General features: G+C 64.3%; 44 protein-coding genes, 1 tRNA gene and 4 pseudogenes. 11 read left to right on the top strand and 38 right to left on the bottom strand.

The annotated features are described in order from the left end of the window. The 4 genes and pseudogenes from ALC15_RS37490 to ALC15_RS37475 form a co-directional block, all read right to left on the bottom strand. A pseudogene (locus ALC15_RS37490) lies at positions 1 to 127 on the bottom strand (protocatechuate 3,4-dioxygenase subunit beta); the annotation flags it as partial. Positions 128 to 164: 37 nt separating this feature from the next. Further along, positions 165 to 704: a 4-hydroxylaminobenzoate lyase gene (locus tag ALC15_RS37485; protein WP_050631620.1), complete on the bottom strand. Its 540-nt coding sequence runs from the start codon at positions 702 to 704 to the stop codon at positions 165 to 167. Positions 705 to 718: 14 nt separating this feature from the next. Then, entirely contained in the window at positions 719 to 1,447 is a 729-nt protein-coding gene (locus ALC15_RS37480) for a nitroreductase (RefSeq protein WP_050631619.1), read from the bottom strand. Next, a complete protein-coding gene (locus tag ALC15_RS37475; protein ID WP_050631628.1) occupies positions 1,423 to 2,655 on the bottom strand; it encodes an ABC transporter substrate-binding protein in 1,233 nt (410 codons plus the stop codon). The genes ALC15_RS37480 and ALC15_RS37475 overlap by 25 nt, the downstream gene beginning before the upstream one ends. Before the next feature lie 228 nt (positions 2,656 to 2,883). Here ALC15_RS37475 and ALC15_RS37470 point away from each other — a divergent pair, with 228 nt between their 5' ends. Next, positions 2,884 to 3,861, top strand: coding sequence for a LysR family transcriptional regulator (locus tag ALC15_RS37470; protein ID WP_050631618.1), 978 nt, complete (start codon positions 2,884 to 2,886; stop codon positions 3,859 to 3,861). A gap of 27 nt (positions 3,862 to 3,888) precedes the next feature. Here the strand turns inward: ALC15_RS37470 and ALC15_RS37465 are convergent, their stop codons facing one another. Continuing rightward, a complete protein-coding gene (locus ALC15_RS37465) occupies positions 3,889 to 5,073 on the bottom strand; it encodes an ABC transporter substrate-binding protein (protein WP_050631617.1) in 1,185 nt (394 codons plus the stop codon). 214 nt (positions 5,074 to 5,287) lie between these two features. On the opposite strand from ALC15_RS37465, the gene ALC15_RS37460 reads away from it, so the two are divergent. Then, positions 5,288 to 5,878: a MarR family winged helix-turn-helix transcriptional regulator gene (locus ALC15_RS37460; protein ID WP_157860975.1), complete on the top strand. Its 591-nt coding sequence runs from the start codon at positions 5,288 to 5,290 to the stop codon at positions 5,876 to 5,878. Positions 5,879 to 5,895: 17 nt separating this feature from the next. Here the strand turns inward: ALC15_RS37460 and ALC15_RS37455 are convergent, their stop codons facing one another. The 3 genes from ALC15_RS37455 to ALC15_RS37445 form a co-directional block, all read right to left on the bottom strand. Beyond that, positions 5,896 to 7,134, bottom strand: coding sequence for an NAD(P)/FAD-dependent oxidoreductase (locus tag ALC15_RS37455; RefSeq protein WP_050631615.1), 1,239 nt, complete (start codon positions 7,132 to 7,134; stop codon positions 5,896 to 5,898). Next, complete coding sequence (locus ALC15_RS37450) at positions 7,131 to 7,487, bottom strand: non-heme iron oxygenase ferredoxin subunit (protein WP_050631614.1); 357 nt, start codon at positions 7,485 to 7,487, stop codon at positions 7,131 to 7,133. Before ALC15_RS37450 ends, ALC15_RS37455 begins: the two co-directional genes overlap by 4 nt. A gap of 71 nt (positions 7,488 to 7,558) precedes the next feature. Next, complete coding sequence (locus tag ALC15_RS37445; RefSeq protein ID WP_050631613.1) at positions 7,559 to 8,782, bottom strand: Rieske 2Fe-2S domain-containing protein; 1,224 nt, start codon at positions 8,780 to 8,782, stop codon at positions 7,559 to 7,561. Positions 8,783 to 8,884: 102 nt separating this feature from the next. Between ALC15_RS37445 and ALC15_RS37440 the strand changes: the two genes are divergently transcribed. The 3 genes from ALC15_RS37440 to ALC15_RS37430 all read left to right on the top strand — a co-directional run bounded on the left by ALC15_RS37440 (position 8,885) and on the right by ALC15_RS37430 (position 10,865). Then, positions 8,885 to 9,760 (top strand): SDR family NAD(P)-dependent oxidoreductase, encoded by an 876-nt coding sequence (locus ALC15_RS37440; RefSeq protein ID WP_050631612.1) that lies wholly within the window; start codon positions 8,885 to 8,887, stop codon positions 9,758 to 9,760. Positions 9,761 to 9,774: 14 nt separating this feature from the next. Continuing rightward, positions 9,775 to 10,089, top strand: coding sequence for a cupin domain-containing protein (locus ALC15_RS43770; RefSeq protein WP_128089698.1), 315 nt, complete (start codon positions 9,775 to 9,777; stop codon positions 10,087 to 10,089). Between the two features lie 149 nt (positions 10,090 to 10,238). Continuing rightward, entirely contained in the window at positions 10,239 to 10,865 is a 627-nt protein-coding gene (locus ALC15_RS37430) for a hypothetical protein (protein WP_128089697.1), read from the top strand. A 35-nt stretch (positions 10,866 to 10,900) separates the two neighbouring features. Here the strand turns inward: ALC15_RS37430 and ALC15_RS37425 are convergent. The 13 genes and pseudogenes from ALC15_RS37425 to ALC15_RS37365 all read right to left on the bottom strand — a co-directional run bounded on the left by ALC15_RS37425 (position 10,901) and on the right by ALC15_RS37365 (position 22,543). After that, positions 10,901 to 10,976: transfer RNA gene (locus ALC15_RS37425), tRNA-Lys, on the bottom strand. Positions 10,977 to 11,140: 164 nt separating this feature from the next. Further along, positions 11,141 to 11,731, bottom strand: coding sequence for a Spy/CpxP family protein refolding chaperone (locus ALC15_RS37420; RefSeq protein WP_050631627.1), 591 nt, complete (start codon positions 11,729 to 11,731; stop codon positions 11,141 to 11,143). A 147-nt stretch (positions 11,732 to 11,878) separates the two neighbouring features. Further along, positions 11,879 to 13,161, bottom strand: a pseudogene (locus ALC15_RS37415) (TRAP transporter large permease). Beyond that, complete coding sequence (locus ALC15_RS37410; protein WP_050631609.1) at positions 13,161 to 13,733, bottom strand: TRAP transporter small permease; 573 nt, start codon at positions 13,731 to 13,733, stop codon at positions 13,161 to 13,163. Before ALC15_RS37410 ends, ALC15_RS37415 begins: the two are co-directional and overlap by 1 nt. Before the next feature lie 157 nt (positions 13,734 to 13,890). Next, the gene (locus ALC15_RS37405; protein ID WP_050631626.1) at positions 13,891 to 14,895 is read right to left on the bottom strand and encodes a TRAP transporter substrate-binding protein; all 1,005 of its coding nucleotides are present in this window, start codon (positions 14,893 to 14,895) and stop codon (positions 13,891 to 13,893) included. Positions 14,896 to 15,351: 456 nt separating this feature from the next. Continuing rightward, positions 15,352 to 15,966: a hypothetical protein gene (locus tag ALC15_RS37400; RefSeq protein WP_128089696.1), complete on the bottom strand. Its 615-nt coding sequence runs from the start codon at positions 15,964 to 15,966 to the stop codon at positions 15,352 to 15,354. Positions 15,967 to 16,015: 49 nt separating this feature from the next. Beyond that, positions 16,016 to 16,543, bottom strand: a complete 528-nt coding sequence (locus tag ALC15_RS37395) for a Spy/CpxP family protein refolding chaperone (RefSeq protein ID WP_050631607.1) — start codon at positions 16,541 to 16,543, stop codon at positions 16,016 to 16,018. 407 nt (positions 16,544 to 16,950) lie between these two features. Continuing rightward, a complete protein-coding gene (locus tag ALC15_RS37390) occupies positions 16,951 to 17,523 on the bottom strand; it encodes a potassium channel family protein (protein ID WP_050631606.1) in 573 nt (190 codons plus the stop codon). Continuing rightward, positions 17,520 to 18,623: a calcium/proton exchanger gene (cax, locus tag ALC15_RS37385; protein ID WP_050631605.1), complete on the bottom strand. Its 1,104-nt coding sequence runs from the start codon at positions 18,621 to 18,623 to the stop codon at positions 17,520 to 17,522. Before cax ends, ALC15_RS37390 begins: the two co-directional genes overlap by 4 nt. Positions 18,624 to 18,679: 56 nt before the next feature. Continuing rightward, on the bottom strand, positions 18,680 to 19,912 hold the full coding sequence (locus ALC15_RS37380; RefSeq protein ID WP_050631604.1) for an HlyD family secretion protein: 1,233 nt from the start codon (positions 19,910 to 19,912) through the stop codon (positions 18,680 to 18,682). Then, entirely contained in the window at positions 19,905 to 20,321 is a 417-nt protein-coding gene (locus ALC15_RS37375) for a hypothetical protein (RefSeq protein WP_094194363.1), read from the bottom strand. The genes ALC15_RS37380 and ALC15_RS37375 overlap by 8 nt, the downstream gene beginning before the upstream one ends. Positions 20,322 to 20,628: 307 nt before the next feature. Beyond that, positions 20,629 to 21,840: an ABC transporter substrate-binding protein gene (locus tag ALC15_RS37370; protein WP_050631625.1), complete on the bottom strand. Its 1,212-nt coding sequence runs from the start codon at positions 21,838 to 21,840 to the stop codon at positions 20,629 to 20,631. A gap of 115 nt (positions 21,841 to 21,955) precedes the next feature. After that, positions 21,956 to 22,543, bottom strand: a complete 588-nt coding sequence (locus tag ALC15_RS37365; RefSeq protein WP_050631602.1) for an exopolysaccharide biosynthesis protein — start codon at positions 22,541 to 22,543, stop codon at positions 21,956 to 21,958. 88 nt (positions 22,544 to 22,631) lie between these two features. Between ALC15_RS37365 and ALC15_RS42585 the strand changes: the two genes are divergently transcribed. After that, positions 22,632 to 23,153, top strand: coding sequence for a hypothetical protein (locus ALC15_RS42585; protein WP_050631601.1), 522 nt, complete (start codon positions 22,632 to 22,634; stop codon positions 23,151 to 23,153). 51 nt (positions 23,154 to 23,204) lie between these two features. Here ALC15_RS42585 and ALC15_RS37355 read toward each other — a convergent pair whose 3' ends face one another. From ALC15_RS37355 to ALC15_RS37335, 5 genes are all read right to left on the bottom strand, one after another. Continuing rightward, on the bottom strand, positions 23,205 to 23,909 hold the full coding sequence (locus ALC15_RS37355; RefSeq protein ID WP_094194362.1) for a substrate-binding domain-containing protein: 705 nt from the start codon (positions 23,907 to 23,909) through the stop codon (positions 23,205 to 23,207). 17 nt (positions 23,910 to 23,926) lie between these two features. Then, complete coding sequence (locus ALC15_RS37350) at positions 23,927 to 24,721, bottom strand: dienelactone hydrolase family protein (RefSeq protein WP_244486433.1); 795 nt, start codon at positions 24,719 to 24,721, stop codon at positions 23,927 to 23,929. 63 nt (positions 24,722 to 24,784) lie between these two features. Next, positions 24,785 to 27,544 (bottom strand): formate dehydrogenase subunit alpha, encoded by a 2,760-nt coding sequence (fdhF, locus tag ALC15_RS37345; protein ID WP_050631624.1) that lies wholly within the window; start codon positions 27,542 to 27,544, stop codon positions 24,785 to 24,787. A 183-nt stretch (positions 27,545 to 27,727) separates the two neighbouring features. Then, positions 27,728 to 29,440, bottom strand: a complete 1,713-nt coding sequence (locus tag ALC15_RS37340) for an NADH-ubiquinone oxidoreductase-F iron-sulfur binding region domain-containing protein (protein ID WP_050631598.1) — start codon at positions 29,438 to 29,440, stop codon at positions 27,728 to 27,730. Positions 29,441 to 29,646: 206 nt separating this feature from the next. Then, positions 29,647 to 30,900, bottom strand: coding sequence for a molybdopterin molybdotransferase MoeA (locus ALC15_RS37335; RefSeq protein ID WP_050631597.1), 1,254 nt, complete (start codon positions 30,898 to 30,900; stop codon positions 29,647 to 29,649). Positions 30,901 to 31,084: 184 nt separating this feature from the next. Here ALC15_RS37335 and ALC15_RS37330 point away from each other — a divergent pair, with 184 nt between their 5' ends. Next, positions 31,085 to 31,969 (top strand): formate dehydrogenase accessory sulfurtransferase FdhD, encoded by an 885-nt coding sequence (locus tag ALC15_RS37330; RefSeq protein ID WP_050631596.1) that lies wholly within the window; start codon positions 31,085 to 31,087, stop codon positions 31,967 to 31,969. Further along, positions 31,962 to 32,579, top strand: a complete 618-nt coding sequence (gene mobA, locus ALC15_RS37325; RefSeq protein ID WP_050631595.1) for a molybdenum cofactor guanylyltransferase MobA — start codon at positions 31,962 to 31,964, stop codon at positions 32,577 to 32,579. Before ALC15_RS37330 ends, mobA begins: the two co-directional genes overlap by 8 nt. Positions 32,580 to 32,594: 15 nt before the next feature. Here mobA and ALC15_RS37320 read toward each other — a convergent pair whose 3' ends face one another. The 5 genes from ALC15_RS37320 to ALC15_RS37300 all read right to left on the bottom strand — a co-directional run bounded on the left by ALC15_RS37320 (position 32,595) and on the right by ALC15_RS37300 (position 36,516). Next, positions 32,595 to 33,233: an HD domain-containing protein gene (locus ALC15_RS37320; protein ID WP_050631623.1), complete on the bottom strand. Its 639-nt coding sequence runs from the start codon at positions 33,231 to 33,233 to the stop codon at positions 32,595 to 32,597. 203 nt (positions 33,234 to 33,436) lie between these two features. After that, positions 33,437 to 33,913: a GNAT family N-acetyltransferase gene (locus ALC15_RS37315; RefSeq protein ID WP_050631594.1), complete on the bottom strand. Its 477-nt coding sequence runs from the start codon at positions 33,911 to 33,913 to the stop codon at positions 33,437 to 33,439. Positions 33,914 to 34,017: 104 nt separating this feature from the next. After that, on the bottom strand, positions 34,018 to 35,007 hold the full coding sequence (locus tag ALC15_RS37310) for a LysR family transcriptional regulator (protein ID WP_050631622.1): 990 nt from the start codon (positions 35,005 to 35,007) through the stop codon (positions 34,018 to 34,020). Between the two features lie 257 nt (positions 35,008 to 35,264). Beyond that, the gene (locus ALC15_RS37305; protein WP_128089695.1) at positions 35,265 to 35,738 is read right to left on the bottom strand and encodes a hypothetical protein; all 474 of its coding nucleotides are present in this window, start codon (positions 35,736 to 35,738) and stop codon (positions 35,265 to 35,267) included. Positions 35,739 to 35,823: 85 nt separating this feature from the next. Continuing rightward, positions 35,824 to 36,516 (bottom strand): cation efflux transmembrane domain-containing protein, encoded by a 693-nt coding sequence (locus ALC15_RS37300; protein WP_050631592.1) that lies wholly within the window; start codon positions 36,514 to 36,516, stop codon positions 35,824 to 35,826. A 67-nt stretch (positions 36,517 to 36,583) separates the two neighbouring features. Between ALC15_RS37300 and ALC15_RS37295 the strand changes: the two genes are divergently transcribed. Beyond that, positions 36,584 to 37,021: a MerR family transcriptional regulator gene (locus ALC15_RS37295; protein ID WP_050631591.1), complete on the top strand. Its 438-nt coding sequence runs from the start codon at positions 36,584 to 36,586 to the stop codon at positions 37,019 to 37,021. 166 nt (positions 37,022 to 37,187) lie between these two features. Here the strand turns inward: ALC15_RS37295 and ALC15_RS37290 are convergent. Both ALC15_RS37290 and ALC15_RS37285 read right to left on the bottom strand, forming a co-directional pair. Then, positions 37,188 to 38,749 (bottom strand): annotated as a pseudogene (locus tag ALC15_RS37290) (2-isopropylmalate synthase). 409 nt (positions 38,750 to 39,158) lie between these two features. Next, complete coding sequence (locus ALC15_RS37285; protein ID WP_050631590.1) at positions 39,159 to 39,728, bottom strand: bifunctional transcriptional activator/DNA repair enzyme AdaA; 570 nt, start codon at positions 39,726 to 39,728, stop codon at positions 39,159 to 39,161. Between the two features lie 125 nt (positions 39,729 to 39,853). Here ALC15_RS37285 and ALC15_RS37280 point away from each other — a divergent pair, with 125 nt between their 5' ends. Further along, a complete protein-coding gene (locus ALC15_RS37280) occupies positions 39,854 to 40,279 on the top strand; it encodes a nuclear transport factor 2 family protein (protein ID WP_050631589.1) in 426 nt (141 codons plus the stop codon). Between the two features lie 460 nt (positions 40,280 to 40,739). Beyond that, the gene (locus ALC15_RS37275; RefSeq protein ID WP_157860973.1) at positions 40,740 to 42,947 is read left to right on the top strand and encodes a spermine/spermidine synthase domain-containing protein; all 2,208 of its coding nucleotides are present in this window, start codon (positions 40,740 to 40,742) and stop codon (positions 42,945 to 42,947) included. 332 nt (positions 42,948 to 43,279) lie between these two features. Here ALC15_RS37275 and ALC15_RS37270 read toward each other — a convergent pair whose 3' ends face one another. The 5 genes and pseudogenes from ALC15_RS37270 to ALC15_RS37250 form a co-directional block, all read right to left on the bottom strand. Continuing rightward, on the bottom strand, positions 43,280 to 44,236 hold the full coding sequence (locus tag ALC15_RS37270; protein WP_050631587.1) for a polyphosphate kinase 2 family protein: 957 nt from the start codon (positions 44,234 to 44,236) through the stop codon (positions 43,280 to 43,282). Beyond that, the gene (locus ALC15_RS37265) at positions 44,202 to 45,212 is read right to left on the bottom strand and encodes a branched-chain amino acid ABC transporter permease (protein WP_050631586.1); all 1,011 of its coding nucleotides are present in this window, start codon (positions 45,210 to 45,212) and stop codon (positions 44,202 to 44,204) included. Before ALC15_RS37265 ends, ALC15_RS37270 begins: the two co-directional genes overlap by 35 nt. Before the next feature lie 94 nt (positions 45,213 to 45,306). After that, positions 45,307 to 46,089: pseudogene (locus ALC15_RS42580) on the bottom strand (branched-chain amino acid ABC transporter permease); the annotation flags it as partial. 192 nt (positions 46,090 to 46,281) lie between these two features. Continuing rightward, positions 46,282 to 46,986, bottom strand: coding sequence for an ABC transporter ATP-binding protein (locus ALC15_RS37255; RefSeq protein ID WP_050631621.1), 705 nt, complete (start codon positions 46,984 to 46,986; stop codon positions 46,282 to 46,284). 4 nt (positions 46,987 to 46,990) lie between these two features. After that, positions 46,991 to 47,764, bottom strand: a complete 774-nt coding sequence (locus tag ALC15_RS37250) for an ABC transporter ATP-binding protein (protein WP_050631584.1) — start codon at positions 47,762 to 47,764, stop codon at positions 46,991 to 46,993. Between the last annotated feature and the right edge of the window lie 115 nt (positions 47,765 to 47,879).

Here is a 47,879-nt window from a genome sequence, read left to right as displayed (position 1 = left end):
GCTCCGAGAGCGTATGCCGCATCGGGATCAACGGCTTTTGCGGCGCGCGCTTCACGGTGGAGCGATAGTCCGGCGACAGCCGCGCGGGATGGATGCGGTTCGAAGCGACCGGATAGATCAACGTCATGTGCTTGCTCCAGGCAGATTGGCGCATGTGCCCGGCGTCAGACCGGCGCCTTGAAATCATACGAAATGCGGCCGGCCGGCAGATAGAACAGCGCAATGACCGCGCCGCCTCTGACTTCCGGATAATGCCGGCTGCCGGGATCCGGCGCGGTCCAGCCGGGTCCTTGCCAGCCCTGCAGCCCCTTCAACTCGGCGCCCTTGTCGAGGGGAACGACGAGATTGAGTTCGCCATAGGGGTGACCGTGATACTGCCCGCGCAACACGTCATGATCGTCGTCGTCCTTGAAACGGCGTGGATCGGCGCTGTTCATGTAGACCGCGGTGATGCTGAACTGGAACGTCTCAGGGACCGGCTCGAGGATGCGGCTACGCCGATAGTTCGGGCCCTCGACCTCCTGGTTCGCGGCCCAGCCCTCCTCGACTCCCGTTTTGATGAGGCGAGCGAGATCCTGATAGAGCGCGCTCGTCTCTCCATACGTCTCGTTGAGCCAGCGCTCCATCGCCGCGCTCGGCGTCATGTCCTTGACTTCGCGCAGAAACGGAATGCTACGTTCGATCAGCTGTTCACGGCTTCCCATGGCTTTCTCCTGTTCTAATCTTCGAATCCCTTGAAGGAGACGAATGCCTCCAGATCTGCGCGCGGCATCAGCCGCGCCCTCCCGCGCTCCCTCGGGTGACCCACCGAGATTCCGCAGGCGACCATCTGCTCGGCCGGGATCGACAACGCCGGACGCAAGATCCGGTGATACTTCGCGAAAGTTTCCTGCGGACAGGATTGCAGCCCGCGTCCGACCGCCGCCAGCATCACGTTCTGGATGAACATGCCGAGATCGAGCCAGCTTCCCATCGCGAGGCGGCGATCGATGGTGATGATCAGCCCAACGGGTGCGCCGAAGAAGCCGAAGTTCTTCGCGGTCTGCCTGCTCCGCGCCGCGGCGTCGCTTTGCGCGATACCGAGCGAGCCATAGAACAAGCGCCCGAACTCCTGGCGGCGGCCGAGATATGGCTCGGGAAACTCGCTGGCGTAGTATTGATATTCGGAGACGTGCTCGCTCGGCTCCGTCTCAAACGCGTGCAGCAGCGCAGCCGACACTTCGGCCTTGGCGGTGCCCGCGAGCACATAGACGTGCCAAGGCTGGATGTTGGCGCCGCTCGGCGCGAACCGCGCCACGCGCAGGATCTGCTCGATGGTCGCGCGCGCGACCGGGCTGCCCGAGAACTCGCGGCACGAGAGCCGGCTCGCGATCACCTCGTCGATCGGATTGTGCGCAACGCCGCGCGTAGCGTCCGGTTCGATCACGACTTCTTCACAAGCGGACATCCGCCGTCCTCCATCGGTCTGAAGGCTTCTTCGCCGGGGATCGTGGCCAGGAGCTGGTAGTAGTCGAACTGGTACTTCGACTCCTCGGGAGACTTGACGCGGAACAGATACATGTCGCGAATCAGCCGGCCATCCTGACGGATCTTGCCGTCGCGGGTCATGAAATCGTTGACCGGCAGTTCCCGCATCTTGGCGGCCACGGTCGGCCCATCGAGCGTGCCTGCAGCTTCGACTGCCTTGAGATAGTGCATGACGGCGCCATAGGTCCCGGCATGGATCATGGTCGGCACCTTCTTGGTCTTCTCGATGAAGCGCTTCGACCATGCCCGCGTCTCGTCGTTAAAGTCCCAATAGAACGCCGAGCTGAGCATCAGGCCTTGCGCGCTTTGCAGCCCGAGGCTGTGAATGTCGGCGATGAAGACGATCAGGCCGGCAAGCTTCTGGGTGCGCGTCACTCCGAATTCGCCCGCCTGCTTGACGGCGTTGATGAAATCACCGCCGGCATCGGCCAGCGCGATCACGTCCGCCTTGGAGGCTTGCGCCTGCAACAGGAACGACGAGAAATCGGGCGTGTTGATCGGATGCTTCACCGCGCCGAGCACCTTGCCGCCGGTGGCATCGATCACCTTGCGGCTGTCAGCCTCGAGCTGCGCGCCGAGCGAGTAGTCAGCCGAAAGGAAGAACCAGGACTTGGCGCCGAGCCGCGAGATCGCCTTGGTCGCGCCCTGCGACAGCGCGTAAGTGTCGTAGGTCCAATGGATGCCGGTCGGCGAGCACTCGTCGCCCGTCAGGCGGGACGTCGCCGCGCCGGTAGCGAGGAAGAGCTTCTTCTTGTCGCGGGTGATGCCCTGCACCGCCAGCGCGACGGCGGAATTCGGGACGTCCAGGATCGCCTCGACGTTGTCGTTCTCCAGCCACCGCCGGGCGATCGCTGCGCCGATGTCGGCCTTGTTCTGATGATCCCCCGCGATGATCTCGATCGGGCGCCCGAGCACCCTGCCCTTGAAATCGTCCACCGCCATCTGCGCCGCAACGACCGATCCCTGACCGCCGTTATCGGCGTAGAGCGACGACATGTCGGTCAGCACACCGAGCCTGACCGGCCCGTTCTGGGCAATCGCAGGTGCTGCGAGCATCGCGAGCGCCAGCACCAATCCGAGCGACCTGCACGCACCACCCTGGTTCGATTTCACCGAGGCATTGATCATGTTGTTTCCTCCCAACCCGGCGGCCGCACTCTTGGCCAGAACACGGGATTGCGGAAGTGAAAGTCTTGCAGGGTGATCCTGAACCGGCTTCAGAACGCCGACGGCGGCAAAGCGGCAACCTGCCCCGGAAAATCCGGCCGGTTGCATCAGCCGGGCGCCTGGCCTTAACTGCGTGCGATCGCAAATTTCCGCACAGGCGCGCGATCCGCTACCGACGGGACTCTCATCGTGTCCGTTTCGTTCAAGACATTGGACCTGAACCTGCTCAAGGTGTTCGACGCCGTGATGGAGGAGCGCAGCGTGCTGCGCGCCAGCCAGAAAGTCGCACTGAGCCAGTCTGCGGTGAGCCACTCGCTGGCACGGCTGCGCGAGATGCTGGATGACGAGCTGTTTGTCCGCACCGCGACCGGCATGCAGCCGACGGCGCGCGCGTTGACGATGGCGCCGCAGGTTCGCCAGGCGCTGCGGTCGCTCGAGACGGCCGTCGAGCTGCCGACCTTCGTACCGGCGAAATCCACCAAGCTGTTTACGCTGGCCGCCAACGACTTCACCACGATGGTGTTGGCGCCGCCGCTGTTGAAAATTCTCGGCCGCGAGGCTCCGGCGATCGATCTCACGATCAAGCCGGTGACGCGGATCGATCTGGCAGAGCAGATCGACCTCGGCCGCATCGACGTTGCGATCGGCGTGTTCTCGTCGCCGCCGAGCCGCTTCCACACCGCCCTGCTATTTGAATATGACGACGTGCTGATCGTCGGCAAGAAGCGCAAGCTCGGCCGGCTCGACAACGCGAAGCTCGCCAACCTGCCGCTGGTTGTCGTCTCGTTTGGCGGCGAGCAGGAGGGCGCGATCGGCGGCTTCATCTCCGAGCGCGGGCTTGCCCGCCGTTCGGAGATGTACGACCGCCCCGCGCTGGAACGGGCGCTGTCCGACAGCGACCGGCCGCCGCGGATCGCGGTCTCGCTGCCGCACTTCCTCGCACTGCCTGCGTTGCTGATCGATTCCGAACTCGCCGCGATCGTTCCGCGGCCACTGGCGCGGGCGCTCGAGGCGGCGCACGCGATCACGGCCCATGAACTGCCCTACACCACGACGCCCGTGGAAGTCCGGCTGCTGTGGCACGAACGCGTCGAGGGCGAGCCGTCGCACGAATGGCTTCACGAGGTGCTCCGGCGCGCCACCGAGGAACTGAGGCGCGGCCGCTAGCAGCCGCACGCGATCCTCGGCCCACCCTCATTGCGCGGCCATGGCGCCGGACATCGGAACCCAGCGTTCGCCATCAAAACGCTGCGGCCGCAGCGATGTGATCAGGCGATAATCGTCCGGGCTGCTGTTGACCGTGATGCCCGGGATCAGGCCGGGGAGCGCGAGGTTCTTCAGCGCGGTGGCCTGCTTCATGATGTTCTGCCGGGACAGATCGTCGCCGCAGGCCTCAATGACCTTGGTCATCAGCACGGCGACATTCCAGCCGGTGAAGTTGAGCTGATCCTCGATATCGCCCTCGGGATAGTACTTCTTCATGAAAGCCAGCCACTCCAGATAGGCGGGATCGTTGGCCCATTCGGGATCGCCGACCGACTTGGTCGGTGTCGCCGAGATCGCACCCTTGGCGTTTTCGAGCCCGGCCGGCTTGAGGATGGTCGGCACGAAGTTGCTGCCGATCGGCAGGAACTGCTGTGCATGCCAACCGAGCTCGCCCGCCTTGCGGATCGCCTGCGAGGTGAACTTGCCGGTCGACGCATTGAGAAAGATGTTGGCGTTGGTGCTGGCCAGCGAGACCACCTGCGAATCGACCGTCGGCGATGTGACCTCGTAGGGCGACGCCGCGACAATCTCGGCCTTGGGATCGAGCCGGGCCAGCTCGGCCTTGAAGCTGCGGAGATATTCCCGGCCGTAGTCGTCGTTCTGGTACAGCACGGCGACGCGCGAAGCGGGCGTGTGCTCGGCCACCAGCCGCGCGTAGATCGCGGCCTCGGTGCTGAACAGCGTCATGCCCGAAATGGTGTAGGGGCTGGTCTTCGGGTCGGCGAAGCGCGCGCTCGCCGCGAACACGAACAGCTGCGGGATCTTCTTGCCGTTGAGATATTTCTGCACCGCGGCGTTCTGCGCGGTGCCCATGCTGCCGAAGATCGCGACCGCCTCGTCATTCTCGATCAGCCGGCGCGTCTGCTCCACGGCCTTCGGCGGGCTATAGCCGTCGTCGAGCGAGATCAGCTTGATCTTGTGACCGTTGATGCCGCCACGATCGTTGATCATCTGGAAATAGCGGGTCTGCACCTTGCCGACCGCACTCAGCGCCGATGCCGGCCCGCTATAGGGCATGGTTTGCCCGAGAATCAGTTCAGTCTCGGCCGCCCGGGCCGAGACGCAAGCAGCGACCAAGGCCGCAAACGTGACGATCGCGCGAAGTCCGCGCATGTACTCCTCCCCTGTTTTCTTACCTGGAATATTCTTCTCAGGAAGATAATTGTCAACCGCGACGAAAGTCCGCAAATGGCCGCTTCGCGGAGTGACGTCCCCGGCGCGCAGCTATGCCGGGAACTTGCAAGGCGACACGATGATGTGGCGGTGTTAGATTGCTGCGATGCATGGTGCCGGCGCCTTGGCGCGGGACGAAGGGGACTGGAAGGGAATGAAGAAGAGCAGCGTGTCACGCCGCACCGAACCTGCGATCAAGCAGCCGACGACACCCGACAGCACCCTCTACGACGACATCGAGGCGGCGTGGCTGGAACAGCGTCCCGACCTCGACCTCGCCGCCGCCTGCACATTGCTGCGGCTGGAGCGCGTCAACCAGCTGCACGAAATGCGCCTGCAGGCGATCGCGAAGGCCGTCGGGCTGCAGACCGGCGAGCTTTACGTCTTGCTGGCGCTCAGGCGCTCGGGAAAGCCGTACGAGTTGCGCCCAACCGACCTGTTCCGCGCGCTTCTCGTCACGTCGGGTGCCATGACCAAGCGCGTGGCGCGGCTCCAGGAAGGCGGCTTCGTGCTGCGCGTCTCCGCCAGCGATGATGGCCGCTCGGAGCTGGTCCGCCTGACCGCCAAGGGTCTTGCGGCTGCCGACCGCGGTATTGCCGAGGTCGCGAGAGTGGTCGAGGGCGTGACCGAGGCCAGCGGGCTGACCAAGGCGGAGCTCGCGATGCTCGACCGCTGCCTGCGCAAGCTCCTTGCCGTCCGATCCGTGAAGGCGACGAAGAAGTCCAGCCGGCTTGCAGCGGATTAGCAGCGGCGCCGGTGGCACTACGCGACGGCCTTGCTGCCCGTCTTCAGGAGCGATCTGAGATCGCTCGAGCTGTCTGCCACCTGCTCGGGCGCCGGCGTTATCCCGGCCGCGATCAGCCGCCGCGCCACCATCTGATCGGCGGGATTGTTGATGCTGTCGACCGCGACCAGCTTGCCCTGCCGATAGTTGAACATGGAGAACCGGCCGGATTCGATCTCGCCGCGGATCTCGGTCCGGTCGCAGCGCGAAGCGAGCCCGACGATCTGGAGCTTGAGATCGTGCTGATCCGACCAGAACCGCGGCACGCTGTCGTACGGCTCATAGCGGTCGGCGATCGCGAGACCGACAACCCGTCCCTGGTCCTGCGCGTGCTGGACCGACTCCAGCCTGATCCAGCCCTCCGCGAACCGGCTGTAGTGATTGGCGCAGTCGCCGGCGGCGTAGATGCCCGGGCATGCCGTCCGGCCGTGCGCATCCACCACGATGCCGTTGGCGCATTCGAGGCCCGCGGCAGCGGCGAGCTCGTCATTGGCGATGCCGCCAATCCCGACGACGACAAGGTCCGCGGGAAGATGGATGCTTCCGGCCAGCTCGACCGCAGCAACCCGCCCACTCGTTCCGATCAATGCCGAGACCGCTGTGCCGAACTTCACCGCAACGCCCGCCGAGGTATGAACGTCGAGCAGGAAACGCGACACTGCCGGAGACACGGCCCGTTCGAGCAATCGCGACGCCGCCTCGATCACCGTCACCCGTTTGCCGAGCCTGGATGCCGAGGACGCGACCTCGAGCCCGATGAAGCCGCCGCCAATGATCACGATCTCGCGGGCCTCGCCGAGCCGCGCCCTGAGATCGGCGGCTTCGGCGATCGACCTGATATAGCAGACCCCGTCGAGCTCGGCGCCGGAGACCGCGATCCTCCGTGCGCGCGAGCCGGTAGCGATGACGAGATTGTCGAAGCCGAGCGCCGCGCCTCCGTTCAACACTACCTGGCCGGCGTTGCGATCGATCTCGACAACGCGGTGGCCCAGACGCAGATCGATTCGGTTGTCGGCGAAGACGGCCTCGTCGTGCATCAGGAGGCCCTGCGCGCCGATCTCGCCGAGCAGAAAATCCTTTGACAGCGGCGGCCGCTGATAGGGCAGTGCGTTCTCATCGGCGATCACGGTCACCGGCTCGGTATAGCCCGCATCACGCGCGGTGAGCGCTGCCTGGATGCCGGCATAGGAGGCGCCAATGACGACGAGGCCACTCACAGTTTGACGCCCGCACTGCTTTCGCCGGCGGCTTCCAGGGCAGCGCCGCCGTCGAGCTGCACATAGACCTCGCCATCGCGGATCTCGACCTTGAATGCCGCGATATCCTTATAGGCGCTCGACCGGCATTTGCCGTCGCGCACGTCGAACATCGCGCCGTGCAGCGGACATTCGATCACGTGACCTTCGAGGAAGCCCGTCGAGAGCAACGCGAACGCGTGCGAGCAGACGTCGTCGGTTGCGAAGATATCGTCGCCGAACTTGTAGAGCGCGACGCGCCGCTCGCCCACCCTGAAGCCTAGCGGCTCCCCTTCCGATAGTTTCGCGGCAGCGCAGAGATGGTGCCAGTTCATGTGAAATCGTCTCCGGACCAAGGCTGAGACATGGGCGCGGACGTTACGTCCGCGCCCGGCTTGCGATCCGATCAGCGGGGAATCTGCCGCCAATCCTCGGCGGCGGAGGCGAGGCGGCCGCCGACTGCGCGGATGTCCTTGTAGGACATGGTCTCGCTCTGGCCACTCTTCGGCGGCTTGCCGGCCATGAAGCCGCGCACCTCGTCGAGCAGCTGGCGGCGCACCCTGACGATCGCCTGGTCCGCCGAACAGAGATACTCCTGCGAGCGGTCGACGATCGGACCCATGCTGACCATGACCACAAAATCCTCGATGACGATCTCGTGGAATCCGGTGCTGTTGCCGGCATCCATGATCTGGCGGTTCTGCCCCCAATTGTTGGATTGATCGCCCGGCAGGCCGCCGGCCATCGGCCACTGGTTGGCGCGCTGCACCTTGCGCCAGGAATCCACCGGCTTCTCGGGATTGTAGAAGATGTACCACTGGATCAGGTTCTCGTCGTCGATCGGCACCGCGATGATCGCGGTGCGATCCTGCTGCGGCCCGGAATAGATCGGCGCGATCAAGCCGTAATAGGGCATCACGAACTCGGTGACGCGGGCGAGGCACGATCCGTCCGGTCCGGTGCGCAACGCCGCGGCGCGGAAGCCGTAGGCCTTCTTCTCGAACTCGTAGCCCACTTCAGTGTTGACGCGCGTCGCGCCAAAATCGGTCGACGAGGTCGCGGTCCAGCTTTGGTGCAGCAGCGCGACATGCGAGGAATCGATGGTCGCCTCGACGCCCTGCAGCCAGTTTGCATTGAGCTCGATGCCGGCCGTGTAGACCTGGTCCGGCGGCAAATCCATCCATTCGAAGTCGGGCGCAGGCGGCGCCGTGCCCGCGCCGAGCCAGACCCAGATCAGGCCGGCGCCTTCGCGCACCGGATAGGATTTCGCCCTGACCGTCTTGGCGAATTCCCTGGGATTGTTCGGCTCGTTGGGAACGTCCAGCACCTCGCCATCGGCCTTGATCTTCCAGCCGTGGAACAGGCAGGTCAGCGAGCAATCGTCGACCCGTGCCAGCGCCAGCGAGGCGCCGCGATGGGGACAGGCCTCGTCGAGGAAACCGACGGTGCCGTCGTTGCCCCTGAACGCGACGAAGTTGCGCCCGAACAGCTTGACGCGAACCGGCGCCTCGCCCTTGCGCACGCGCACCGAGAGCACAGCCGGCAGCCAGTAATGCTGGCGCAGCATCCGTCCCATCGGCGCGTCACCCGTGACGCGGCACAGCAATTCGTTCTCTTCCCTGGTGACCATCGCGAAACCTCCCTGTTGACGCCTTCAACGCTCCCGACCTAATATCTTCCTAGGAAGATTATTGTCAAGATACCTTCCAGAGAAGCCATATCGGGAGATCGCATGACCAAGGGACGCCTCGAGGATCGCATTGCACTGGTGACGGGAGGAAGCCGCGGGGTCGGCAAGGGTGTGGCGATCGGCCTTGCCGAATCCGGCGCGACCGTGATCGTCACGGCACGGACGCGCAATAGCGGCGGATCGGAATGGCCAGGTTCGCTCGACGAGACCATTGCCGCGATCGACGAGGCCGGCGGCCGCGGCATCGGCGTGCTGTGCGATCATTCCGACGATGGTTCGGTGAAGGAGGTCTTCGACCTGATCCGGCGCGACCACGGACGGCTCGACGTGCTCGTCAACAACGTGTTCGCGGCGCCGAACGTGATGCCGGTGAATGTGCCGTTCTGGCAGGTGCCGGCCTCGCTATGGGACACCATGCACCGCGTCGGCCTGCGTTCGCATTTTATCGCCAGCCAGTTCGCTGTGCCGCTGATGCTACCGCAAGGGCGTGGCCTGATCGTCAACACGTCATCAGGCGGCGGCATCCGCTACACCTTCAACGTGCCGTTCGGCGTGCAGAAATCTGGCGTCGATCGCATGGCGCGCGACATGGCGCACGAGCTGCAGCCATTCGGCATTGCCGCGGTCTCGATCTGGCCCGGCTACATCAAGAGCGAGAAGCTTGCGGCGCAGCCCGACCGCGTGCCGCCGGCTCTCGCCAGGCTAATTACGGAACGCGGCGAAACGCCGGTGTTCGCCGGACGCGCCGTGGCTGCGCTCGCTGGCGATCCCAACATGATGGCTAAGAGCGGCCAAATCCTGCTCGCCTCGGAGTTGGCGGCCGAATACGGCTTTACCGATGTCGACGGAAAGGTCCCGCCGGCGCCAAGCCGCGATCCGGCGCCGCTTTCGGTGTTCAAGCCGAACATCATGCCCTGAGGAAGAAGCAACCCATGCGCGTCGCGATCGAAGCATTGGCCCCATTTGCGGGACGAGACCGGCAGCGGCTATCGCTCGCAATCTTCACCGGCTTCGCCTGCGCGGTCTCGATCGCGAAAACTTTGCCGCTGGCGATGAGCGTGACATCAGCATTTCCAGCGCCGCTGTGCGCCGAGATCTCGTCGTTCACGTCAGCGCTGAACAAGGTCGAGGTGATTTCGTCGTATGCCCTGCCTGACGTCCCAGGCAAGCGGGTCACGGTGGTGCCGCGTCAGCCATGGGCCGGGCGGAGTTCAAGAGCACGGATGATTGGGAAAATTATCGGTTGAACCCGATAGATTCTCCCAGTGCTGCTCAGCATGCTTATTTTGCTGTACGGTGGGCTCGATCGATTTGATTTCATCAACAATGCCCAACAGCGCGTTCGATCCGGGCAAGCCTGTCCGGGAGACACCGACCGCCACCTGGGACGATCTCGTTGCGTTCAGAAAAGCCGCGAAGAAGCTCGGATACCTTCACGGTTGCAACGGCAGCGTTGGTGACCTGGGAATGGTTGCAGCGCGAGGAGCATGTCTTCTGCGCCTTCGAGATCACGCACTACCGGCCAAAGGAACGGCCCAACAGTGTCAAGATCGTCCATCCCAAGAACGGGCAAGAAGCCTGGTGGCCGCTTTTCGATGACCGGGGAGAAGCCCTCTTCCCGGAGCTGATGGCCGAGCTCGTCGCCATCAAGCAACACGTGGTTTCGGGGCTGGTTTTCCAGCGGAATCACGCGCACCGCAAATCGCTTACCCCGATACCATGGATCGCTAAACGCAAGGATTTGCGGTACCTGCGCAGCGTCATGAAGGACATCGTCGCGGCAGCCGGCATCCGAGCTGAGCTTTCGTTTACCTCGTTCTGCCATGGCGGATTTGCGGAGGGCGCCGACAGCGATCTGACGGACGCGGAACTGCGTGCAGCAGGCCGCCACCGGTCGGCGCGGCAATTGCCGACCTACGCGAAATGGACGCGCAAACAGCCGATATCGGGGACCAGGCAGCGGCGCGAGGAGCGAAAAAAGCAGCCGGTTTGTCGAAATAGACATGGCTGCTTGTCGGAATGACCGCTACGAGGGCTTACCTAAGCTATTGAAAAGCTTGGTGGGCGCACCAGGGCTCGAACCTGGGACCCGCTGATTAAGAGTCAGCTGCTCTACCAACTGAGCTATGCGCCCGGAACTTGTCCGGAAATGACCCTCGCAAGAGAGGCCGTCGTTTAGCAAAGCGATTCCGCGATGTCCAGCAAGCTGGCGCAAGTTTTCCCGACTTTTACAAAGCCGAAAGGCGCCGGATTCCGGCGGCCTTTCATGGGCTTGGCGTAAGCGTCGGCGGCAGGCCGTCAAAGCCGGCCGGAGCGCTCCTGATCCGGACCGTCGTCGCGGTCGAAATGGTCGTGGTCCATGCCGCGGCCTCCGTGTTCCCAGCGGTCCATGCCGCGCTCGGGGCGGTGGCGACGCCAGCCCTCCGCACCGAACCCACGCCCTTCCATATGGGTGAGCATGGAAAGCCGCCGCTTCTGGCCGTCGTCAAGCGTCTTGTAGAGCGGGTCGGCGGCATCGGCGATCTTCTTCAGCGAGGTCGCGGTCGCAGCCATGTTGTCGGCACGCTCGCGCAGGCGGGTGACCGGGTCATCCGGCTTCTGGGCCTTGTCCGCGTCGGTCTTATCCGCAGCCATCCGCGCATTGGCGCGATCCATCCGCATCTTGGCGAAGTCGCGCACCGCGGCCTCCACCGGCGGCCACAGTTTCTCCTGATCCGCGGTGAGCTTCAGTCCGGCGTGGACCGCGGCGATCCGCGCGTCGAGGAAGGCGGCCCGATCCTCGGGGCTCATCCGCATATGGCCGTGAAACCACGGGCGATGCTGGGCATAGACCACGGTCGAACCGGCAATCGTGAGCGCCGCGACGCCGGCGAGCAGAACTTTCTTCATCGAAACCTCCTTTGAAGGTTGCTTGAAGATGATGCCGCTCGCCCTCGCCTTCAACTTACGGATTGGACAGAGAAGCATCCCTTACCAAGATGTAATTCGCTTCATTGCCCGCCAGAAATATCCGAAGCGCAAGTGTTGCGCATTGATTCAGATCATTCCCAATAGCCGCGGCAGCCACAGCGAGATCTCCGGCACGTAGGTGATCAGGCCGAGGAACACCAGCATCGCGCACAGCCAAGGCAGCACCGAGATCGTGATCTCGCTGATGCCCATCTTGGCGATGCTGCTCGCGATGTAGAGGTTGAGGCCAACAGGCGGATGGCACAGCCCGACCTCGGTGTTGACGATCATCAGGATGCCGAGATGCACCGGGTGCACGCCGAGCTTGGTCGCCAGCGGAAACAGGATCGGCGCCATGATCAGGAGAATCGACGACGGATCCATCACGTTGCCGGCGAGCAGCAGGATGACGTTGACGACCAGCAGGAACATCCACACCGAGAAGTTCTTGTCGATGATCCAGGCCGCCATCTCCTGCGGGATCTGCTCATGCGTCATCAGGAACGAGAACAGCACCGCATTGGTGATGATGTAGAGCAGCATCGAGCTCATGCTCGCCGCCTGCAGCAGCACCTTCGGCACCTCGGAGAGCTTGAGCTCCTTGTAGACGAACACGGTGATGAAGAAGGCATAGGTCGCGGCGACCGCGGCGGCTTCGGTCGGCGTGAAGATGCCGCCATAGATGCCGCCGAGCACGATCGCGATCAGCGACAGGCCCCAGATGCTTTCGCGGAATGCGGTGAACTGCTGGCCGATCGTCGCGCGCGGCATCTTCGGATAGCCGTTGCGCTGCGCGACGAAGAACGTCACCGCGGCCAGCATCAGCGCGAGCAGTATGCCCGGCACGATGCCGGCCATGAACAGCGCGCCGATCGAGGTGTTGGTGGACACGCCATAGAGCACCAGGATGATCGAGGGCGGCACCAGGATGCCGAGCGCGCCCGAGGTCGAGATCACGCCGACGCGAAGCGCTTCGGATAGCCGTGATCGACCATTGCCGGCATCATGATCGAGCCGATCGCAACCACCGTGGCGACGCTCGAGCCCGAGATCGCCGCAAACATCGCGCAGGCCGCGACGCCGGCAAGCCCGAGGCCGCCGGGCAGATGCCCGACCAATGAGGTCGTGAATGCGATCATGCGCCGCGCGACGCCGCCGCGGGTCAGGAAGGTGCCGGCGAGGATGAAGAACGGGATCGCCATGATGCCGAAATTGTCGAGGCCGGAAAACAGCTTCAGGCCGACGCTCTCGATCGGTACCTCGGTCATGGTGAACAGGAAGGTGAGCACGGTCAGGCCGAGCGAAATCGAGATCGGCATGCCCGTCAGCATCAGGGCAAACAGCAGTCCGAAAATAAGGGCGGCGCTCATCACGCTTCTCCGAGCGCGACGGGCGCGGTCTTGCTGGTCTCGACGCCGTCGACATGAGAGGCGTCATGATGCGGCAGCTCGTCGGTCCACCAGTAATTCCAGCACACCTGCAGGAAGCGGAAGCACATCAGATAGGAGCCGAGCGGGATGCAGGCGTAAACGATCCAGCTCGGGATCTCCATGTCGGGCGAGACCTGGTCGGTGTGCATCAGCTCGTACACGAACTTGGCGCCCATGGTGCCGACGATCGCGGTGAACAGCGCGCCGCCGAGCAGACCGAAGGTGATGGTGCGCTTGCGCCAGGCGTCATTGAGGCGGTTGATCAGCACGTCGACGCCGACATGGATGCCGGTGCGCACGCCATAGGCAGCGCCGAACTTCGCCATCCAGATGAACATGTAGATGCAGAGTTCCTGCGACCATGCGAGATTGATGCCGAACAAATACGGATAGAGCACGGGCACGTCGACCAGGAAGCGATGCACGACCGTGACGAAGGTCAGGAGCGTCGCGGCCCCCATCAGGCTCGCGATGATGATTTCCTCGAGCCGGTCCAGAATCTTCAGCAGCATTGATCTCCCCCGTCATGGCCTGATGCGGCAACCGGCCACGGCACCCAGGCCGCGGCCTGATGCGGCCGCGGCAGTCGTTGTGATTTGCGGTTCAGATCCGCGTTTTGTTGAGCATGATCCGTCCGGAAAACCGGAGTCTGGTTTTCCGGATCACGCCTCAGTTCATCGGGCTGCGGCCTGTCTCCTTGAGGAATTCGTCGATCAGCGGCTGGCCGACGCGCGAAGCCACGTCCTTGTAGACCGGCATCATCGCCTTGCGCATCGCTTCGTCCTGCTCGGGCGAGAGCGAGATGATCTCGGTCTTGCCGGCCTTCTTGATCGCTTCGAGCGCGTCGTCGTTCTCCTTGGCGGACTGGTTGTTGCCGAACTCGGTGGCTTCCTTCATCGCCTTGGAAAGCTGCTCGCGGATGTCGGCCGGCAGACCGTCCCAGAACTTCTTGTTCACGACCACGACGTAGCCGATGTAGCCGTGATTGGTGACGGTGGCGTACTTCTGCACCTCATGCATTTTCTGGGTGTAGATGTTCGACCAGGTATTCTCCTGGCCGTCGACGACGCCAGTCTGCAGCGCCTGGTAGACGTCGGAGAACGCCATCACCTGCGGGATCGCGCCGAGCGCACGGAACTGGGCCTCCAGCACCTTCGACGACTGGATGCGGAACTTGAGCCCCTTGTAGTCGGCCGGCGCGACCAGCTTCTTGTTCGCGCTCATCTGCTTGAAACCGTTGTCCCAATAGGCGAGCCCGGTCATGCCCTTGGAATCCAGCTTCTTGAGCAGCTGGGCGCCGAGCGGACCGTCGGTCACCTTGCGGAGCGCTTTCAGGTCGGGAAGGATGTAGGGCAGATCGAAGACTTCGAATTCCTTGATGCCGATCGGACCGAACTTCGAGTTCGACGGCGCCAGCATCTGCACCGCGCCGAGCTGCAGTGCCTCGAGCTCTTCCTTGTCCTTGTAAAGCGTCGAGTTCGGGTAGACCTCGACCTTCACCTTGCCGCCGGTGTACTTCTCGGCGAGTTCCTTGAACTTGTCGGCCGCCTTGCCCTTCGGCGTGTCCGAGGCCACCACGTGGCTGAACTTGAGGACGATCGGCGACTGCGCCGACGCCGGTCCGACAAAGGTCAAGGCCGCGATCGACGCCGCAGCCAAAATGAATTTACGCATGTTTCCTCCCGCGTAATTGCGGAGCACGAATTTCGGCCCCGAGACATCCGGTCGCACCATTACAGAGAAGCAACGACGATTGCCATTGCCCCTTTAGCAGGGGCTGATTGCGCCGTTGCTGCACTGCAAAATCCAGTGCGGCGGTATTCCCTGCGGCTCTTGCGACCGCTCGATGACTTCGCCACACGCTGTGCCCGGCCGCCGTCGCGCGGTCAATGCGGGGTTTGGCAATGGCGGGTTCGCCGGCCGCGAATGCTGGGTGCCCATCTGCACTGTCGTCCCTGCCGGTAGACGACACATCTTTTGACGCCTAAAGACCGCATCAACAGGAAGCTGGCCGCGTCCGCAAGCGGCCGGTGCCAGTGTGAATCGCACGGTTAATTTCTGAAACGACATCGGCGCAGGCGTCACGCCTGCGCCGATGCAACCTGGATCGCATAATCGCGGTCAACGCGATTATCTGCTCCTTCCTTCCGTAACTGTGGAGCCGTTGATCATGGACTGGTTACTGATTGAGGTGCAGACCCGCGGAACGGGCTGAGGCGATCCCGAAAAGCTGATCTTCTGGACGAACGGCTTGTCCATTGCTGCTGCGATCCTCTTTCCGTCGTCGGAGACTCGGAACAGCCGGCTGTCCCCTTCGATGGAAAATTGTTTGCCAGCATTTGGACCAGCGTTGAGCTCGCCCTTAAAGGTACCGGGCTTGACGGTCATGCGATAGGCATTATCCCCCTCCTGCTCGTAAGTGAACGAGTAAGACATAGCGCCCGCGCTTACCGCCGCTCCAAAGGAATTGGGTGTTGGTGGAACAATGGTTACGAAGGTCTGCTTCGCTTCGCCGGTGCCGTCACCATGGTAGATGATCCGACCTTCAGTGGTGAGTTGACTGAGGTTTGTCTCGCCAATCGGTATCGTGAGGTTTCCATTGCTGTCTTGCTTGAATCCAGCCGGTGCCACCAGGCAAGTCTGGGCTCCTACAAGATAGTAAGTCCCCTTGAGATTGTCGGCAGCCGCCACACTTGCCGCACCGGATGCCACAACAATCGCTGACACAAATAGACTGGTTCGCATTGGTTTCTCCTAGAATCAGGTTTCGCGAACTGAATGCGGCAGTCGAATTCTAGTCTTCGTCGTCATCGGCCCGCATCATCGCCCTGCGTCGCTCGATGACATCGCTCATGTCGTGGAGTACAAAAATGGCAAGAGCCGCCACGCGCTGCCTCTGCTCGGGATTGAGCGTCTTGTAGAGCGGCTGCCACGCCTCGGCTAGCTTGTCCAAATCGGCGGATCGTTGAGCCAATGCTTCAGAGCGTCGTTGCAGAAAGGCGATTGGGTCACGATTACGCAAAGCTTCGATGCGGCTTTCGTCAACTCGCCTGCCCACTGTTTCTTGCACCTTGGCTACGCGCGCTTTCCGATCCTCCGCTCTGGCACGTATCGCGCTCTCCACTGGCGGCCATAGTTTTTCTTGTTCGGCGGTCAGCTGCAACGCAGCCTTCGTGAGATCGATCCGCATGTCCGTGAGATTATTGCGGTCCGCTATGTTCAAGCGTTCCGAAGAGGCGGGAGCGGCTTGCGGACCCTGCGCGTTAGCAATCGACGATGCGATGAGGAAGAGTGCGGTTGTTCCAGTCACTATTCTCAACATTGGAAATCTCCTAAATAATGAGTGCCCCTCGAAAAAATTCGCATGTATCGCGCTGCTCGCGTTGACGACCATCAAGGAAATATTATTCCGACAGAGTCTCTGCCTGTTCACTGCCGACGCATTCGCTGCCATAGCATGCGGATTTTTTCTCCGATGGCTGCATGTCCAAGCGCACCACACCATCACGGGCAGTGCCGATCCGTGGCGAGGAGATGGACGGCCGCCTCGTTCGCGACTCCGCGCGCGAATCCGACGCCGGCGTAACGGTGCACCAGCACGGTTTCGCCGCTTTCCTCGAGTGCGCGGATGTCAGCGACGCTTCCAGCTGCGACAACCGGCAACACGGGACAAGTGAATCGCCACCCGACATCAGTCGCAGACGCGCGGGGCCGACCGCCGCTGTCGCGTCACCCTCCCCGCCTGCGCCCGGCAAGTCCTGCAAAGATGGAAAAGAACAGCACGTTATAAAGAACGCCAAATATGATCTGCACGCACACGGCGGCCTTTGCCCAACCTGATTTGGGGAAGATGTCGCCGTATCCTGTGCTCGTCATGGTCACGATGCTGAAATAGAGCGCGTTGCCGAGGTTGAGCTGAGCCGAGAAGGCGTCGGCGTCGCGGCGAACGATCAATGCGTAGATCACCGCAAAGCAGAACGCCGCAAGGCCATAGGCCGCCGTCACGTGAAGCAGAATTCTCCAAACCGGCGTTTGCTCAAGGTAGCGAACGCTGTCGGGACCGTAGATACCCTGAAGGGTTTTGGCGATGCGCCAGGCTAGATAGAGCCAGATCGCGAATACGCCCGCCTGAGCAGCGCCTCCGACGGCCGCTGTGAACGAGTTGTCAGGCAGAAAGTGCGGCACGGCAGCTTCGACCAGCAGGCCGACGACGCTGCAGGCAAACACCAGCGGTACGGCAAGCCGGACCCATCCGCCTGGCAAGCCTCGACGGCGCATGGCGTTGTCCGGCTGCCCGCTCATGAGCGCGCGACCCCGGGCGGCAGCACATACAGCGTCATGGCGAAGATCGCATAGATCAACAGCAGCATGACGCCGACGAACCAGGCGGAGCGGCCGCCGCTCGTGATGAAGCCGCAGGTCATGGTCGTCAGCATCACCATGACCACGGCACCGGGCCAGAATTGCAGGTCCATCGGCGCAGGGCCGATGACATAGCTCAGGATCACGAGCACCGGCGCCACGAACAGGGCGATCTGGGACGCGCTGCCGAGCGCGATGCCGACGCTCATGTCGAGGCGATTCTTGCGGGCCGCCGAAAATGCCACGGCCATTTCCGCGGCCGCTCCGACCAGCGAAACGACGATGAAGCCGATAAAGGCCGGTCCCATTCCGAGTGCCTGCCCTGCGCTCTGCACCGATCCGACGAATATTTCGCTGACCAGCGCGACGAGCACGGTGACGACGACGAGCGTGCCGACCGCAAGCCCGATCGGCCAGTTCGCCTCATGATCCGCCTCGCCGTGATCCTCGGTCGCGAACAGGCCCTTGTGCGTCCGCAGCGAGAACAGCAAATCGAGGCCGTAGGCAGCGATCAGAAGAAGCGCGAGGCCAAGGCTCAATCTTCTGGTCAAGGCACCGCCCTGCGCCAGCTCGAGCCCGGCAATCGCCGCCGGTGCAAGCAGCGCGATCGAGGCGAGCAGCAGCAGGGCCGCCTGCAGTCGCGCACCGGCGCGATTGAATTCCTGGAGCGGATAGCGCAATCCGCCGAGCAGAAAACACCCGCCCAGCATGAACAGCGAATTGGTGACGATAGCGCCGACGATCGACGCTTTGACCAGCAGATGCTCCCCTGCCTGAAGTGCGGCCACGGCGATGATCAGTTCGGTCAGATTTCCCAACGTCGCATTGAGCAGTCCGCCGATCGCATCGCCCGTCCTGGCAGCGACGCTTTCGGTCGCATGGCTGAGCAGCGCGGCCAGTGGCACGATCGCCAGCACCGCCAGCACGAACAGGGCGGTATGAGAGGAGGGCGCAACGAGTTCGACCGCCAGCACCGCTGGAACGAAGATCAGCATCCAGAGCAGCGGGCTGCGTCGAATTTCATCCAGCAAGGGCGTCATGACCCGTCCTCCGCATGAGACAAGCTTCCGGGCAGCCAGCCGCCGCCACGGCAATCTCAATGCCCGCTCAGCACCAGCGTCTTGACCGGCAGCAGCAAGGCCTGGATACGCAGCAGCAGCGCGTGCACGAGCCCGGTCGCGTCGACGACATGCAGGGCAAAGCCCTTGAGCGCGCCGGTCTTCGGATCGGCGATCACATCGTGGTTGCTGGTGTAGGCGTTGACAATGCAGCTGGAGCCCGGCGTGACGCCTTCAAGCCCGCCCGCATAGAGCGGCTCCAGGAAAGTGAGGATCGAGCCCGGCTGGCGAAGGGCTTGCGGATCGAGCAGTTGCTCGCCGGAACGGAATTGACCGGCGGCGATATAGTCCTGCACGCCGGTGACGACGAGCGGGATGATCACCCAGGGTTTCGAAATGCAGGTCGCCTCCGCGATCATGCCGGGCCTCATGACCTGGGCCTCGATCTGGCCAAAGCCGGCCTGCAACACGCTGCGGCCTGCCTCATCGGGAATCAATACGCCGGCCGGTCGCATCATCTGGTTGACGACGTCGCCGGTCCGCAACAGGAACTGCTCGACCCGTCCGTCGACGCCGGCGCGGATATAGGTCTTGTCGAGATCGACCTGCGCTTCCGCCATCGATGCCTCCGCGCTCTCCTTCTCGGCGGGCAGCAGCGTGGAGACGCGCAAGCCCGCAGTCTCGCGCGCCGCGTTCGCGGCATCGATGCCGGCCTGTCTTTGATCGACCACGACCTGCAGCTTCTCGATGTCGCGCTGCGGCACGATGCCCGGATTGCGGCGCTGCAGTTCGCTCTTTGTATCCAGCTCGTCCTTGGCCTGCTGCCAGGACGCCTTGGCCTCGCCGACCTGGGCGTCCGCCTTGACCACATCGGCCCGCGCGCTGGTCAGCGACGCTTCCACCTCTGCGATTTTCCGCTTCGCCGTCTCCAGCGCGGCCCGCTGCTTCGAATTGTCGAGCCTGAACAGCACATCGCCCTTCTTCACGGCAGCGCTGTAGCCGACATTCACTTCGGCGACGCGGCCGGCCACTTCGGGGAGAATCGGCACGGTGCGGAAGTAGATCGCCGCCGAGGTGGTGGACGGATGATAGTAGAAGATCATGGTGATCAGCGCGATCGTCAGCATCAGGCAGCCGGTGATGCCCCATCTGAGCTCGTGCCAGACCGAAAAGAACGTGATCTCCTTGCCGAAGCGCTTGCCCTGCCGGTAGCGGCGATAGAGATAGTCCGGGAGGATGGTGACGAGGGAGCACAGCAGGAGCTCAAGCATGGCCCTGTCCCTCCTCTGCGGCGGCGACGGCGTCCGGCTCCGGCGGCGGCACGGACCTCGGCGGCGTGGCGTCGGCGATCCGCTCCACCGATCCCGCGATGGTGCGCAGCGGCGTGCTGAAGTCCGGCAGGTCGATCATCGCGAGCAGCAGGCCCGCGATCCAGAAGATGTGCATGTGGGTGAACAGCGAGATCAGGCCGAGCACGGCGACGATCTCGAACTGCAGCTTCTGCGACTTGTGCGCCATCCGCTCCGGCAGGCTGTGCAACTTCCAGTACAGCGTGCCGACATACAAGACGACCACAACCAGGAAGATGCCCATCACCACCATAAGGGTGTCGTCGCCATTGGGACCGGGGACGAAGAACGGCAGATGGTGAGGTGCCGCCGGATGCATTTGGCCGTTCACGACCGTCCTCCCTTGCTCGAAGAGCGAGGGCCATGCGTGGGCCCGTGGAGCTATGGTTCCCTAATGCTGGCGCTTTATCAAGGACCGTAGTTCCACGGTAGGTGAGTTGCAAGCTTGGGTTGAGGTTACCGCCCGGCCTCGGCCGCGGCGGCCGACCTCTGTGCCAACAGGGGACCAGTATCAGCTGTGGGCCACGCGCGGTCGTGGCAGCCACCATCGCAACTGACACAACAAGGCGCTCCAAATGGGCGCAGCGAATCTGCTGCGCCCATGGATGCCGACCGGCATGGCTACGTCTCGCCAGTCCTCAGCGCGCCGCCGTGCTGATGTTCTCGCCGAAGAACTTCCAGGTCTTGCCGTCGAACTTCGCGAGCTTGAACGTGTCGAAGGTGGAGTAGTTGGTCGGCGACACCGAGACCGTGATGCCAGGAAGCAGCAGCGGCAGCGAGACCTTGTTGATGTTGGTGGCCTGCTTCAGCAAGTTCTCGCGCGTCAGCTCGTCGCCGCAATTCTTCAGGATGATGGCCGTGAACTGCGCGGAGAGATAACCGATCTGGTTGCTGCCATCGATCGGATTGCCCTCGGGATACCACTGCTTCATGAAGGCGAGATAGTCCTGCACGCCCTTGTCGGTATCCCAGGCCGGATCACCCACCACCTTGGTGGCGAGCGCCGTCATCAGCCCGGTGGATGGTTCGAGGCCGGCGGGCTCGAGCACACCGCCGATCGAACTTGAGACCGAGACGATGAAGTGCGTCGGCTTCCAGCCGAGATCGGCAACCTTGCGGATCGCCTGCGCGCCGAATTTCGGCGTCGTGATCGTCATCAGCACGTCGGCGCCCGCGGCCTTCAGATTGACGATCTGGGAATCGATCGTGGGATCGGTCACCTCGTAGCTGAACTCCTTGACGATGAGACCGGCCTTATCGCCGAGTGCCTCCTTGAAGCCCCTGAGATAGTCCTTGCCGAAGTCGTCATTCTGATAGATCACGCCGATCTTCGCGCTCGGCAGCTCCTTGAGGATGTACTTGCCGTAGATCTTCGCTTCCTGCGCATAGGGCGGATAGAACGGCGTGGTCCACGGAAACTCCTTCGGATCGTTCCACTTCGAGGCGCCGGTCGAGATCAGAAGATGCGGGATCTTCTTGCTGTTCAGATATTTTTGAATCGATGAATTGGTCGGCGTGCCCAGCGAGCCGATGTCGGCGAGGATCTCGTCCTGCTCGACGAGCTTGCGCGTCTGCTCCACCGTCTTGGGCGGGCTATAGCCGTCGTCCATGCTCAGCAGCGTGATCTTGCGGCCGTTGATGCCGCCCTGGCTGTTGATCATCTTCCAGTATGCAGCTTCGGCCCGGCCCTGCGTGCCATAGGCCGAAGCCGGACCACTATAGGGCATGGTCTGCCCGATCTTGATTTCGGTATCGCTGGCGCCGGGATCGTATTTCTTGTCGGCAGCAGGAACCGCCGACGTGGAAGCAAGGCTGAACGCGGCGATCGCCGCGAGCGTGATGCAACGCATCTTGTTCTCCCCATTCGCGTCGCTGTTTGCCGCGACGTCCGGCGAGATAATGATCATGCCCGCACGAGATGTCGACCCCTCATGCCGGGACAGCTGCCCGCATCGGCGTCGAAGGTCACAACCCCAACCAGCTCATCACCGCTCCGAACGATGCCCAGAGCGTCCATCCGAGCCCGAGCAGGCAAATCAGCGCCGCCGCCATCGCGATAGTGAGCAGCAGGCCGTCCTCCTGCAGATAGGCGATCGCGATCAGCACGACCACCATTCCCGGAATGACGTTGACCAGCGGCAGCGGCCAGCCTGCCGAGAAGGCCAGCAGAAACACCACCAGACCGACGAGGCGGTCGATCACGTCGCGACGCGCGTCCCAGCGCGGCCGGCTGATGCGTTCGATCGCCTGCAGCATCGGGCGCACAAAGACGGTGAACCGCTTGAAGCGCTTGAAATCGAACTGCCGCTTCGAGACGAAACTCGGAAACGCCGGCGCGCTGCGGCCAAGCATCATCTCGACCGCCGGAAACAGCAGCGCCAGCGTCGCGATCGTCGCGACGCCGGGAATGATCACCAGCAGCCCCAAAAGCAACAGGAGCAGGCCGAACGACCGCTTGTCCAGGTTGCTGAGGAGCCATTCGAGATCGACGGGGCCGTCCGGTGCTTGAGCGACGAGTTCCTCAAGAAGCTGGGACGTGTGCGTGGGGGCCAATGGGGCTCCGGACGAGGGGGACATGCCTGCAAAGTGGTCAGACTCGGCGTTGATTGCAACTGCTGCCGAAGCGGACTAGGAAGCATAGGTGACCAACGATTCCGATCAGGCATGGCACCGCCATGCGCCGACAAGCCCGATTCCTGCCGCTCGCCGCCGCTGGCCGTGGTTCCTGCTGGTCGTCGTCATCGCCTGTGTAGGCGCCGGGGGCGTCTACGCCTGGCCCCAGATCGCACCGCTGGTTCCGTCGCTCGGCAACGCCGCAGCCAGCGACAAGGCGGCCGCAGGCGACAAGGAGACGTTGCCGGATCTGCTCGCGACCCAGCAGAAGCTCGAGGATGACATCGGCGCGCTCAGCAAATCGATGGCCGACCAGCAAGACCAGTTGAAGACCATCGTCGACCAGTTGGCGGCCCTGACCTCGAAGGTCGACGCGCTGCAGCGCCCCGCTCCGGCTCCCGTGCCGGCGCCGGCCGTCGTCGAGCCGCCGCATGCCCCGGTCGCGCAGGCCGCCCCGAAACCGCGAAAGCCGCCGGTTCGGGCGCCCAAACCGTCAGGTCCGATTTCGACCGGGGGTGCGCCGCTCAACGTCGCGCCCGGCAATCGCTGAGCCGGACGTCTCACAACAGTGCATGATCGACGCAGCCCGGTCGGCGGCGGTCTAGCCGCGGGGCCGCTCCATGCCTGCCCGCCTGATGGCCGCGAGCAGGAGATCGGTATCAGAGGAAAGAAACTCGATCAGGCGCCCGGCCGCTTCAGGCGCGGTGGAGTCGCTGACGATTGCGGCGGTGAAGGTTTGGACAAGCTGGAGATCGGGAGGCAGCAGACCCACGACCTCGATACCGGTCTCCTGCACCAGCTCGCTGGTCGGCCCGATCGAGAGATTCGCCCTGCCCGCGCGCAGCGCTTCGGCCGCCTCGGTGCCGCGCGCCTCGAGGGTGAGCGTCACCGTGTCCGGCAGGTTCAACTTCGGGACGACCTTGTCGCGAAAAAACTGTCCGCTGGTGCTGCTTGGCGCCACTACCCGGCCGGCGTCGATCAAGGCTTGCCTGAGCGCGGCAGCACTGCCGATGTCGGGCCTGGGCGAGCCGGCCCGAACCGCGGCGGCCAGCGGCGCCGTCGCGAGGCCCGATTCGGATCCCGCGCGAATCCGCCCGTCTTCGTTCAGCCCGCGCAGGCCCTCGCGCGACAGGATCACCACGTCCGCCTTGGTGCCGTGCGCAAGCTGGTGCCTGATGGTTTTCGGGCCGGTGCCCTCCGACGCTCCGGATCCGGTCTCCACCTTGATGCCGGTGCTGCGCTCGAATTCAGGCAGCACCTCGCGGTAGACCGCAGCGAAGCCGCCCGAAATGATGACCTTGATCATGCGGGCGGCCGGTCCGCTTATTTCTGCAGGTTCGTGGCAAACAGCTTGGCTGCTTCGGCCTTGGATTCCTGATCGGCCTTGGCGTCGTATCGGAGCGGCAGGTTGAACTTCTTGCCGAGCTCGGTGGCTTCGGGGTTGGTGAACGCGTGCACCGCGCCGGGATATTCGATGATCCGGTAATCGGCCTTCGCCGCGTCGAAATCCTTCTTCAGCGCATCGTATTGCTCGCGCTTCACGAACGGGTCGTCCGCACCGTTCAGAATCAGGATCTTCGCCTTGACGGTGCCCGGCGCCGGCGCGGGAGTATTCAGCCCGAGCGATGCGTGGAAGCCGGCAACGGCGGCAAGATCAGCGCCGGTGCGCGCCATGTTGAGCACGACCGCGCCGCCGAAGCAGTAACCGACGGCGCCGATCCGCTGCGGATTGACGGAAGGCTGCTTGACAAGTTGCTCGCGCGCGGCGTTGAAGCGCTGCTCCATTACCTTCGGGTTCTTCATCACCGAGCCGGACAGCGCGCCGGCATCCTTCGGGTTGTCGGCGGTCTTGGCGTCGCCATACATGTCGGCGATGAAGGCGACATAGCCCTGCTCCGCGAACTTCTTCGCCTCGTTGTGGATATGCGGGGTGATGCCCCACCATTCATGCACCATGACAATGCCGGGCCGCTTGGCCTGGGTTGCGTCGTCATAGACCACGAAGCCCTTCATCGTGGTCTCACCGTCGGTGTAGGTGACCGGCTCTTCCTTCACCGCCGCGTGCGCGCTCGCCATCATTGCGATGGCACAAAGGGCTCCCACGATATTCGTTCGCATAGCCGATCTCCCGCGATTTTGGCCGACCAGACAGGTCGACATCTTCACATTGTATTCGGACGGCTATTCCGCCGCCGTCCGGATATCGATCTTCTCGGCGCGGACCGCGCAGAACTTGAACTCCGGAATCTTGCCGAACGGATCGAGCGCCGGGTTGGTCAGCAGGTTCGCTGCGGCTTCCGCGTAGCAGAACGGCATGAAGACCATGTTCTCGGGCACGTCGCGGTCGGCGCGCACCTTGACCTCGACCGCGCCGCGGCGGGTCTCGAGACGGATGAAGTCGCCGGGGGCGAGCCCCTTCTTGCGCATGTCCTTCGGCGTCATGAACGCGACCGCCTCGGGCTCGATCTGGTCGAGCACCTGGGCGCGGCGCGTCATCGAGCCGGTGTGCCAGTGCTCGAGCACGCGTCCGGTCGACAGCACCATCGGGTACTCGTCGTCGGGCAGCTCGTCCGGCGGGATCACCTTGGCCGGCACGATCTTGCCGCGGCCGCTCTCGGTCGGGAATCCGGTGGTGAAGATGATCTCGTTGCCGGGCTTGTCCGGATCGTCGACCGGATAGGTCACCGCGCCCTCACGCACCAGCCGCTCCCAGGTGATGTTCTTCAGTGACGGCATCAGCTCGGCCATCTCGGTGAAGACCTCGCCGGGTCCCGCGTAATTCCAGGGCAATCCCATCCGCTTGCCGATCTCTTGGATGATCCAGAGATCCTGCCGCGCATCGCCCGGCGGCTTGATCACCTCGCGCGCCAATTGCACGCGGCGGTCGGTGTTGGTGAAGGAGCCGGATTTTTCGGCGAACGCCGAGGCCGGCAGGATGACGTCGGCGTGGAACGCGGTCTCGGTGACGAACAGGTCCTGCACCACGAGGTGATCGAGCTTGGCGAGCGCCTCGCGCGCGTGCTGCAGGTCGGGATCGGACATCGCGGGATTTTCGCCCTCGACATACATGCCGTGGATTTCACCGGCGTGGATCGCATTCATGATCTCGACGACCGTCAGCCCGCGCACCGGATCGAGCTCCTGGCCCCACAATTTCTCGAAGGCGCCGCGCATGTCGTCGCGGCCGACCGGCTGATAGTCCGGCAGGAACATCGGGATCAGGCCGGCGTCGGAGGCGCCCTGCACGTTGTTCTGCCCGCGCAGCGGATGCAGCCCGGTGCCGGGGCGGCCGACCTGGCCGGTGATCAGCGCCAGCGCGATCAGGCAGCGCGCATTGTCGGTGCCATGAACATGCTGGCTGATGCCCATGCCCCAGAAGATGATCGACGACTTGGCGCTGGCGTAGGCGCGCGCGACCTCGCGCAGCGTCTCGGCGGGAATGCCGCAGATCGGCGACATGCGCTCCGGCGTGAACTCCTGGATCTTGGCCTTGAGGTCGTCGTAGCCCTCGGTGTATCCGGCGATGTACTGCTCGTCGGTCAGGCCTTCGGTGATGATGGTGTGGATCATCGCGTTCAGCATCGCGACGTCGCTGCCGGGCTTGAAGGCGAGATGCTGCGTGGCGTGGCGCGACAGGGTCTGCCGGCGCGGGTCCATCACATAGAGCTTGGCGCCGCGCTTGGCGGCGTTCTTGATGAAGGTCGCGGCGACCGGATGGTTCACGGTCGGATTGGCGCCGATCACCCAGATCACCTCGGCGTCGGCGGCAGCTGCGAACGGCGCCGAGACAGCGCCCGAACTCAGTCCCTCGAACAGCGCCGCCACCGACGAGGCGTGACACAGCCGCGTGCAGTGGTCGACATTGTTGGAGCCGAAGCCGGTGCGGACCAGCTTCTGGAACAGATAGGCCTCTTCATTGGAGCCCTTGGCCGAACCGAAGCCGGCGAGCGCCTTGGCGCCCTTCTCGTCGCGGATCTTGCGCAGGCCCGCCGCGGCAAGGTCGAGCGCTTCTTCCCACGATGCTTCGCGGAAATGGGTGTAGGGATTGGCCGGATCGACCTGGTCGTTGGCATCCTTCTTGACGCCGGGCAGCCGCACCAGCGGCTTGGTCAACCGGTTGGGGTGATGGATATAGTCGAAGCCGAAGCGGCCCTTGACGCAGAGCCGGTTGTGATTGGCGGGACCATCGCGGCCTTCCGCATAGATCACCTTCTCGTCCTTGACCTCGTAGGTGACCTGACAGCCGACGCCGCAATACGGGCACAGCGAGTCGACCTTGCGGTCGGGCCAGGTAACGCGGGTCTGCTTGTCGTCGAGCATCACGGCCGGCATCAGCGCGCCGGTCGGACAAGCCTGCACGCATTCGCCGCAAGCGACGCAGGTCGATTCGCCCATCGGGTCGTCGAAGTCGAACACGATCTTGGCATCGTGATTGCGATAGGCCATGCCGATCACGTCGTTGACCTGCACCTCGCGGCACGCCCGCACGCAGAGGCCGCATTGGATGCAGGCATCGAGATTGACGCGCATCGCCGGATGGCTGGTGTCGGCGTGCCAACGCTCGGCCGCCGGGAAGCGGCTTTCGGTCACGCCGGTCTTCTCGGCCCAGTGCCAGAATTTCGAGTCCGGATCGTGCGAGGTCTCGCGCGCCGGCTGATCGGCGACGAGCAGCTCCATCACCATCTTCTGCGCCGCGACGGCGCGCTGGCTCGCCGACTTCACCTTCATGCCGACCGAAGGCGTTCGCTTGCACGACGCCGCCAGCACGCGCTCGCCCTCAATCTCGACCATGCAGGCGCGGCAATTGCCGTCCGGCCGATAGTCCGGCGCGGGCGAATAGCAGAGATGCGGGATTTCGGTGCCCTGGCGCTTGGCGACCTGCCAGATGGTTTCGCCGGCCCGCGCCTCGACCTGTTGCCCATCAAGCTCGAACTGGATCATCTGCGGCCCGCCGCCCGTTCCGCCAATTTTGCCGATCGGCTCGCTGTGCGTGACGGTGACGCGACCGTCGGGGACATTCTTTCCTCCGGCAGCGCCCTTGGCGTCGTGACCGTAACCCTGCGGCGGAGAGTTCTTGTCGTTGCTCATTCGAATCCTCGTCGAAATTCGCCCTGCCCGGCCCGCCTATTCGGCGGCTTGCTGCGGACGAAAGCCGTCCGGAAAATACTTGATCACTGAGGTCAGCGGATTGGAGGCGGCCTGACCGAGGCCGCAGATCGATGCATCGCGCATCGCCTGGCTCAATTGGTCGAGCAGCTCCTTGTCCCAGACCGGCTGCTGCATCAGCAGCGCCGCCTTCTCGGTTCCGGCGCGGCAGGGCGTGCATTGCCCGCAGCTTTCGTCCTCGAAGAACTTCATCAGGTTCAGCGCGGCCTCCCTCACGTCATCGGCCTGCGAGAGCACGACGACCGCAGCCGAGCCGATAAAGCAGCCGTATTTCTCCAGCGTGCCGAAATCGAGCGGGATGTCGTCCATCGAGGCCGGCAGGATGCCGCCGGATGCGCCGCCCGGCAGATAGGCCTGCAAGGTGTGGCCGTCGGCCATGCCGCCGCAGAACTCATCGATCAGTTCGCGAAGGGTGATGCCGGCCGGCGCGAGCTTGACGCCGGGATCCTTGACGCGTCCCGACACCGAGAAGCTGCGCAGGCCATGGCGTTCGTTGCGGCCGTGGCTCTTCCACCACTCGGCGCCCTTCTCGACGATGTCACGCACCCACCACAACGTCTCGATGTTGTTGATCAGCGTCGGCAGCCCGAACAGCCCGACCTGGAACGGATATGGCGGCTTGTGCCGCGGCAGGCCGCGCTTGCCCTCGATCGATTCCAGCAGCGAGGATTCCTCGCCGCAGATATAGGCGCCGGCGCCGCGCCGCAGATGCAAGGTCGGACCGCCCGGCGGAAGCTTGGCGATTTCGCGATCGAGGATCTCGCGGCAGGCCGGGTATTCGTCGCGGATGTAGATGTAGACCTCGGGCGCCTCGACCACATGGGCGCCGATCAGCATGCCCTCGAGGAAGCGATGCGGATCGGTCTCGAGATAATATCTGTCCTTGAAGGTGCCGGGCTCGCCCTCGTCGCCGTTGACGGCCATCAGCCGCGGCCCGGGCTCGCCGAGCACGGCGCGCCATTTGCGGCCGGTCGGGAAACCGGCGCCGCCGAGACCGCGCAGCGATGCATCGTCGAGCGCCTTCAGCAGGTCTTCGCGCGGCAGCACGCCCGAGCGCAGCCGCGCCAGCAGCTCGTATCCGCCGCCGGCGACATAGGCGTCGTAGTCGACATAGGGCGGAAGATGCACATGGGTGTCGCCGCTCTTCGCCGCCGCGAGCACGTTGGTGACGGTCGCATGATCGACGAAGTTGTGGCCGACCTCCGCAGCAGGCGCGGTATCGCAGCGGCCGACGCACGGCGCGCGCACCACGCGGATGCCGGGCCCGGCGCGGGACTGAAGATCCTTCAAGAGCTGCTCGCCGCCGAGCATCGCACAGGTCAGCGAATCGCAGACGCGCACGGTGAGCGGCGCGATGTCAGGCTCGCCCTCCTTCACGATGTCGAAATGCGCATAGAAGGTCGCGGTCTCGAACACTTCGGCGAACGAAAGCTTCATCTCGTCGGCGAGCGCGGCCAGGTGCGCCGCCGAGATCTGATGGTACTTGTCCTGGATCAGATGCAGGTACTCGATCAGGAGGTCGCGCCGCCGCGGCCGGTCGGCGAGCAGCACCTCGATCTCGTGCGCGGCCACGGGATCGACCTGGCGTCCCTTAGGCGTGGCTTTCGCCCGCTTCCTGCCCGCTCCGGGATGCTCGAACGCGCGAACCTTGTGAACGTCGTCTCCGCTCATGAAACCCGCCTTGGAACCTCGCTCTTGCGCAAACCGCGCTTGCTGAATCAACTCTATTCTCTGGCATGCCACAGGCAAGCATATTTAGAACGCCTCTAGCAGCGTCGGGTTGCCGCGCAGGCTGTTGTTAATGTTTGCCTATCGGGCGATCTGAATTTCCAATCGCGCGATCGTCCGATCCACGCGATCTCGGCGGCCTCTCAGCGCTACAGCAGACCGGCGTAGCCGAGGAATCCGACGACATCGCCCGGTTCGACCCGCACGACGGTCTCGCCAAGCTCGACCAGTCCATCGGTTTCGACCAGCGAGGACAGCAGGCCGGCTCCTTCGCGGGGAAACTTGGTCGCCTCCAGCGCACCATCCGCCGCCCGCCGCAGCGAGACGCGGACATATTCGCGCCGGCCGGTCTTCTTCTTGTAGCTGAAGGCCGCCCGGACCGGCATCGGCAGCAGCGGAGACGGTACGGCGCCCGAGAGCGCCAGCACGGTCGGCCGCACCACGTGGACAAAGGTGACGAAGCTTGCCACGGGATTGCCGGGCAAGCCGATCAGCGGCGTACCGTCGATGATTCCCATCGCCACCGGGCGGCCCGGCTTGATCGCCATCCGCCACAGCACCAGCGAGCCGGCCTGCTCGATGCCGGCCTTGACGTGGTCCTCTTCGCCGGTCGAGACGCCGCCGGTGGTCAGGATCAGGTCGTAGCTGCGCGCGACCTGCTTGAGCGCCGCGGCGAGCTCGGCCCGCTCGTCGCGCAGGATGCCGAGATCGCCGACCTCACAGCCGAGCCGTCGCAGCATCGCCATCAGCATGAAGCGGTTGGAATCGAACAGCTGCGCTTCGGCACGCGCGCTCCCTGGCGCGGCCAGCTCGTCGCCGGTCGAGAACACCCCGATGCGAAGCCGCCGCACCACGTCGAGCGTGGTGAGCCCGAAAGCCGCGGCGACCGCGATGTCCTGCGGGCGCAGCCGCCGCCCCGATGCCAGCGCGACATTGCCGCGTGCAATGTCCTCGCCGGCCGGCCGCACATTGGCGCCGGGCTTCAGGCCGGACGGCAGGATCACATTGCCGGCATCGTCGATCCGCACGTCTTCCTGCATGAACACGGTGTCGGTGCCGGCGGGCATCGGCGCGCCGGTGAAGATTCGCACCGCCTGCCCAGCCCGCGCCGGCTGCGCCGATGCACCGGCCTGCACGCGGCCGGCGACCGGAAGCGCGCGTTCGCTGTCCGTCGGCAGGTCCGCACCCGATACCGCATAACCGTCGACGGCCGAGTTCATGAAGGGCGGCAGCGGCAGCGGCGCGGCAATGTCGCCGGCCAGGATACGTCCATCCGCGTCCACCAGCGCAACGGCCTCGGTCTCGCCGACCGGCTTGACGCGCGCGGCGATGATCGCGACGGCCTCGTCCACCGACATCATCGGCCCGCCGAATGCGAAGCAGTCGTCCGAAAGCTGCGCCATTGTCTCTCTCAATGCTCGGTCGTCGACAAGATGTGTTCGACCCGGATCGCGAACTGCGGCGTTATCTCCAAGGCCGGACCATCCATGGCAGTTCCGGCGAAGCGGCGGAGAGTGGCCAGTCCATCTCCGATCGTGCTTATATCCCCAGCTCTATCGCCATGTGAACCCATCGGGACTGCGACCTGTGACCGCGAAAACCACCGCTCCCACCATTGTTCCAGACCCGGACGATCCGCGGCTGACGGAGCGCGTGGTCGGCGTCGACCAGACCGGCGCGCGGACCGAGATCAAGGTGCCGGTCGAGCGGCCGCTGACGCTGTATCTCAACGCGCAGGAGATCGTCACGATGATGACGATCAACGACTATCCCGAATACCTCGCGCTCGGATATCTGCTGAACCAGAATATGCTGAAATACGATGACGTCGTCACCGAGGTCGAATATGACGACGATCTTGAGGTGGTCGTGGTGCGCACCGAGCACCACACCAATTTCGAGGCGAAGCTGAAGAAGCGCACCCAGACCTCGGGCTGCGCCCAGGGCACAGCGTTCGGCGACCTGCTCGAAGCCGTCGAGAAGGTCGCGCTGCCGAAGGCCGAGCTGCGCACCTCCTGGCTCTACCAGATGACGCACACCATCAACACGATGCCGTCGCTCTATCTGGAAGCGGGCGCCATCCACGGCTGCGTGCTGTGCAAGGAGAGCACGCCGGTCTGCTACACCGAGGATGTCGGCCGGCACAACGCCGTCGACAAGATCGCGGGCTGGATCTACCGCCACAATGTCGATCCGGCCGACAAGATCCTCTACACCACCGGGCGGCTGACCTCCGAGATGGTGATCAAGACGGTGCGGATGGGCATCCCGATCCTGGTCTCGCGCTCCGGATTCACGGCATGGGGGGTCGATCTGGCGCGGCAGGTCGGATTGACGCTGGTCGGGCGCGCGCGCGGCAAGCGCTTCATCGCGCTGTCGGGCCAGGAACGGATCGTCTACGACCAGAACCTCGACTATGTCGAAGAGGAATCGATGCGTCACAAGCGCAAGGGCGAGACCGACAATGACTGACATTCCCGGCGTGCTGCTCGCCGGCGGCCTCGCGCGGCGGATGGGCGGCGGCGACAAGCCGATGCGCCAGATCGCGGGCCGCACCATCCTGCAACGGGTGATCGACCGCCTAGCCCCGCAATGCAGCGGGCTGATCATCAACGCCAATGGCGACCCTGCGCGGTTCGGCGCGTTCGGCCTTCCCGTCGTCGCCGACGATGTCGCCGATTATCCTGGCCCGCTCGCCGGCATCCTGGCGGCACTCGACTGGACCGCGGCCAACCGGCCGGATGCCAAATGGGTGCTGAGCGCGGCGGGCGACTGTCCGTTTCTTCCGCGCGATCTCGTCACACGCCTGGAGCAGGCGCGCGCCGCCGAGAATGCCGAGCTCGCGGTCGCCTCATCCGGCGGGCAGACCCACCCTGTGATCGGCCTCTGGAGCGTGCGCCTGCGCGGCGAATTGCGCCATGCGCTGGTCGAGGAGGATGTGCGCAAGATCGACCGCTGGACCGCGCGCTATCCGCTGGCCACGGTCGAATGGCCAACCGAGCCGCTGGATCCGTTCTTCAACGCCAACACCGTCGAGGACATCGCGGAAGCCGACCGCCTCGCCGCGCTTGACGGCGGATGATGTCCGCCGCCCCGCTCAGCTCGGCCACCGCGTGTTGCGGATCCGGGTGCAGGCGTTCGGCCTGTGAAACGTGGGGTCGTGATCCATCACAAAGTCGAAATTGACCGTGCCGAACGTGGTCTGTGGCTTCTTCAGGGCCGAGCAGGTCTGAACCTCGATGAACTCGTTCTTGAAATCGCCGCGCGGAAACGCTGATAGCACGCCGTCGCGCTGTTCGGCCGTATAGTCGTCGTATCCGACACCGACGGCATCGACCAGAACGCCCGCGTTGGTGAGCGCGATTTCCGGCCGCATGAACTGCGGGATGCCGGGCGTGGTGTGCAGCGCAATCGCTTCCCATACCAGGTCGGTCTTCGGCTCTGGGATGCCGTGGCTCCTGAGAAACGCGCGCGCCGCATCGGCACCGTCGACTTCAAACCGCTTCGTCTCGCTATGGAAGTGATCGACAAGGCCGAGATCATGAAACAGCGCGGCGACATAAAGCAGTTCAGGATTGAACTTCAGATTCTGCCTGACGCCCTTGAGGGCGCCGAACACGAACACGCGGACCGAGTGATTGAACAGCATCTCGGTTTCGTATTGCCGCACCAGCTCGGCGGCCTCCCGGGCGATCTTGCTGTCCGGGATTCGTACGCCGGATACGATCTCGGTCATCATCGACCTCCTGCATGTCACCTCGCCGGCGGGCGCGGTGGGTTGGACGGCATCGCAAACTCACTCGCGCGCAACCCGCTGCGGTGAAGCGTTGACCACTAGGTAGCGCGTGGAGGGTAAACCGGAAGTCCCCTGCTCCGTGAAGATTCTGCACTGAGATATTGAGATTGATGCAGGTCTCGCGCGGTCGACGTCCTCGTCGCTCAAACTGCCGGAATCGTGAACGCGAACATCGTCAGCTCGACGTCGGGCGAGAACACGAACGGCGTGGCGCCGATCTTATTGGCGCCGAGGCGAGCGTAGAAGTCGACCGAGCTTGGGCTCGAATTGATCAGGATGACGTTCCCCGCCAGCTTTCGCGAGAGCCCGACTGCGGTTGAAAAAAGCCTGCTGCCGGCGCCCCTGCGCGAATGGGCCGGTTCGACGAAGATGCCTTCCAGGAGAATCAGCCCTCCGATTCCGGTCGGCCTCACCGACACCCAGCCCTGCAGGACGCCGTCGTCCCCCTCGGCGACAAAGACCAGCCCGGCTGCGATGAGCGCGAGGTTGACCCTGAGCCCGGGCATGAAGCGTGCGACAGCGTTATCGTCGAATCCGTCATTCTTCACCGCACGTGCTGCGATTTGCGTCAACTCCGCAGCGTCGTCGACATGCGCCGGCCTGATTTGATTCACCGTCATGATGGACCTCTCCCGGAGCTATCCCCTCGAGATGGCCGTGGGAGGCTGAACTTCAAGGTCAACGCGGCGCTGATCGAGTTTCTGCGCAGCCTTCCAGCGACAGCTCAAGCGCGCGGACTGCCGATCCGCCCGACCCGGTCGGTCTCGATCGTGCGCAGATAGTCCAGCATCAGGCGGCCGGTCGCGGACAGATGCGCGGCGCCGCGGACCACGATCTTCAGCTCTCGCCGCCCCCAATCGTCGCGCAGCGGGATTGCACGCAGGCCCATGCCCGCGCCGACGACCGCGAAGGCGCGGTCCGGGATCAGGCCGAGCCCCATATTGGCCTGCACCATACGGCAGACCGCATCGAAGCCGGGCACGTTGATGCGCAGCCGCATGGTCTTGCCGGCCTGGTTTGCCGCATATTGCGAGCGCAGATAGATCGAGCTCGCGGTGTGCAGGCCGATATGGTCGAAATCGAGCGTCTCGGTGAACAGCAGTTTCTCGCGGCCGGCCAGCGGATGGTCCGGCCGCATCACCACCACCAGATTGTCGTAGCGATAATGAAAGGCTTCGAGCGCGCGGCTGTCGGCTTCGGCCGAGCAGATACCGATCTCGGCTGCGCCCTCCTCGATGCCGCGGATCACCTGCCCGCTCGGCCGCTCCTGCAGATCGACGCGCAGCAGCTCGTGCGCCGCGAAGAAGGCGGACAGATCCTCGGGCAAATACTGCACGATCGCCGAGAGGTTGGCGAGCATGCGGACATGGCCGCGCACGCCTTGCGAATATTCCGACAGCTCGACCGCGATCTTCTCGACATTGAGCAGCGTGACCCGGGCGTGATGCAGCAGCGCCTCGCCGGCCGGCGTCAGCGCCATGCCCTTGGCGAGCCGCTTGAACAGCGTGACGCCGAACGCCAACTCGAAATCGTTCATACGCTTCGACACCGCCGAGGCCGCGATGCCCTCGCGCTGCGCGGCGCGGGTGAGGTTCTGCTCGTCGCAGACGGCGACGAACAGGCGAAGCGTGGTGAGGTCGACGCGGCGGGTCAGCGCGGTCTCCGCCGGCGTCGCGGCGCGCGGGAGGTCGACGTCGATGGAGGCAAGCGGCATGGGCGGCATCCCCGGAAAGCACGCAGGGTAGCGCCGGGGATGGCGCGGAAGATTCCAAAGCAGTGCGGTATGGGAGGGATTATTGGGATGGGATTCCAACAATGACCCGGAAAGCCAGAATTCATCCCAACCCATCAACCTCGGCCGTCATTGCGGAGAGCAATGCGACGAAGCAATCCATGTATCGACAAGCGGAAAGATGGATTGCTTCGCTCCGCCCGCAATGGCGGGGATCGAGCCGAACTGCGTTGTGTCGACTACGGGATCGGGATGAGCAGGCCCACCGTGGTACTCAGTGATCGCTCGTGTCCGCGGTTGAACGCGTAGCTGTATGATGGCTCCAGAAACCAACCGTACTTCCGATCCGCGGTGGGCCAGTACATGAAGTCGAGCGCGAACTCCGCACTGGTCTGGGTCCCTCCCCGCGAAAATGTCCATTGCGGACCAATGCCGACCATGAACTCGAGCTTGTCCGACAGGGTGAAGGGCTTCTTGAAGAGGAGGTCCGTACCCCACTCGCCACGTCCGCTATGGAACATGCGATCAACGCCTCCTTCGATTTCGAGCCAATCCTTGATCGGCGTGAACTCGACGGCGAGCGAGGGGCCATGACTGGAGGCGCCCGGCAAACCCCATTCGCTCGCTCCGCCGAGCTCAACGATGGCCGTGGGCTCCTTGGGATCTTTCTCTCCAGCTTGCGCGGCCGTCGTGGACAGCAGCAGCGCGAACATCAGCAGCGGTCCTCGACGCAAGGCCATGTTGCCACCCCTGGAACAAGCGGACGCGATGAATTCTGCCACGGCGCTGATGCAGCCCTTACCCACGCCTCTCCATGGACGCCGGGCGCCCACCGTGACGCAAACCGACGGTTGGCGCCACATCGGCGTTCGACCTGAACTCGGACCTTGCCTGTCGCATCACCGACGCCGATCCCTGGAGGGCAAGCGCGGCCATCGCCGCCGCCACGATCACGTCGGGCCAACCCGTGCCGGTCCCGAAGACACCTGCGGCCGCGAACAGCACCGCGAGATTGCCGAGAACGTCGTTACGCGTGCAGATCCACGCCGAGCGCATGTTTGCGTCTCCCGTGCGGTGACGCCACAGCAGCCAGAATGAGATTGTATTGGCGAGCAGCGCCGTGAGCCCGACGCTGCCCATGGTGACTGCATGCGGCAGCGTGCCGTTCAAGACGTGCCACGCCGTGATCCCGAGGACCCACAACCCAAACAGCGCCATCGTCGCAGCCTTTGCGAGCGCCGCAGCCGCACGGTAGCGCAACGCCATGCCAACCACGAGCAGGCTGATGGCGTAGTTGGCGGCATCGCCGAGAAAATCGATCGCATCGGCCTGCAGCGAGGCTGAACCGGCGGCAAGCCCGGCGCCGACCTCCACGCCGAACATGGCGGCGTTGATCGCCAGGACCGACCACAGGACCCGCCGATACGCGCTCTGGCGAAGCGGATCGCCGCCCAGGTCTTCGTGATGTTGTCCGCAACAATGCGAGCTCATGATCGGCCTGTCGCTCGATGGGCTTACGAGCTATATTAGGACCCTGTAGTCGCTACAGGGTCAAGAGATGGATGCGCTGACAATCGGGCAATTGGGCCGAGCCACCGACACCAAAATCGAAACCATCCGCTATTATGAAAAGATCGGCCTTCTCCCCGCACCGCGGCGCACTGCCGGGAATTACCGGAGCTACGCAGCCGAGCATCTCCAACGGCTTGGCTTCATACGCCGTACGCGGGACCTTGGCTTCACGATCGAGCAGGTACGTGAACTACTGAAGCTAGCCGCGCACGGCGAGAAGCCATGCGAGGAAGTGGACCAGCTTGTGGTTCGGCATCTTGAGGTGACCGAACGAAAGATCGCGGCGCTGACGCGATTGCGGCGGGAGCTGCGCGAAACGTTGGACTCCTGCCAGGGCGGCCGCATTGCCGAATGCCGTGTCATTCAGGCGCTGTCTCCGCCAACCGCCGCCAGGAAAAAGAGGGTCCTGGGCTCTCGCACTTGACCGCCGGAATCGGATGCAGAAGGGCCGTCAAGCGCAGAGACCGACGGCCGTGCATCCTTCGAGGCTCGCTCGGTGCGCGCCTCGATGACGGGTGGGGAGATGCGCGCCCGAAACAAAAACGCGGCGCCGAAGCGCCGCGTTTCCACATGTCGATCGCTCTCGCTCGTCAGCCCGCGACCTTGGAGGCCGGGACGTCGCGCTGGCGCTTCATCACGATCTTGTTCAACGCGCCGAGATAAGCCTTGGCCGAGGCGACCAGCGTATCCGGATCGGCGGCGCGCGCGGTCATCGAGCGGCCCTCGTGCGCCAGACGCACCGAGACTTCGGCCTGCGCGTCGGTGCCCTCGGTCACCGCGTGGACCTGATACAGCTCCAGCTTGGCTTCGTGCGGCACCAGGCGCTTGATGCAGTTGAACACGGCGTCGACCGGGCCGTTGCCCTCGGCTTCCTCAATCTTGATCTGGCCGTCGACGTCGAGCTTCATGGTCGCGCGCTGCGGGCCATGGGTGCCGGCGATCACGGTCAGCGAGGTCAGCTTGATGCGGTCGTGGGCGGCCGCCATCTCCTGGTCGACCAGCGCCTCGATGTCCTCGTCGTAGATGTCCTTCTTGCGGTCGGCCAGCGCCTTCATCCGCGTAAAGGCATCCTCCAGCTGGTTGGCGCCGAGCTTGTAGCCCATCTCCTCCAGCTTGTGGATGAAGGCGTGGCGGCCGGAATGCTTGCCCAGCACCAGCGAGGACTGCTTCAGGCCGACCATCTCGGGCCGCATGATCTCGTAGGTCGAGGCGTCCTTCAGCACGCCGTCCTGATGGATGCCGCTCTCATGCGCGAAGGCGTTACGGCCGACGATCGCCTTGTTGTACTGCACCGGGAACGAGGTCGCGGCCGACACCACCTTGGAGGCGCGGGTCAGCTGCGTGGTGTCGATCTTGTTCCAGTACGGAAACTTGTCGTTCCGCACATTGATCGCCATCACGATCTCTTCCAGCGCGGCGTTGCCGGCGCGCTCGCCGATGCCGTTGACGGTGCACTCGACCTGCCGCGCGCCGCCGACGATGCCGGCCAGCGAGTTGGCGACCGCCATGCCGAGGTCGTTATGGCAATGCACCGAGAAGATCGCCTTGTCGGAATTCGGCACCCGCTCGATCAGCGTCCGCATGAAGTGGGTGTATTCCTCCGGCACAGTGTAGCCGACGGTGTCGGGAATGTTCACCGTGGTGGCGCCGGCCTTGATGACGGCTTCGACGATCCGGCACAGATAGTCCATCTCGCTGCGGGTGCGTCCTCGGCCGACCATTCGACGTCGTCGATCTGGTTGCGGGCGCGGGCGACCATGGCCACCGAGGTCTCGATCACTTCCTCGGGGGTCTTGTTCAGCTTCACCCGCATATGCAGTGGCGAGGTCGCGATCACGGTGTGGACGCGGCCGCGGCGGGCGAACTTGACCGCTTCGGCGCAGCGGTCGATGTCGGCCGGGTGGGCGCGGGAGAGGCCGGCGATGACCGAGTTCTTGGAGCGGCGGGCGATCTCGCTGACCGCCTGGAAGTCACCTTCCGAGGTGATCGGGAAGCCGGCCTCGATGACGTCGACGCCCATATCGTCCAGCAGCTCGGCGACCTCGAGCTTCTCCTCGAAGGTCATGGTGGCGCCGGGGCACTGCTCGCCGTCGCGCAGGGTGGTGTCGAAAATGATGACGCGGTCCTTCTCGGACTTACCAGCGGTGGCCATGTCAGAAATTCCTTTGAGCTTTGCGCCCGTCATGTTTGCTGCTTGAGCGTTTACATTGGGCGATTATCAGGGTCCGGTGATCTCGTACAAACCCCTGAGTGCCCAGGCGCAGACGCCCAGCCGGCCCTCAGGGGCAGGTAAGAAGCAGGCCGCCAATAAGGAGGGCGGGCGTTGCGGCCGGGATCGTGGCGGTAGCCTGTGCCACCTCCCCCGAAATCCCATCAATTTGGCCGCGAATCAGCATTGCCGAACCCTGTTGAGCGCCAAAACCCTCGGTCAAAACCATTGACGGTTGGTTGCCGGGACGCGCTTTGCGCCGTCGTTCTAGACGATTATGGCGAGCCGCCGCAATGGGTAAAGATGGTCAGGGGGGTTGACCTAACGTGGCCGCATGGCTGAGCGCGCCCCCTCACCTCCGCCCGCGCGAAGACGCGCGCAGGCTCGACGGCGAGCGGCCGTAGAGGTCGGCGAAGGCGGCGTTGAAGCGGCGGACGCTGCCGAAGCCGGCGCGGAAGGCGATCTCGGTCATCGCATCGTTCGTCGTGTCGATCAGGCGCTTGGCGCGCTGGACGCGGCGGGTGGTCGCGACCTGCTGCGGGCTCGCGCCGACATGGCGCTCGAACAGCCGCCCAAGATGGCGCGAGGTAATGCCGAGCCGGTCGGCCAGCGCGGCAACCGAGCCGCGCTCGAGCGCGCCGCCGTCGATCAATTTCAGCGCACGCGCGACCGTGGAACGGGTGCCATTCCATGCCGGGCAGAACGGCGCGGTTTCAGGACGGCAGCGCAGGCACGGCCGGTAGCCTGCCGCCTCCGCCGCGGCGGCAGTCGGGTAGTAGGCGACGTTGCGCGGCAACGGGTGCTTCACCGGACAGACCGGACGGCAATAGATCCGCGTGGTCTTCACTGCGGTGAAGAAGCGGCCGTCATAGCGCACGTCGCGCCGCAGCCGCGCCGCGTTGCAGACCTCGAAGCTGAGCATGGCCGGACACTAGCGCATCGCGCGATCGGGGAAAGGGGCCGCTGGTGATGAGGTCCGATTCCGGCCAGCACGTCCCGCCGCGCCGGCCTAGATCGAGTCGATCGATCAACCCCGGAGATATCGCAATGACCAGCCCGACCAACAAGGACATCGTCCTCAACGCCTGGCAGACGTTCAGGACCCGCGACGCCACGCTGATTGCCGCCGCGTTCGCGCCGGATGCCGAATGGATCGCGCCGGGGCGCAATGCCACCGCAGTCGCGCTCGATCACACCGATCACATGATCGGCGCGGAGGCGATCGCCCGCTTCATCTCGACCGAGATGCACCGCCTGTTTTCCGAGATCGACATCGCTTTCCGCGCGGTTCATGCCGACGGCGACAGCGTGATCGTCGAGGAGCGCATGCGCGCGACGCTGCCGGGCGGCAAGCCCTACGACAACGACTATTGCTTCGTGTTCGTGGTCGAGGCGGGCCGCATCAAGCAGGTGCGCGAATACATGGACACGCGCAAGGGCTGGCAGATGGTGTTCGGAGAAGCCGCGGCGTGAGTGAGCGCGCGGCGGCACTGCCGCGCACTCACGTAAGGGACGAACCAACGGAAGGGCTCCCTCCCCCCTTGTGGGGGAGGGTTAGGGAGAGTGGTGGCCACACGACACGCTCTTCGACGTGCGATTCAACAACTGAGATTGCGATAGCCATACTCTCATGATCCCGCCCGGGGCCTTACCCCTCCTCCCACCCTCCCCCGCAAGGGGGAGCCAACGAGGGTGTTCTCCTCACGCGGTCGATGCTTGCCCCCGGGGCATTCGCGTCCTGCATGACGCAAGCAGACACGCTCACCGCTAAACCTCTCCTACACCATGACATCATGCGTGACGCGGACGGAGACAACCATCGCGCGTACGCGGGCAGGCAAGTCAATCTTTGCTCAACGGGTTGCATCTAGGGTGCCGGCGGCGGCCGGGTGTTATGGGCGCGACCTTGTTTGGTTAAGGAGATATGGCGATCATGCCCGCGACGAACACGGTCGAAGGACCCAATCAGCGACAAGCCGGATTCAATCTCTTCCTCGTCGGATTCCTGATCCTGTTCCTCGAACTGGCCTGCATCCGCTGGTTCTCGGCCAAGGTCGTGTTCCTGCAATTCTTCACCAACATCGTGCTGCTGGCGGCCTTCCTCGGCATGTCCTGCGGCTGCCTTGCCGCCCGGCGGACCACCAACTGGCTCGCGCTGTTTCCGGGGCTAGCCCTCGTGACGTTCGCGGCCGTGGCCACGATCATGGTGCTGTATTTCCAATGGGGCGAGTTCGCGGTCGACGTCGGCCATCAGGCCTCGCCGCAGGAGGTGTTCTTCGGCACCGAGTATCGCAACCCGGATCTCGCCAAGTTCGTGGTGCCGATCGAGGCGATCGCCGGACTGTTCTTCGTGCTGATCGCGCTGATGTTCGTCGGCCTCGGCCAGACGCTGGGCCGCGCCTTCGACGCCTACCCGAACCGTGTCGCCGGCTATTCGCTCAATATCGGCGGCAGCCTCGCGGGCATCGTGGGGTTCTCGCTGCTGTCGTTCGCGCAGGCGCCGCCGGTGGTCTGGTTCGGCATCAGCTGCGCCGGCATCGCCTACCTGCTCTACCAGGACAAGGCGCTGTCGCTGCTGCGCCTCGTGACGATCATCGTCGTGGTCGGATTTACCGCATTCTACACCGATCGCTCCGGCAACCATGACATCCGCTGGTCGCCCTACTACGCCGTCGACCTCAACAAGAAGAGCGGCGAGATCACTGTCAACAGCATCGGCCACCAGGAAATGATGCCGTTCAGCGAACGCGGCTCGTCCTATTCGCTGATCCATTTGCTGCAGAAGCACAGCGGCGGCGCGCCGTTCAAGGACGTCATGATCATCGGCGCCGGCTCCGGCAACGACCTGGCGCACGCATTGCGCTTCGGCGTCGAGCGCGTCGATGCGGTCGAGATCGATCCCGCGATCCAGGACATCGGCATCCACAACCATCCCGACAAGCCCTATCAGGATCCGCGGGTAGTGCCGCATCTCGACGACGGCCGGCATTTCTTGCGCACCACCGAACGCAAATATGATCTCGTGGTGTATGCGCTGGTCGACTCGCTGATCCTGCACAGCGGCTACGCCAACATCCGTCTCGAAAGCTATCTGTTCACCGAACAGGCATTCCAGGACGTCCGCCGCGTGCTGAAGCAGGACGGCATCTTCGTGATGTACAATTACTACCGCCAGGGCTGGATCGTGCAGCGCGTCGCCGAGATGGCCAAGCAGGTGTTCGGCTGCGATCCGCTGGTGCTGCCACTGCCCTACAAGGAAACGCTGACATCGTCCGAGGCGGTCGGCTTCACCACCATCATCGCGGGCTGCAATCCGCGCATCTCCACCGCATTCCGCGACCGCGGCAAGTTCTGGCTGAACAGCATTCCGCCGGAGAACCTGTCGGTCAACGGCTTCGACAAGCCGCAAGAAAAGGCGCAGGACAAGGCTGCGCCCCAGCGCGGCGACTGGGTGCCGCTGGCGCCGGCCAAGCTGGTGGTCGACAATGAAGGCGCCAAGCAATCGACCAGCGACGATTGGCCGTTCCTCTATGTCAGCGGCCGGCTGATCCCCGACCTGACGGTTCGCTCGATGATCCTGCTCGGTGTGCTCGGGCTTGGCCTCGTCTATCTGTTCAAGCCGAAGGGCGCCTGGCGACCCAACAACCGGATGTTCTTCCTCGGCGCGGCCTTCATGCTGCTCGAGACCAAGGCCGTGGTGCAGATGGCGCTGCTGTTCGGCAGCACCTGGCTGGTCAACTCCGCGGTGTTCTTCACCGCGCTGCTCTTGATCCTCGCGGCCAATCTGTATGTGATCAAGGTGCCGTCCACCCGGCCGGCGCGGCACTACGCCGGGCTGCTGGCGCTGCTGGCAGTCTCGGTGCTGGTGCCGCTCGACACGTTCCTCAGCGGCGGCATCGTGTGGCGCTACGTGATCCCGTGCGCGCTGGCGCTCGGCCCGATGTTCTTCGCCGGCGTGATCTTCGCCCGCTCGTTCCGCGACGAAGCCAATCCCGACCAGGCGTTCGGATCCAACATCGCGGGCTCCGTGATCGGCGGCCTTGCCGAGTCCTGTTCGACCCTGCTCGGCTTCCGCTATCTCCTGATCGTTGCGATCGGCTTCTACCTCCTGTCCGCCTGGATGCCCTCGCGCAAGGGCTAGCGCGTAAGGGACGCGCCGGCCAAAATATCGAAAACAACCCCATGCAAAGGCGCCGGGGCTGACCGGCGTTCGACCGGGCTGCTTGACACGTCGGGCAACTCAGCGATATATTTCTAATATTCCGAAATAGCGAGTTCGATCGCTGCGGCCGGCTTGTGCTGTCCGCGTGGATGCCGTCACGCAAAAGCAGGCCGTGGGGCGAGTAAGGGGGCAGGGTTCCCTCCCCCCTTGCGGGGAGGGAGCCTGACGGGCGTGCCCACCTCACGCGGCCATTCGCTCACCCGCGAGCACGATGCGACAACGGAAAGAACGCCGCTCTACTTCTTCGCGCCCTACTTCTTCGCGGTCTCCTTTTTCGCCGCATTCTTCTCGGCCGCTCCGCCCTTGGCTTCCGCCTCCAGCGCGGTGCGGACGCGCCTGAATTCGCTGAGCTCGGCCTTGTCGACCACGGGGAATTTCAGATCGAGCCGGTCGAGCGCACCGACGATGGTCGAGCCGATCACGGCACGGGCAAACCATTTGTGGTCTGCCGGCACGATGTGCCAGGGCGCGTCCTTGGTCGCGGTGTGGTGGATCATGTCCTGATAGGCGGCCTGGTACTTGGCCCACAGCGCGCGCTCGGAAATATCAGCCATCGAGAACTTCCAGTTCTTGGCCGGCTCCTCCAGCCGATCGAGAAACCGCCGGCGCTGCTCCTCCTTGGAGACGTGCAGGAAGAATTTCAGGATCACGGTTCCGTTGCGCGACAGATAGCGCTCGATCGCGGAGATGTCCTCGAAGCGTTCGCGCCAGATCTTCTTGGTCACCAACCTCTTCGGAATCTTCTGCTTGGCGAGCACCTCGGCGTGCACCCGCACCACCAGGCACTCCTCGTAATAGGAGCGGTTGAAGATGCCGATGCGGCCGCGCTCCGGCAGCGCGATCATCGCGCGCCACATGTAGTCGTGATCGAGTTCCCGGCTCGACGGTTGCTTGAAGGAGGACACCTCGCAGCCCTGCGGGTTGACACCTTCGAACACGCTCTTGATCGCGGAGTCCTTGCCGGCGGCATCCATGCCCTGGAAGATCAGCAGCAACGACCAGCGGTCCTGGGCGTACAGCTTCTCCTGGTAATCGTTGAGCCGCTTGCGGTTGGCCTCGATGATCTTGCCGCCGGCCTCCTTGTCGATGCCGCCCTTCTCGGCGGTCGGGTAGGACTTCAGGTGAAATTCGCCCGATCCATCGAAACGGAACGGCGCGATGAAGGGCTTCAGTTCATCGGCGAGCGATTGGGACGGTTTGTTGTTCATGGCCTCTCGACGGCTTGCGTGGCGATTTGATCCGGTCGATCACGCTACCAAGAATGCCCTTGGGCAGGAAGATGATGAACAGCACCAGCAGCACGCCATAGACCAGGTTGTCCCAGCCGACCGCCTTGGTGCCGAACGAGATGCGCAGCACCTCCGCCAGCACAATGGTGATGACGGCGCCGACCGTCGGGCCCAGCGCGACATAGACGCCGCCGACGATCGCGGCGAACACCATCTGCAGGGAGACCGCGATGCCGCTCACGGTGTCCGGCGAGATGAACATCTGGTACTGGCAATACAGCGCGCCCGACAGCGCGGTCATCAGCGCGCTGATCAGGGTGATCTTGAGCTTCTCGGCGGTGACGTTGACGCCGGCTGCGGCCGCGGCGTCCTCGTCCTCCGAGATCGCCTCCATGGCGTGGCGGATCATGCTGCGGTCGATCGCGCGCCAGATCACGAGGCCCGCGACCCACACGGCAAGCGCGATCAGGTACCAGGTGGTCTTGTCGTCGAATTGCAGCGCGAACAGCCCCTTGCCGCTCGGGGCGCGCTGCGGCGTATAGCCGAGCGAGCCGCCGGTATAGTCGCGGGTCGCGGTGATGACCTGCAGCACGATGCCGGACAGCGCCAAGGTCACCAGCACGAAATAGTGCCCGGTGATGCGGAAGCGGAAGCAGGGATAGGCGACAACAAGCGCGAGCACGCCCGCGGTCGCCATGCTCAGGGGGATGCCGATCCAGGGTGAGACGCCGAGGTGATTCCACAGCAGCGCGGTGACATAGGCGCCGATGCCCATGAAGCCGCCATGGCCGAGCGAGACCAGGCCGAAGCGGCCCATGATCGACCACGATGTATAGGCGAACGACCAGATCAGGATCAGCACCAGCACGTGCAGATGATAGGGATCGCGATGCACGAAGGGCAGCGCGACGAGCGCGAGCAGCGCAATGATCCAGCCGGCAGCCTGCCTGTTCACGAGCGCCTCGCCAGGAGCCCGCGGGCCGGATGAACATCATCACGATGAAGAAGGCGAAGGCCAGCACGTAGCCCCATTCGAGATCGGAGAACAGGCCGCCGAGCGAGATGATCTCGGCGAACACGAAGGCCGCGATGAAGCCGCCGATGAAATTGCCGAGCCCCCCGAGCACGCAGATCAGGAAGGTGATCGGCCCGAACGACAGGCCGACGAACGGATGCACGTCATACTGCAACACCAGCAGGCAGGCCGCGAGGCCGGCGAGCCCGCCGCCGATCGCCGAGGTGACGAGATAGATGCGCTTGGGATCGACGCCCATCAGCGGCATGATCTGGCGGTCCTGCGCGATGGCACGGATCGCAGTGCCGGTGAAGGTTCGGGTCAGGAACAAATAGACGGCGATCATGCCGACCAGCGCCGCCGCAAACGACAGCAATCGCGCGTAGCTGAAATTCATCTCGCCGAGCGCCAGCACCGGCAGGCGGATGCCGAGATTGCGGAAGTCGATGCCGAAGGCAACGGTGGCAAAGCTCTGCAGGATGAACAGCACGCCGCCGGTGGCGAGCAGCTGGTTGATCGGCGGCGCGGTCAGCAGCGGCGCGATGACGAAGAAGTGCAGCGCGGCCCCGAGCAGCGCCACCAGCAGGATGACCAGCGGCGCCGCGGCCCAGTATGGCAGATGGAAGACCTGCACCAGATAGTACATGCCGTACATGCCGATCATCACGAGCTCGGCGTAGCAGATCCAGGTGACGTCGATCACGCCGAAGATCAAATTGAGCCCGAGCGCCAGCAGCGCCAGCACGCCGCCGAGCAGGATGCCGTTGATGACGGCCTCCAGCAGGTAGATGTCGAAGATGTCGAGGAAGGATTGCATGGCTACTCTACCCTAGACCTGTACAGCTTCTAGCCGGGCTGGTGTCGCCGTCATCCTGAGGTGCAAGCGTAGCGAGCCTCGAGGGATGAGCCGCGGGCTGCGTCCATCCTTCGAGGCGCGCAAGAGCGCGCACCTCAGGATGACGGCAGAATAAGCAGGTGTGCCGGGCCGTCCGTTCCTCGAATATCATGTTCACACCCCCAGATACGCCTGCTTGATGGTGTCGCTGGCCGCGAGCTCCGCTGCCGTGCCGGCGGCGCGGATGCTGCCGGCTTCCAGCAGATAGGCACGGTCGACCACGCGCAGCACCTGCTGCACGTTCTGCTCGACGATCAGCACCGTGAGCCCCGAGGCGCGGATACGCTTGACCAGCTCGAACACCTGCTGCACCACGACCGGCGCGAGTCCGGCCGAGGGCTCGTCGAGCAGCAGCAGTTTCGGATTCGACATCAGCGCGCGGCCGATCGCGCACATCTGCTGCTCGCCACCCGACATGGTGCCGGCCATCTGCTGCAGGCGCTCCTTGAGCCGCGGGAACAGCTCGAACACGAACTCCAGCCGTTCGGCATAGTGCGCGCGGGCGCCCGGCATGTAGGCGCCCATCTTCAGATTGTCCGCCACGGTGAGCCGCGGAAACAGCCGGCGGTTTTCCGGCACATGCGCAATCCCGAGGCTGACGATGCGGTGCGCAGGCGTCGCGACGACGTCGGTGCCCTCCATAGCGATGGTGCCCTTGATCGGGCGGATCAGGCCGGAGATCACGCGCATCAGGGTGGTCTTGCCGGCACCATTCGGGCCGATCACGCCTACCGCCTCGCCCGCCCTGACGTCGAGGCTGACGTCGAACAATGCCTGGAAGCTGCCATAACCCGCATCGATCGATTTCAGCTCCAGCATGCCGTTATGCCCCGATCCGGCGGCGCGCCTGCGCGGCGGCCGCGGCTGCGAGGCTCGCATCCGCATCGGTGCCGAGATAGACCTCGATCACGCGGGCGTCGCCGGCGACATCGGCCGGCAGCCCCTCGGCGATCTTCTCGCCATGATCGAGCACCATCACGCGATCCACCACGCGCATCAAGACGCCCATGATGTGCTCGACCCAGATGATGGTGATGCCGAGCTCGTCGCGGATCCGGCGCAACATGTCGGCCGCCTGGTCCATCTCGGCCTCGTCGAGCCCGCCGAGGCTTTCATCCGCGAGCAGCAGCTTCGGCCCGGTGGCGAGCGCCTTGGCCAGCTCGAGCTTCTTGAGGCCGGCGGCCCCCAGACCCTCGACGCTGCTGTAGCGATCGGTCGGTAGCCCAACCATCGCCAGCGCGCGTTCAGCCGCCTCCTCCGCCTTGGCGCGGCTGTGACGGCCCTGGCCATAGAAGCCGGCGAGCACGACATTCTCGAAAATGCTGAGGCGATGGAACGGCCGCGGGATCTGGAAGGTGCGGCCGATGCCGCCGACGATGATCCGGTGCGGCGCGAGCCCCGCGATCTCGCGGCCGTCGAACAGGATCGAGCCCTCGGTCGGCGGCAAGGTGCCGGAGAGCATATTGAAAATCGTGCTCTTGCCCGAGCCGTTCGGGCCGATCAGGCCGAGGATCTCGCCCTGCTCGACGCGGAACGACACGTTGTTGACGGCGCGAAAGCCGCCAAACCGCTTGACCAGACCTTCAACGGCGAGCACGGCGGTCCCCTTCGCGGCGCTAGAGCAGGACGAAGTCAGTTGAAATCAGCTTGGCCGCGGACTCGCTGCACCTCTCCCGCTTGCGGGGGAGGTCGGAGCGCATCGAAGATGCGAT

Source organism: Bradyrhizobium viridifuturi (genome assembly GCF_001238275.1).
GTDB classification, from domain to species: Bacteria; Pseudomonadota; Alphaproteobacteria; order Rhizobiales; family Xanthobacteraceae; genus Bradyrhizobium; species Bradyrhizobium viridifuturi.
Note: the sequence above shows the minus strand (reverse complement) of the source record. Positions and strands in the feature narration are given on the sequence as shown.

Bases quoted from the DNA above. Each gene is read 5' to 3' on its own strand.
- cax (WP_050631605.1), bottom strand. From the start codon at position 18,623: ATGACGCCCTTGCTGGATGAAATTCGACGCAGCCCGCTGCTCTGGATG.
- ALC15_RS37320 (WP_050631623.1), bottom strand. From the start codon at position 33,233: ATGACCGAGATCGTATCCGGCGTACGAATCCCGGACAGCAAGATCGCC.
- ALC15_RS37280 (WP_050631589.1), top strand. From the start codon at position 39,854: ATGACCAGCCCGACCAACAAGGACATCGTCCTCAACGCCTGGCAGACG.
- ALC15_RS37315 (WP_050631594.1), bottom strand. From the start codon at position 33,913: ATGACGGTGAATCAAATCAGGCCGGCGCATGTCGACGACGCTGCGGAG.
- ALC15_RS37465 (WP_050631617.1), bottom strand. From the start codon at position 5,073: ATGCGCGGACTTCGCGCGATCGTCACGTTTGCGGCCTTGGTCGCTGCT.
- ALC15_RS37285 (WP_050631590.1), bottom strand. From the start codon at position 39,728: ATGCTCAGCTTCGAGGTCTGCAACGCGGCGCGGCTGCGGCGCGACGTG.
- ALC15_RS37355 (WP_094194362.1), bottom strand. From the start codon at position 23,909: ATGATCAAGGTCATCATTTCGGGCGGCTTCGCTGCGGTCTACCGCGAG.
- ALC15_RS37350 (WP_244486433.1), bottom strand. From the start codon at position 24,721: ATGCGAACGAATATCGTGGGAGCCCTTTGTGCCATCGCAATGATGGCG.
- ALC15_RS37395 (WP_050631607.1), bottom strand. From the start codon at position 16,543: ATGTTGAGAATAGTGACTGGAACAACCGCACTCTTCCTCATCGCATCG.
- ALC15_RS37300 (WP_050631592.1), bottom strand. From the start codon at position 36,516: ATGAGCTCGCATTGTTGCGGACAACATCACGAAGACCTGGGCGGCGAT.
- ALC15_RS37340 (WP_050631598.1), bottom strand. From the start codon at position 29,440: ATGAGCGGAGACGACGTTCACAAGGTTCGCGCGTTCGAGCATCCCGGA.
- fdhF (WP_050631624.1), bottom strand. From the start codon at position 27,544: ATGATCCAGTTCGAGCTTGATGGGCAACAGGTCGAGGCGCGGGCCGGC.
- ALC15_RS37255 (WP_050631621.1), bottom strand. From the start codon at position 46,986: ATGCTGGAGCTGAAATCGATCGATGCGGGTTATGGCAGCTTCCAGGCA.
- ALC15_RS37420 (WP_050631627.1), bottom strand. From the start codon at position 11,731: ATGAAGAAAGTTCTGCTCGCCGGCGTCGCGGCGCTCACGATTGCCGGT.
- ALC15_RS37380 (WP_050631604.1), bottom strand. From the start codon at position 19,912: ATGCTTGAGCTCCTGCTGTGCTCCCTCGTCACCATCCTCCCGGACTAT.
- ALC15_RS37440 (WP_050631612.1), top strand. From the start codon at position 8,885: ATGACCAAGGGACGCCTCGAGGATCGCATTGCACTGGTGACGGGAGGA.
- ALC15_RS37305 (WP_128089695.1), bottom strand. From the start codon at position 35,738: ATGTTCGCGCTGCTGCTGTCCACGACGGCCGCGCAAGCTGGAGAGAAA.
- ALC15_RS37410 (WP_050631609.1), bottom strand. From the start codon at position 13,733: ATGCTGCTGAAGATTCTGGACCGGCTCGAGGAAATCATCATCGCGAGC.
- ALC15_RS37335 (WP_050631597.1), bottom strand. From the start codon at position 30,900: ATGGCGCAGCTTTCGGACGACTGCTTCGCATTCGGCGGGCCGATGATG.
- ALC15_RS37370 (WP_050631625.1), bottom strand. From the start codon at position 21,840: ATGCGTTGCATCACGCTCGCGGCGATCGCCGCGTTCAGCCTTGCTTCC.
- mobA (WP_050631595.1), top strand. From the start codon at position 31,962: ATGACTGACATTCCCGGCGTGCTGCTCGCCGGCGGCCTCGCGCGGCGG.
- ALC15_RS37475 (WP_050631628.1), bottom strand. From the start codon at position 2,655: ATGATCAATGCCTCGGTGAAATCGAACCAGGGTGGTGCGTGCAGGTCG.
- ALC15_RS43770 (WP_128089698.1), top strand. From the start codon at position 9,775: ATGCGCGTCGCGATCGAAGCATTGGCCCCATTTGCGGGACGAGACCGG.
- ALC15_RS37390 (WP_050631606.1), bottom strand. From the start codon at position 17,523: ATGAGCGGGCAGCCGGACAACGCCATGCGCCGTCGAGGCTTGCCAGGC.
- ALC15_RS37485 (WP_050631620.1), bottom strand. From the start codon at position 704: ATGGGAAGCCGTGAACAGCTGATCGAACGTAGCATTCCGTTTCTGCGC.
- ALC15_RS37400 (WP_128089696.1), bottom strand. From the start codon at position 15,966: ATGCGAACCAGTCTATTTGTGTCAGCGATTGTTGTGGCATCCGGTGCG.
- ALC15_RS37450 (WP_050631614.1), bottom strand. From the start codon at position 7,487: ATGAACTGGCACCATCTCTGCGCTGCCGCGAAACTATCGGAAGGGGAG.
- ALC15_RS37460 (WP_157860975.1), top strand. From the start codon at position 5,288: ATGAAGAAGAGCAGCGTGTCACGCCGCACCGAACCTGCGATCAAGCAG.
- ALC15_RS37480 (WP_050631619.1), bottom strand. From the start codon at position 1,447: ATGTCCGCTTGTGAAGAAGTCGTGATCGAACCGGACGCTACGCGCGGC.
- ALC15_RS37275 (WP_157860973.1), top strand. From the start codon at position 40,740: ATGCCCGCGACGAACACGGTCGAAGGACCCAATCAGCGACAAGCCGGA.
- ALC15_RS37445 (WP_050631613.1), bottom strand. From the start codon at position 8,782: ATGGTCACCAGGGAAGAGAACGAATTGCTGTGCCGCGTCACGGGTGAC.
- ALC15_RS37295 (WP_050631591.1), top strand. From the start codon at position 36,584: ATGGATGCGCTGACAATCGGGCAATTGGGCCGAGCCACCGACACCAAA.
- ALC15_RS37405 (WP_050631626.1), bottom strand. From the start codon at position 14,895: ATGCGTAAATTCATTTTGGCTGCGGCGTCGATCGCGGCCTTGACCTTT.
- ALC15_RS37310 (WP_050631622.1), bottom strand. From the start codon at position 35,007: ATGCCGCTTGCCTCCATCGACGTCGACCTCCCGCGCGCCGCGACGCCG.
- ALC15_RS37270 (WP_050631587.1), bottom strand. From the start codon at position 44,236: ATGAACAACAAACCGTCCCAATCGCTCGCCGATGAACTGAAGCCCTTC.